49 protein-coding genes and 1 pseudogene (1 of these 50 running past the window's edge) are annotated in these 57,671 nt (G+C 42.5%); 48 read left to right on the plus strand and 2 right to left on the minus strand.

Annotated elements, in window-relative coordinates; translation table 11 throughout:
- From E4K67_RS25050 to E4K67_RS25140, 19 genes and pseudogenes are all read left to right on the plus strand, one after another.
- A pseudogene (locus E4K67_RS25050) lies at positions 1-233 on the plus strand (acetaldehyde dehydrogenase); the annotation flags it as partial.
- A gap of 358 nt (positions 234-591) precedes the next feature.
- Complete coding sequence (locus tag E4K67_RS25055) at positions 592-903, plus strand: BMC domain-containing protein (RefSeq protein ID WP_135551754.1); 312 nt, start codon at positions 592-594, stop codon at positions 901-903.
- A gap of 102 nt (positions 904-1,005) precedes the next feature.
- Positions 1,006-2,382: a phosphate propanoyltransferase gene (pduL, locus tag E4K67_RS25060; RefSeq protein ID WP_135551756.1), complete on the plus strand. Its 1,377-nt coding sequence runs from the start codon at positions 1,006-1,008 to the stop codon at positions 2,380-2,382.
- Positions 2,383-2,385: 3 nt separating this feature from the next.
- On the plus strand, positions 2,386-3,189 hold the full coding sequence (locus E4K67_RS25065) for a flavoprotein (RefSeq protein WP_135551758.1): 804 nt from the start codon (positions 2,386-2,388) through the stop codon (positions 3,187-3,189).
- Entirely contained in the window at positions 3,186-3,479 is a 294-nt protein-coding gene (locus E4K67_RS25070) for a EutN/CcmL family microcompartment protein (RefSeq protein WP_135551760.1), read from the plus strand. Before E4K67_RS25065 ends, E4K67_RS25070 begins: the two co-directional genes overlap by 4 nt.
- 17 nt (positions 3,480-3,496) lie before the next feature.
- On the plus strand, positions 3,497-4,870 hold the full coding sequence (locus tag E4K67_RS25075) for a 4Fe-4S dicluster domain-containing protein (protein WP_135551762.1): 1,374 nt from the start codon (positions 3,497-3,499) through the stop codon (positions 4,868-4,870).
- A complete protein-coding gene (locus E4K67_RS25080) occupies positions 4,867-5,415 on the plus strand; it encodes a BMC domain-containing protein (RefSeq protein ID WP_135551764.1) in 549 nt (182 codons plus the stop codon). Before E4K67_RS25075 ends, E4K67_RS25080 begins: the two co-directional genes overlap by 4 nt.
- Positions 5,416-5,661: 246 nt before the next feature.
- Complete coding sequence (locus tag E4K67_RS25085; RefSeq protein WP_135551766.1) at positions 5,662-6,324, plus strand: cupin domain-containing protein; 663 nt, start codon at positions 5,662-5,664, stop codon at positions 6,322-6,324.
- A gap of 31 nt (positions 6,325-6,355) precedes the next feature.
- Positions 6,356-7,720 carry an ethanolamine ammonia-lyase subunit EutB gene (locus tag E4K67_RS25090; protein ID WP_135551768.1) on the plus strand — a complete coding sequence of 455 codons (1,365 nt, stop codon included), beginning with the start codon at positions 6,356-6,358 and terminating at the stop codon, positions 7,718-7,720.
- A 15-nt stretch (positions 7,721-7,735) separates the two neighbouring features.
- Positions 7,736-8,644, plus strand: coding sequence for an ethanolamine ammonia-lyase subunit EutC (eutC, locus tag E4K67_RS25095; RefSeq protein WP_199242646.1), 909 nt, complete (start codon positions 7,736-7,738; stop codon positions 8,642-8,644).
- Positions 8,645-8,654: 10 nt separating this feature from the next.
- Positions 8,655-10,112 (plus strand): ethanolamine ammonia-lyase reactivating factor EutA, encoded by a 1,458-nt coding sequence (locus E4K67_RS25100; protein WP_135551770.1) that lies wholly within the window; start codon positions 8,655-8,657, stop codon positions 10,110-10,112.
- Between the two features lie 112 nt (positions 10,113-10,224).
- On the plus strand, positions 10,225-11,499 hold the full coding sequence (locus E4K67_RS25105; RefSeq protein ID WP_135551772.1) for a PocR ligand-binding domain-containing protein: 1,275 nt from the start codon (positions 10,225-10,227) through the stop codon (positions 11,497-11,499).
- 13 nt (positions 11,500-11,512) lie between these two features.
- Positions 11,513-12,166 (plus strand): corrinoid protein, encoded by a 654-nt coding sequence (locus E4K67_RS25110; RefSeq protein WP_135551774.1) that lies wholly within the window; start codon positions 11,513-11,515, stop codon positions 12,164-12,166.
- Between the two features lie 267 nt (positions 12,167-12,433).
- Positions 12,434-13,636, plus strand: a complete 1,203-nt coding sequence (locus tag E4K67_RS25115; protein ID WP_135551776.1) for a phosphotransferase — start codon at positions 12,434-12,436, stop codon at positions 13,634-13,636.
- Between the two features lie 93 nt (positions 13,637-13,729).
- Positions 13,730-15,172, plus strand: coding sequence for a trimethylamine methyltransferase family protein (locus E4K67_RS25120; RefSeq protein ID WP_135551778.1), 1,443 nt, complete (start codon positions 13,730-13,732; stop codon positions 15,170-15,172).
- Between the two features lie 54 nt (positions 15,173-15,226).
- The gene (locus E4K67_RS25125) at positions 15,227-15,853 is read left to right on the plus strand and encodes a corrinoid protein (RefSeq protein WP_135551780.1); all 627 of its coding nucleotides are present in this window, start codon (positions 15,227-15,229) and stop codon (positions 15,851-15,853) included.
- Between the two features lie 327 nt (positions 15,854-16,180).
- Positions 16,181-16,978, plus strand: a complete 798-nt coding sequence (locus tag E4K67_RS25130) for a methyltetrahydrofolate cobalamin methyltransferase (RefSeq protein ID WP_135551782.1) — start codon at positions 16,181-16,183, stop codon at positions 16,976-16,978.
- A gap of 92 nt (positions 16,979-17,070) precedes the next feature.
- The gene (locus E4K67_RS25135; RefSeq protein WP_135551784.1) at positions 17,071-17,691 is read left to right on the plus strand and encodes an HAD family hydrolase; all 621 of its coding nucleotides are present in this window, start codon (positions 17,071-17,073) and stop codon (positions 17,689-17,691) included.
- A 237-nt stretch (positions 17,692-17,928) separates the two neighbouring features.
- Positions 17,929-19,755 carry an ASKHA domain-containing protein gene (locus E4K67_RS25140; RefSeq protein ID WP_135551786.1) on the plus strand — a complete coding sequence of 609 codons (1,827 nt, stop codon included), beginning with the start codon at positions 17,929-17,931 and terminating at the stop codon, positions 19,753-19,755.
- A gap of 161 nt (positions 19,756-19,916) precedes the next feature.
- Here the strand turns inward: E4K67_RS25140 and E4K67_RS25145 are convergent, their stop codons facing one another.
- Positions 19,917-20,807 carry a CobW family GTP-binding protein gene (locus E4K67_RS25145; RefSeq protein WP_135551788.1) on the minus strand — a complete coding sequence of 297 codons (891 nt, stop codon included), beginning with the start codon at positions 20,805-20,807 and terminating at the stop codon, positions 19,917-19,919.
- A gap of 533 nt (positions 20,808-21,340) precedes the next feature.
- On the opposite strand from E4K67_RS25145, the gene E4K67_RS25150 reads away from it, so the two are divergent.
- From E4K67_RS25150 to E4K67_RS25190, 9 genes are all read left to right on the plus strand, one after another.
- Positions 21,341-21,973 (plus strand): cobalamin B12-binding domain-containing protein, encoded by a 633-nt coding sequence (locus E4K67_RS25150; protein ID WP_135551790.1) that lies wholly within the window; start codon positions 21,341-21,343, stop codon positions 21,971-21,973.
- Between the two features lie 26 nt (positions 21,974-21,999).
- Positions 22,000-23,373: a methyltransferase MtaB domain-containing protein gene (locus E4K67_RS25155; protein ID WP_476728673.1), complete on the plus strand. Its 1,374-nt coding sequence runs from the start codon at positions 22,000-22,002 to the stop codon at positions 23,371-23,373.
- 345 nt (positions 23,374-23,718) lie between these two features.
- Positions 23,719-25,035, plus strand: a complete 1,317-nt coding sequence (locus E4K67_RS25160; protein ID WP_135551791.1) for a PocR ligand-binding domain-containing protein — start codon at positions 23,719-23,721, stop codon at positions 25,033-25,035.
- A gap of 33 nt (positions 25,036-25,068) precedes the next feature.
- Positions 25,069-25,713 (plus strand): cobalamin B12-binding domain-containing protein, encoded by a 645-nt coding sequence (locus E4K67_RS25165; RefSeq protein WP_135551793.1) that lies wholly within the window; start codon positions 25,069-25,071, stop codon positions 25,711-25,713.
- 504 nt (positions 25,714-26,217) lie between these two features.
- On the plus strand, positions 26,218-27,015 hold the full coding sequence (locus E4K67_RS25170; protein WP_135551795.1) for a methyltetrahydrofolate cobalamin methyltransferase: 798 nt from the start codon (positions 26,218-26,220) through the stop codon (positions 27,013-27,015).
- 364 nt (positions 27,016-27,379) lie between these two features.
- Positions 27,380-27,976: a DUF1638 domain-containing protein gene (locus tag E4K67_RS25175; protein WP_338031917.1), complete on the plus strand. Its 597-nt coding sequence runs from the start codon at positions 27,380-27,382 to the stop codon at positions 27,974-27,976.
- Positions 27,973-29,805 carry an ASKHA domain-containing protein gene (locus E4K67_RS25180; protein ID WP_135551799.1) on the plus strand — a complete coding sequence of 611 codons (1,833 nt, stop codon included), beginning with the start codon at positions 27,973-27,975 and terminating at the stop codon, positions 29,803-29,805. Before E4K67_RS25175 ends, E4K67_RS25180 begins: the two co-directional genes overlap by 4 nt.
- A 122-nt stretch (positions 29,806-29,927) precedes the next feature.
- Positions 29,928-31,502, plus strand: coding sequence for a methylenetetrahydrofolate reductase C-terminal domain-containing protein (locus E4K67_RS25185; protein WP_135551801.1), 1,575 nt, complete (start codon positions 29,928-29,930; stop codon positions 31,500-31,502).
- 108 nt (positions 31,503-31,610) lie between these two features.
- Positions 31,611-31,961: a DUF6951 family protein gene (locus E4K67_RS25190; RefSeq protein WP_243454623.1), complete on the plus strand. Its 351-nt coding sequence runs from the start codon at positions 31,611-31,613 to the stop codon at positions 31,959-31,961.
- Between the two features lie 205 nt (positions 31,962-32,166).
- Here the strand turns inward: E4K67_RS25190 and E4K67_RS25195 are convergent, their stop codons facing one another.
- Entirely contained in the window at positions 32,167-34,260 is a 2,094-nt protein-coding gene (locus E4K67_RS25195; RefSeq protein WP_135551803.1) for a glutamine synthetase III family protein, read from the minus strand.
- Positions 34,261-34,612: 352 nt separating this feature from the next.
- Here E4K67_RS25195 and E4K67_RS25200 point away from each other — a divergent pair, with 352 nt between their 5' ends.
- The 20 genes from E4K67_RS25200 to E4K67_RS25295 form a co-directional block, all read left to right on the plus strand.
- The gene (locus E4K67_RS25200) at positions 34,613-35,308 is read left to right on the plus strand and encodes a response regulator (protein WP_135551805.1); all 696 of its coding nucleotides are present in this window, start codon (positions 34,613-34,615) and stop codon (positions 35,306-35,308) included.
- Positions 35,309-35,515: 207 nt separating this feature from the next.
- The gene (locus E4K67_RS25205) at positions 35,516-36,790 is read left to right on the plus strand and encodes an ArsB/NhaD family transporter (protein ID WP_135551807.1); all 1,275 of its coding nucleotides are present in this window, start codon (positions 35,516-35,518) and stop codon (positions 36,788-36,790) included.
- A 263-nt stretch (positions 36,791-37,053) separates the two neighbouring features.
- Positions 37,054-38,754, plus strand: coding sequence for a sigma-54 interaction domain-containing protein (locus E4K67_RS25210; RefSeq protein WP_135551809.1), 1,701 nt, complete (start codon positions 37,054-37,056; stop codon positions 38,752-38,754).
- A 337-nt stretch (positions 38,755-39,091) separates the two neighbouring features.
- On the plus strand, positions 39,092-39,700 hold the full coding sequence (locus E4K67_RS25215) for a succinate dehydrogenase cytochrome b558 subunit (RefSeq protein ID WP_135551810.1): 609 nt from the start codon (positions 39,092-39,094) through the stop codon (positions 39,698-39,700).
- Between the two features lie 119 nt (positions 39,701-39,819).
- Positions 39,820-41,544 carry a succinate dehydrogenase flavoprotein subunit gene (sdhA, locus tag E4K67_RS25220; RefSeq protein ID WP_135551812.1) on the plus strand — a complete coding sequence of 575 codons (1,725 nt, stop codon included), beginning with the start codon at positions 39,820-39,822 and terminating at the stop codon, positions 41,542-41,544.
- Between the two features lie 27 nt (positions 41,545-41,571).
- Complete coding sequence (gene sdhB / locus E4K67_RS25225) at positions 41,572-42,324, plus strand: succinate dehydrogenase iron-sulfur subunit (protein WP_135551814.1); 753 nt, start codon at positions 41,572-41,574, stop codon at positions 42,322-42,324.
- 139 nt (positions 42,325-42,463) lie between these two features.
- Positions 42,464-43,693 (plus strand): NADP-dependent malic enzyme, encoded by a 1,230-nt coding sequence (gene ystJ / locus E4K67_RS25230; RefSeq protein ID WP_135551816.1) that lies wholly within the window; start codon positions 42,464-42,466, stop codon positions 43,691-43,693.
- Between the two features lie 610 nt (positions 43,694-44,303).
- Positions 44,304-45,140, plus strand: a complete 837-nt coding sequence (locus E4K67_RS25235) for a CvfB family protein (protein WP_135551818.1) — start codon at positions 44,304-44,306, stop codon at positions 45,138-45,140.
- A gap of 2 nt (positions 45,141-45,142) precedes the next feature.
- Entirely contained in the window at positions 45,143-45,580 is a 438-nt protein-coding gene (locus E4K67_RS25240) for a YaiI/YqxD family protein (RefSeq protein WP_135551820.1), read from the plus strand.
- A 130-nt stretch (positions 45,581-45,710) separates the two neighbouring features.
- Positions 45,711-47,555 (plus strand): molecular chaperone HtpG, encoded by a 1,845-nt coding sequence (gene htpG, locus E4K67_RS25245; protein ID WP_135551822.1) that lies wholly within the window; start codon positions 45,711-45,713, stop codon positions 47,553-47,555.
- Between the two features lie 513 nt (positions 47,556-48,068).
- On the plus strand, positions 48,069-48,623 hold the full coding sequence (locus tag E4K67_RS25250; RefSeq protein WP_135551824.1) for an RsbRD N-terminal domain-containing protein: 555 nt from the start codon (positions 48,069-48,071) through the stop codon (positions 48,621-48,623).
- 17 nt (positions 48,624-48,640) lie between these two features.
- Complete coding sequence (gene dsrM / locus E4K67_RS25255; protein ID WP_135551826.1) at positions 48,641-49,642, plus strand: sulfate reduction electron transfer complex DsrMKJOP subunit DsrM; 1,002 nt, start codon at positions 48,641-48,643, stop codon at positions 49,640-49,642.
- Between the two features lie 6 nt (positions 49,643-49,648).
- The gene (dsrK, locus tag E4K67_RS25260) at positions 49,649-51,274 is read left to right on the plus strand and encodes a sulfate reduction electron transfer complex DsrMKJOP subunit DsrK (protein WP_135551828.1); all 1,626 of its coding nucleotides are present in this window, start codon (positions 49,649-49,651) and stop codon (positions 51,272-51,274) included.
- Positions 51,274-51,729 (plus strand): sulfate reduction electron transfer complex DsrMKJOP subunit DsrJ, encoded by a 456-nt coding sequence (gene dsrJ, locus E4K67_RS25265; RefSeq protein ID WP_135551830.1) that lies wholly within the window; start codon positions 51,274-51,276, stop codon positions 51,727-51,729. The genes dsrK and dsrJ overlap by 1 nt, the downstream gene beginning before the upstream one ends.
- On the plus strand, positions 51,726-52,529 hold the full coding sequence (gene dsrO / locus E4K67_RS25270) for a sulfate reduction electron transfer complex DsrMKJOP subunit DsrO (RefSeq protein WP_135551832.1): 804 nt from the start codon (positions 51,726-51,728) through the stop codon (positions 52,527-52,529). The genes dsrJ and dsrO overlap by 4 nt, the downstream gene beginning before the upstream one ends.
- Positions 52,522-53,682, plus strand: coding sequence for a sulfate reduction electron transfer complex DsrMKJOP subunit DsrP (dsrP, locus tag E4K67_RS25275; RefSeq protein WP_135551834.1), 1,161 nt, complete (start codon positions 52,522-52,524; stop codon positions 53,680-53,682). Before dsrO ends, dsrP begins: the two co-directional genes overlap by 8 nt.
- 94 nt (positions 53,683-53,776) lie before the next feature.
- A complete protein-coding gene (locus E4K67_RS25280) occupies positions 53,777-54,094 on the plus strand; it encodes a TusE/DsrC/DsvC family sulfur relay protein (RefSeq protein WP_135551835.1) in 318 nt (105 codons plus the stop codon).
- A gap of 186 nt (positions 54,095-54,280) precedes the next feature.
- A complete protein-coding gene (locus tag E4K67_RS25285; protein WP_135551837.1) occupies positions 54,281-54,943 on the plus strand; it encodes a class II aldolase/adducin family protein in 663 nt (220 codons plus the stop codon).
- A 59-nt stretch (positions 54,944-55,002) separates the two neighbouring features.
- Entirely contained in the window at positions 55,003-56,259 is a 1,257-nt protein-coding gene (locus tag E4K67_RS25290) for an adenosylhomocysteinase (RefSeq protein ID WP_135551839.1), read from the plus strand.
- A gap of 291 nt (positions 56,260-56,550) precedes the next feature.
- A protein-coding gene (locus E4K67_RS25295; RefSeq protein ID WP_135551841.1) for a methyl-accepting chemotaxis protein crosses the window boundary here: on the plus strand, positions 56,551-57,671 show its 5' portion. 598 nt of this gene lie beyond the right edge of the window; 1,121 of the gene's 1,719 nt are visible here — the first part of the coding sequence; the start codon lies at positions 56,551-56,553; the stop codon falls past the right edge of the window.

Below are 57,671 nucleotides of genomic sequence, written 5' to 3' on the forward strand. Positions count from 1 at the left end.
CCTTAGGGTGTGGAACCTGGGCAGGCTCGAGTGTCTCCGAAAACGTCACCCCCCTGCACTTGATCAACATCAAACGAGTGGCCTGGCATCTAGGAATCCCGGAGCGTAAACCCGTGGAACCGATGACTATGGGAACGGACGAAAGGGTTCAGAGCCAAAACCAACCAGTCGATACCCAGTTGGTCCAAGAGATCGTCAAGCAAGTCATGCAGCACCTCAACAAAATGAGTTAAATGAGTTAAATGAGTTAAATGAGTTAAATGAGTTAAATGAGTTAAATGAGTTAAAGGGACGGTCCTTTTACCACACCCTTCAAACCTTATAAGAAATGACTCAAAGCTAAGGGCGATTTGTTTGAATTCAAGGATCAAGTTCAAGCATAAAATACAAGCTTAAAATAGCAATCCACAATCCACGAACTACGAACTACGAACTACGAACTACGAACTACGAACTACGAACTACGAACTACGAACTACGAACTACGAACTACGAACTACGAACTACGAACTACGAACTACGAACTACGAACTACGAACTACGAACTACGAACTACGGACTACGGACAACGAAAAGAGGAGGGAACAAGTCATGGCACAAGATCGATCAGTAATAGCACTCGGAATGATAGAAACCAAAGGACTAATCCCGGCGATCGAAGCAGCGGATCAAATGTTAAAAGCGGCCAATGTAACGCTTTGCGGAAAAGAGCATGTCTCAGGAGGACTCGTCTCAGTGATGGTACGAGGGGATGTCGGGGCAGTGAAAGCCGCCGTAGACGCAGGAGCAGCAGCAGCCCAGCGAGTGGGCGAGTTACTCAGTGTACACGTAATACCACGCCCCCATCAGGACGTCGAGTATATTTTGCCAAGCGGCGATAATAAAAGCTACGGCGATAAATAAGCAAACTTAGATAGTCGATAGTTGATGTTCGGTGTCAGAAGACCCAAAGAAATCCTCTGACCGCTGGCATCTGATCTCCGACTTCTGTAATGGGGTGAAGACTTGATCGTCACAGAGTATGAATTGCGAGCCAATTGGCATAAAACGAAGGAAAAAGTGATCGTATTACCCCCGGGAAGTGTGATCACCCCTTCTGCTAGAGACTTTATACGGTCTAAGGGAATCGATGTACAAATTGAAGGAAACGGGATTTTAGACATTAATAAAACCACGTTTTCCAATGCCCAGCAAACGGTCACAAGGCACAAACCGTTCGAAGAAAAACTGAACCCCGCTCGAGGAAGTCAAACTCCTTCAGGGGTAAAACCCGAACACATGACCCATCTGCATCAAGGAGCCTTAGTCACTAAAACCCACCCCGTGATTGCTTACCGAGGCCAACTGGACCTGTTTCAGTGTGAACTGGTGGAGGCTCAAGTGTCCTTTGCGCAAGCCGGCGAAGAAGGCTTAATTCTAAACTTAGAAGAGATAGCAGCCTTCGCCAGAGCGCTGATGGTCAATGAAGTGAAAGAGACCCCCTTTCACTGGAAAACCCTGATAGGACTAAGCCCAGAGGAACTGAGGGAACGATCGCATCATCCCCAAAAATACTTTGGAGTAGACCATACGCCTTTGAGTTATACCCATGGCTTAGTGGTTGCCAAACTGCAACATCTGAGAGCAAAGTCCCGTGAAGTCGAACTCTATGCCAACCGAGCGTTCACCAACGAGTCGGGAGAATGCCTCCGGACGGACTTGATCCAGGCCTTAAACCGATTATCCAGCGCGTTCTATATCCTGGCCTGTGAAGTACGGGGTCGGAAGCTCGAGGAGAAGACAGAGAAGGCGGAAAAACACGAACAACCAGAGAAACGAATACCCATAGGGGTGTCGAACCGGCATATCCATCTCTCGAAAGACGACTTAGAGGCTTTGTTCGGGGAGAACTATGGGTTGAACCTGCAAAAGGAACTCTCCCAACCCGGACAGTTCGCAGCCAAAGAAACGGTGACCTTGGTAGGCCCGAAAGGAAGAATAGAAAAGGTACGGATCTTGGGTCCGGTGCGAAAAAATACCCAAGCGGAAATCAGCGCAACGGATTGTTACAAGCTGGGGATCAAACCTGTCATCCGGGATTCAGGACAACATGAGGGAACGCCCGGCCTACAACTAGTCGGCCCGCAGGGGCAGGTGGAGTTGGAATCCGGCGTGATGGTAGCCAGTCGGCATATCCACCTAAACCTCGAGCAAGCTGCGGAGTGGTCCTTGAACGATGGAGACCGAGTACGCGTCCAAATCCAAAGCAAACGCCCGATGATCTTTGAAGATGTGTTGATCCGAGTCAATGAAGATTACCAGAAGGAGATGCACCTGGATTTGGATGAAGCCAACGCGGCCCTCATCGACGGACAAACCCAAGGCGTGCTCATGGAGGTATGAAGCGTGAATGAAGAGCTGATCAACCAACTGGTGAAACGCATCCTCTCTGAGCCTGCGTTTCAAGCGCTTCTGCACGGAAGCCATGAAGGAAGCAGCGCAGGGTTCAAAGCGAAGCCAGACGGGATAGTCTTACTAAACTACGTTCCGGAGTTTGAACGAGTAATAACCGCTCTAAAGCATAGCTCTGGAGCAGAGTATAGGTTAAGCATCTTACCAAGCGACCAAGCGTTTGTGGCTAAACCGGAGTTACCAGAGGGTATGAGTTGGATAACGCCCCAAGAGGCGTTAGAAAAGACAACTTGGCAAAAAATTATCCTACCGGCCTGTTCCCTGAATACCCTAGCGAAAGCCGCCTTAGGGATACGAGATAATCCGATTAGTGAGCTGATTGGGCGAGGAATAACGCAAGGCATCCCTATCTGGTTAGGGACAGAGTATCTCGGATTGAACGCTCAAACTCCGAAAGCCTACCGTGCCCTCTATGAAGGGTATCTCCAAACGGTCCAAACCTATGGAGTCCAGGTGAGTGCTCGCCTAGGAGAAGAGTGTATATTAGTTACGAAAACGAGTCAATCGCCCCGAACTAGCCTTTATGAGCTGCAAGCTCCCTCCAATGAACAAACGGCCCCGATTCGAGAAGAGATCCGCTTCGCTAAGAAGTTCTTAGGGGACAAAGAAGTCTATGGGATTCCAGAAGGATCCCTTGTCCGATTGAAACAAGGGACGGTCATCTCCCCGCTAGCCCGAGACACCATGAAGAGTCGCCGAATCGAATTAAGGCAGGAGAAGGAGGAAGGAAGCGTATGATTTTAGCCCGCGTCATCGGCAATGTATGGTCGACACGAAAAGAAGAATCGCTACGTGGACTAAAGTTTTTAGTCGTCCAACCGGTCACCCTCTCCTATAGGGAAGATGGTTCAGCGAAGCTCACGGAATTTGGGAATTCACTGATTGCAGCGGATCAAATCGGAGCAGGAGAAGACGAAATCGTGATGATCGCCAGCGGATCGTCGGCCCGCCAAGGACTGGCCAACCATAACATCCCCATCGATGCCACCATTGTGGGCATCATCGATAAAGAAACCTTTGAAGCGTAAGCTAAAGTGGGTGAAAAATGAACGATCAACCAGTCAATACGAAGACGAAGACGAAGACCAATACGAATGCGAATATCAGTACTAAAGTGCGGGAAGCAGGCGTCGTCGGAGCAGGTGGCGCAGGATTTCCAACCCATGTCAAGCTGGCGGCGCAAGCCGAGATCGTGATCGTCAACGGAGCAGAATGCGAGCCGTTACTGAAAACGGACCAACAACTGGCGGCCCTCTATCCAGAACAACTGGTCAAAGGCTTAAGCCTGGCGATGGAAGCAACGGGTGCCCAACAAGGGATTATCGCCTTGAAGACCAAGTATAAAGAAGCCATCGCGGCCTTAGAACCCTACTTAAGCGAGCACCAGCAAATCTCGATTATGCCCGACATTTATCCGGCTGGAGACGAAGTCATCACCATCTGGTTAACGACGGGACGACGCGTACCACCCGGAGGAATCCCCCTCAATATCGGGGTGGTCGTCAATAACGTGCAAACCCTGATCAATGTAGCCAGAGCCGTTGACGGAGAACCGGTCACCACACGAACCCTGACGGTCACAGGGGCCGTTAAGAATCCCATCACAGTCACTGTGCCGATCGGAACTTCCCTGCGGGAAGTCCTAGACCTTGCTGGTGGAGGACGTTCAGAAAACCTAGTGTATATCAATGGAGGTCCGATGATGGGGAGCGTGATCACGGATCTAAGCGATCCCGTAACCAAAACCACAGGTGGGCTGATTGCCCTACCCAAGGAGCACCTGCTGATCGAGAGAAAAGGTAAAACCTTAGAAACTATTTTAAGGATCGCAAAAACCGTGTGTGAACAGTGTTGCTTCTGCACCGAACTCTGTCCCCGACACATGATCGGCCACGAATTATCCCCGCACCTCCTCATCCGGGCAGTGAACTATAAAAACCTGGGCAAACCCTCGATGCTGACCAGTGCCTTGACCTGTTCAGAGTGTGGCGTGTGTGAAGCCTATGCCTGTCCGGTGGGAATATCTCCGCTCCGGGTGAACCAAGCCTTAAAGGCAGAGCTGCGAGCCAAGGGACTAAAATACCAAGGAGACCTCGGTAACGTTGACCCGATGGCCAAACAGCGCTTAATCCCGACATCCCGCTTAATGGATCGTCTAAACATACGCTCGCTGTACAGCGAAGCCCCCTTATCCCTCGAGCGCTATGAGCCAGAGGAGGTCAACCTAAGGCTTCAACAGCATATTGGGGCACCCGCCATGACGATCGTCAAAGTGGGAGACGTCGTGAGTCTTGGCCAAGTCGTGGGAGAAATACCCGAGGGCTCCTTAGGCGCACGGGTCCATGCCAGTCTTTCGGGAATTGTGACCCAGGTCACCGCTCAAACGATAACGATACGGAAAGGGGGGGGTGCAACGTGATCCACGCAATAGGACTCGTCGAATTTACAAGCATAGCCCAAGGCATCGAATGCGCCGACATCATGGCTAAAGCAGCAGACGTGAACATCTTAGTGGCGAAAACCACGTGCCCTGGCAAATACATCGTTTTAGTGAGTGGAGAAGTGTCATCAATCCAGCAATCGGTGAGCGCGGGAATAGAACTAGGCGCTGAGACCGTCGTGGATTCGTTTGTCATCCCCAATGTGCACCCCTCCATCTTACCAGCCATCAGTGGCGTGAGTACGCTCAAGGAAATAAAAGCCCTAGGGATTATAGAGACGTACAGTGTTGCCTCCTTAATCGAGGCAGCAGATGCAGCCGTCAAAGCGGGCGACGTGGAACCGTTGCTCCTTCATCTTGCCTTTGGGATCGGTGGGAAAAGTTACACAATTCTCACAGGGGAAGTCGCTTCGGTGAAAGCAGCCGTCGAAGAAGGAAGTGCTTTGGCCAGCGAGAAGGGCTTACTGATTAAACAAGTCGTCATTCCACGTCCAGCGAAACAACTTATCGAGAGTTTGCTATAGCTAAGCACGAGGTCCGGTACATGATCCTCAAAGTAAGAAGTAAGAAGTAAGAAGTAAGAAGTAAGAAGTAAGAAGTAAGAAGTAAGAAGTAAGAAGTAAGAAGTAAGAAGTAAGAAGTAAGAAGTAAGAAGTAAGAAGTAAGAGGGCAGTGTTGAGCTTATGATCTCTGGGTACTGACTTCTGCCTACGAATATCGAGACAGATATCGAACCACGAATATCGAATAACGAATAAGGAGGTGTATCTATGGGACGTTTTATTTCAGCGGCTGTCTTGCGTGAAATGGCCAAACTGGATAAGGATATTGTTTTAGAAGAAGATAGTGTACTAACCCCCTCAGCCAAAGATTTAGCCAAAGAGTTAGGGATAACGATTACCAAAGGACGACAAGAAATCGTCGGACAGAGTGTTAGTGGTCAATTGGCAGGGCAACCAGTAAATCCTCAAAACGAACGACAAGTAACCTCAGGGGCGATAGGCGCAGACACCCAAAACGCAGACCTCAAAAAAAACGTGCAAAAGATTTTGAGTGAAGTCCTAAAACCGGCCTGTGAGAACCCCAAAGCGACGCATGTGGTGGGCAAAAATGTGGTGATCCAGCCCTTTGCAGAAGCTCCTCTAGGGCAAAAGGTTGGACTGGTCGATGTGATTGATGCACGAGTTGGAAACATGGCCTCGGGCTTTATGACGTTTGACCATTCCAGATTACCCTGGTTTCTAAACTATGATGAAGTGGATTACATCATAGAGGGCGATTTTGTTCTAGAAGTCGAGGATAAAGTGTTCCGAGCTGTAGCGGGAGATGTGGTCTATATCCCGAAGGGAAGCCAAGTAGTCTTTTCTTCTCCAACCTTTTGCAAGGTGTTTTATGCAACCTATCCTGCCAACTGGGCAGATTTTTGCGAATAAAAAACAATAAGTCGGATAGGGAGAATGTGCAATGATTTTAAAAGCGAAGGTCTATAGCAAAGTTTTTGCATTCAAAGACCTCAAAGAAGTAATGTCCAAGGCCAATGAAGAAAAATCTGGTGATGAATTGGTTGGAATAGCTGCGACATCTGCTTCTGAGCGAGTTGCAGCGAAGTTGGTCTTAAGTAATCTAACCCTTGAAGATATTTATAATAACCCAGTGATTCCTTATGAAGAGGACGAAGTCACACGGGCCATCTATGACGGTCTTAATTTAAGAATCTACCACGAGATCAAAAGCTGGACAGTCGGTTATCTACGCGAGTATATTTTGGAGCACAAGACGACAGGCGATGCCTTGGCCCATATCAGTCGAGGACTTACCAGCGAGATGATTGCAGCGGTAGCTAAGTTAATGTCTACCATGGATCTCGTTTATGGGTCCAAAAAAATGCGCATTCAATCGCACTGCAATACCACACTTGGAGTGCCTGGAACCTTGGCTTTTCGTTGCCAACCGAATCACCCTACAGACAGTGTGGAAGGGATGCTGGCTGCCCTTAAAGAGGGATTGTCTTATGGCTCTGGAGATGCCGTGATCGGGATTAATCCAGTGGAAGACAATGTGGAGACAGTCACCCGCCTCCTGGAAACCGTCAAAAATTTCATGATGAAATGGGAAATCCCAACCCAAAACTGTGTCTTGGCCCACGTGACCACCCAAATGAAAGCGATTGAAAAGGGTGCTCCAGTAGACCTGGTTTTTCAAAGTATTGCTGGAACACAAAAAGCCAACGATGCCTTTGGTGTCAATAAAGCTATTCTGGATGAAGCGTTTGCTTTGGTACAGCGAAAAGGAACGGCAACGGGACCCAATCTTATGTACTTTGAAACTGGCCAAGGGTCTGAAGTTTCTCTAGACGCCCACCTCGGGGTGGATATGATGACCTTAGAAGCGAGAACTTACGGGTATGCTCGCAATTATCGCCCCTTTATGACCAATAACGTCTCAGGGTTTATCGGACCGGAGACTATCTATTCTGGTCGAGAAGTACTCAGGGCAGACCTAGAAGATTTGTTCATGGGCAAGTTGCATGGACTGCCGATGGGAATTGCACCCTGCTATACGAACCATATGAAAGCAGACCAAAATGATCAAGAAATGGGAACCCTTCTTTGCGCAATGGCCGGATCGAACTTCTTTATGGGAGTAGCCGGAGGGGACGATGTTATGCTAAGCTATCAAGATACTAGTTTTCATGATGATGCCAGCACCCGGGAAATTTTAGGTCTTCGTCCACTTCCTGAGTTTGAGAAGTGGTTGGAGAAAATGGGTATTCTGGAAAATGGCTTGTTAACAGAGCGAGCTGGAGACCCATCCATTTTTGATAAATAAGGGAGGCGAATCAATGTGGCAGTTGCTAATAACGAATTAGAGAAAGTTATCATTCAAAGTGTCTTGGAGGAATTAGCCAAGAAGGGGATGCTTTCAGCTAAAGCCAAAGATCATGTGATGTCAGCAGCGATAATGGATAAGCCTTTGACTACCGATAATTCCTCGGAGGAGATGGTTACATTTCCCTCTCTCAATGAAATGCAGATTTCGAATCCATTCAACGCAGATGCAGTTAAGGCCATGAAAAAGTCAACTCCAGCTAGAATCGGGATTGGAAGAGCGGGAGCGCGCCCTAAAACGATGTCCTGGTTAAGGTTTTTGGCCGATCATGCGGTGGCTCAGGATGCAGTGTTTCTGGATGTCTCGGACGAATTCTTGAAACAAAATAATCTAATGTCCGTTCAAAGCGCAGTCGCTAATAAAGATGAGTTCCTTACTCGTCCAGATTTAGGACGCCGTTTATCAGTAGAAGCGGTTAAAACTGTCTCTGAAAAGTGTGAGAAAAATGTCCAAGTTCAGATCCTGATCGTCGATGGATTGAGTTCAAGTGCCATTGAGGCTAATATCCCAGACCTATTGCCCGCGCTGATGCAAGGTCTAAAATCATCAGGAATTAAAGTAGGTGCACCCTTTTTCGTGAAATACGGACGGGTATGGGTCCAGGATCACGTTGCGGCTTTGGTCAATTCTGATGTGATTGTTTCCCTGATTGGAGAGCGACCAGGCTTAGGGACAGCAGAAAGCCTTAGTGCCTATATAATCTATCGACCAGATGCGTCAACAGTGGAAGCGGACCGAACGGTTATCTCCAATATTCACAAAGGTGGAATTCCGCCCGTAGAGGCAGGGGCGCACCTCGCAGATGTTGTCAAACAGATCCTGGCTGCTAAGGCCAGTGGCGTTAAGTTTAACCAGCAAAAATAGGGGTGATAAAATGCCCGAAGTGAATACTCAATCAATCACGAGTGTGGGCATAGATATTGGAACCACAACCACCCAACTAGTGATTAGCCGCCTGACTATTGAAAACACAGCTTCAGGGACGTTTGTTCCCCGTGTGGAAATCACTGATAAAGAAGTGATTCATCGCAGTAAGATATATTTCACTCCACTTTTGGACCGCGATCTGATTAATGCAGTCGCGGTCTCCAAGATCGTAGAAACAGAATATTTGGCTGCAGGATTGACACCTGAAAAGATTGACACAGGAGCAGTCATAATCACTGGGGAAACTGCCAAGAAAGAGAATGCCAAAGCGATTATCGATGCTTTGGCCGGATACGCCGGGGATTTCGTGGTTGCCACTGCTGGCGCCAATTTAGAGGGGATTTATGCCGGCAAAGGCTCAGGGGCAGCGGTGTTCTCTGCCCAGAGACATCAAGTAGTTGTCAATATCGACGTAGGTGGCGGAACGTCTAACTATGCCATGTTTCATGAGGGAAAAGCAGTTGAGACAACGTGTCTGAATGTCGGAGGACACCTTATAGAGTTTGAACCGCAGGGAGACAGAATTACATATATCTCAGAACCCGCTAAAATTGCGCTTCTTTCTTCTGGGCAAAGGCTTCAGGTTGGAGAAAGGGTCACTCTTCCCCAACTGCGTCCAGTCGTTAAGGTGATGGCAGCGTGTATCGTGGAGGTCCTTAAAACGACCATGCTTTCAGATTTAACCAGAGAACTTCTTATGACGCCCTCCTTGCGCTTAGAACATTCAATTCGAAAGGTTATGATTTCTGGTGGGGTGGCAGACTATGTATATGCTCAAGTGGGACCCGTCACGATGTCTGAAGTGACTGCTTTTGGGGATTTTGGACCTTTGCTGGGGTGGGAACTCAAAGTTTGCCTAGAAAACGGTGGGTTTGTTCTGGAAAAACCACAAGAAACAGTTCGGGCAACTGTCATTGGGACTGGGACTCAGTCGGTGAATTTAAGTGGAAGCACCATTCATCTGCAAGAAAAGACATTGCCCTTGCGTAATGTGATGGTCATCTCTCCATTCTTGTCGACAATTCCAGATTCGGCGCAAGGAATTGCTGAGGAAATAAAGCAAGAAATGCTGCGACTTCAAGTCAAGCAATCTGAGGGATCTGTGGCATTGGCTATAAAAGGACCTCGAACGATGTCCTTTGCTAACATCAATAGATTAGCTCAAGGGGTACTGCTGGGAATGCAAGAGTACCTTGCCCAAAAAAATCCACTTATTATCGTTATAGAAGCAGACTGTGGAAAAGTTTTGGGACAATGTATCAACGCTAATGCCAATCGACCTCTCGAGATGGTATGTATTGACCAACTTGAGGTGGAGGATTGTGACTATATTGATATTGGCAAGCCTCTCATGGCTGGAAGGGTTGTACCTGTAGTTTTGAAGACTTTGGTATTTAATCGCTGATCGAAGGGTGAGTTATTGAATCAAGAGGATATTCCCCTCTCATGCCGAATATTAAGATAATGATTGATTTTGTCGTCATTAGGCTAGGATAGCGTACGGAAGGGTGAGTTCGATGCGCAAAACATTAGATTCGAACCTTCTAGATCCCAAGTACCTTGAAGAAAGCTTGGGTAGTTTTCACAATGCCACGGGGTTGCACATCGAAGCCATTAACAAGGACGGGGTTACCTTTTCAGTTCCAGGGAATTTCGAACGCAGCGAATTTTGCCGCTATATTCGCTGTCAATCTGAAGGAGAAAAGAAATGTCAGGATTCCTATAAACGCGCAAGTTTTGAGGCTGCCAAATGGGAGGAGCCTTACTTCTTTCGCTGTCATGCCGGCTTGGTTATCTGGGCTGTCCCAATCATGATACAAGGTATTTCTTTGGGAAGTATTATCTGTGGCCAAGTTTTAATGTGGGAACCAGACCATTTCTTCTTTCAGGAACTAGAGAAGCTCAACGTTGGAGTTGATGACATCGAAAAATTAAAGCTCAAAGCACGCATGCTGGAGGTCATTTCTCCCGCGCGGTCTCAAGCAGCAGCCGATATGCTCTTCGTCGTTGTGAACCATATTATAAAACGGAATATTAATAGCTTAGATGAAATTGATGCAACGAGGGTACAGCAACAGGCGATCCGACAGGAAATTGAGGAAAGAAAGCGGAATCATTTACCCGATCTCAGTGATTATGATACTTATCTGAAGAAAGAACGCAAATTCTTGCGCTATATTCGATTAGGGGACAGAACCAGGGCTAACCAAACTCTACAGAGTTTATTAACGGATCTCTATACTAAAACCGTGGGAGACTTAGAGACTGTAAAAGTCCGCATTCTGGAGTTGGCTACCTTAACTTCGAGGGCGGCCGTAGAAGGCGGTGCCAATGCGGAGCGAATTATGATGTTACTGAAGGAATTTAACAAGGAAATTGAAGGCATAGAGCGCGTCGAAAAGTTTTTTTATCAGATACAACGTATTGTGGAAACCTTCTTGGAAGGAATCTTTACTTTAGCAAATAAAAAACACCTTGCAATTGTTAAACAGGCTCGTGATTTTATAATGGAGAATTATGCAAAGCCACTGAGCGTTACGAACGTAGCGCAACATCTATTTATCAGTCCTTCACACCTCTCGCGGCTGTTCCGAGAAGAGCTGGACTGCACAATTAATGATTATTTAACGAGGGTAAGGGTGGAGCAAGCGGTAGAAATCATGAAGAAGCCTGAATTTAGTGTGGCCCAAGTGTCTAAAGCTGTGGGCTTTCAAAATCAAAGTTACTTTGCAAAGGTGTTTCGTAAATATATCGGAGTTACACCCCTTATCTATAAAAATAGCTTGTATTAGAGGGTGATTGTGAATGGTTTTTCAAGACATTATAAAATCGATTGCCGCAGGGGACGCAGAACAAAGCTTGGCCTTAACCAAACGGGCTTTAGCACAAGGATTCTCAGCAGAGTCTGTTCTGGAAAAAGGATTAATTGCCGGAATGGATCGAGTGGCTGAGAAATTTCGGAATCAAAGGGTGATGGTTCCAGAGGTGCTTATGGCATCTCGGGCCATGCATGCGGGCTTAAGCCTTGTGGAGCCATGTTTGAAGGGTGCAGAGAGGAAGACCGCAGGTAAAATTGTTATGGGAACGGTAGCTGGGGATCTCCATGATATCGGATTATGCCTGGTGAAGATGATGGTCATGACCGCTGGGGCACAAATTATTAATTTAGGAGTGGACGTAACTCCCAAAAAGTTCGCCAGTGTAGTGCGTAAAGAAAAGCCGCATATTCTCATGATGTCCGCCTTGCTCACAACAACCATGACAGTTATGAAAGAAGTCATTGATGAATTAGAGTTTTTGGAGATTCGCAAAAACCTGATAGTGATCGTGGGTGGAGCACCAGTAGACTCTGGTTTTGCCAAGAAAATTGGAGCGGATTATTATTTCGAAGATGCCTTTGAAGTGCGCACCTTTATCGAAGAAAATTTATCCAAGATGGTCACCAAAAAAAGTCGGTAAAACCGACTTTTTTTTGCATTATAACTTTATATAACTTCTAGTGGGTGCAATTTGTGTCAATAAATCGGAATATTCATTTGATTGTAATGCGTCAAAACGAGCAGGATTGTGCTAACCTGAAGAGCTCTCGCAAATGTTATGATGGTCTTGTGCTAAATAATCCCTTCATTTGGAAGTATGACATGAAGCGTGGTTGGGATTGAGCTAGTGGTAATGGTAGACCTTAGGTAGAACAGGTTCCAATAAGTGGAAACGAGGAGGATAACTATGAACACCAGTAAAATGAGGCACCTCGAAGAACAAAATGTCAATCATACGTTCGATTTGTTTGCCCATAGCATAGAGCTTAAAAAAATTGCTGCAAATATCTTTGAATCAATGGAAACAGCCTTGATTCGGAATCAAGTAGTTGATGCGCTACGGAGTTATGATCTTGGAGCAGTTACCGAAGTTTACGAAATTTTTGGTGGCTATGTCAATCGAAGTTTCGGGATAATTACGGAAAAAGATGGAGCGCATCATGAGTATTTTGTTCGTAAGTACAAATATGGAATAGCAGAGACTGAAATCTTGTTAGAGCACACCATGATTGATTACTCAATTGCCCATGGCCTAGATATTGCCGCAGGACTGATTCGTACTACAGATGGAAACACCTTTGTCAAAAAGATTGAAGGGGGTGATAGCAAACCTACGGATATTTATTTTGCTGTTTATCAATTTTTACAAGGAGAAGATTTATACACTTGGGACACCCCAAATTTAAACGATGCAGAATATGCAAGCGCAGCAGAAGTTATGGCCACGTTTCATAATGCAGCGAAAGATTTCGATCCACAAGGTCTAGAACGGGTAGAACCCAAGATGATGGAATTGCTCCCAACTCTGCCAGAGAAATACAAGGCTTTAGCCAAAACGGATGTCGATACGAGGTTTCATAAATATTTTAGAAGTAAGCTTGATTCAATCTTAGAGGTGATTGAGTGTACTCTAATTCCTGACGAAATACTGGAAAAGATGCCGTATACACCCTGTCACAATGACTTTCATGCGGGCAACTTGAAATATGTGAATAACAAGATTGTTGGAATTTTCGATTTTGACTGGTCCAAGATTGATCATCGACTTGTCGACGTTTCATTGGCTCTGGCCTACTTATGTTGCTCGTGGCAAGATGAATTGGATGGAGTGTTACTTCTCGATAAATGTGCCATCTTTCTTAAATCATACCAGCGTAAATTAGTAGAACTGGGAGGTCTCGAGCCTCTCAACGCAGTGGAACTTGAGTATTTACCGATGATGATTGCTGCAGCCAATATCTATTTGATCAACTGGGATGTTATAGCCTATTATGATGGGAAAAATTTGAACGAGTATGAGTACATTGCGTATTTACAGCATAATGTTCGTTTGATGAATTGGATTGAAAACCATAAGGCAGAGATTGCAGACTTAGCGAAGTCTTTGTAATGGTTAGTGACTCAGGGGTACCACTCCCAATTCTAGAAGTGGGAGTCTCACGATAGATCAGAAATAGTCAGCTAATGGAGAGGGGATTGTATAGTGGAATTCACCAAATTATTTAGTCAGTCCGAAGTAGAGCGCGTTCACGAAGCATCACTGGAAATTCTCGAAAATGTAGGTATGCTAGTTCGTAATGAAAAAGCACTGGCGATTTTTGCGAAAAATGGTTGCCAAGTCGACATGGAGACAATGATGGTTAAGTTTCCTAGAGAAGTTGTTGAGAAGGCTAGAGAAAGCTTTGTTCCAACCTATACTTTTACTGCCCAAGATCCAAAATTCGATGTAACGATGCCTGGAGACCGTCCGATTGTCGTAACAGGAAGTTCCGCACCCAATATTATCGATCCCAAAACAGGCGAGGAACGCCGGGCAACCTCCAGTGACATTGCCAATATCGCCTATTTGATTAATGAATTACCAGGCTTTGATGTATTTTCAATTTCTACGTTGGCGGATGATGCTCCAGAAGGTCAATTCAGCATGTCTCGTTTTTACCCTGCTCTGAAAAACTGCAAAAAACCTGTTCGTAGTAACACCCCGAATATGGACGACCTTAAAACGGTCTTGGAGTTAGGTGCCTTAATCGCTGGAAGTGAAGAAGCCTACCGCAAACGTCCATTTATCAATCACCATTATTGTCCAGTAGTTTCCCCTCTGACCTTTGATGTGGAGTCAACTGAGGCGGTGATCTATCTCACTGAGCAAGGCTTGCCGGTTTATGGAACTATTGTTCCGAACGCTGGTATGACCTCACCGCTCACCTTGATGGGGACATTGACGCTGGGTAATGCAGAATTCTTGGGGCTGTCGACGTTAATTCAAATGATTCGTCCGGGTGCTCCGATGATCTATGCAGTATTATCCACCGTCGCTGATATGAGGACTGGAGCATATGCCCCAGGCGCTATAGAAACGGGGATGATGCAAATGGCTCATACCGAGATGGCAAGATTCTACAATGTACCTTCTGGCGGGTATATTGGCTTAACCAATGCCCATTCAAACGATGCTCAATCGGGCTATGAGACCGGAATGAACACGACGGGCGCCTTGCTTGCTGGGGCAGATCTGTTTAACATGGGTGGGCTTTTAGGTAGTCTAATGGCTTTTGACTTTGGTAAAGCCGTTATCGATAACGAAATCGCTTTAATGCTCAAACGGATGAAAAAAGGGTATGATTACAGCGAAGAAAACCTGTGCTTAGATCTGATTGCCAAGATCGGACCTGGAGGTAGTTACATGGACACAGACCTGACGATGAAAAATATGCGCTCCATTGCTGTACTCCCGAAAATTGCCACAAGGGAAATGCGTCGACGTTGGGAAGATCAAGGAAGACCTGATGCTCATACTCGCGCTATGAATGAAGCTAACAGAATACTGAGTAAGCCAAACAAGTCACGCTTCACGGAAGAGTTAGATACCAAAGTGCGTGGACATTTCCCCGGGCTGGTTGCTGGGGATGTGACTTGGGGTCTATAAACCTAGCATCTTAAGGGTTTGAATATTTACATGGATTTGAGAGGATGAGGAATAATGAGCGTACAAGATATATATGATGCAGTGGTAGAATTTGATATTGATAAAGTTGTTGCTCTTGTCAAAGAAGAGGTTGAGAGTGGAACGAATGTATCCGTTATATTATCAGACGGTTTAATTGGTGCTATGGATGAGGTCGGCCAACGATATACCGAAGGAGAATTTTTTGTTCCAGAAATGCTTATGGCTGCAAAAGCGATGAAAGCCGGACTTGAAGTCTTAAAGCCTTTATTATCCCAAGGAGAAAACGAGAAAAAAGGTACGATCATTATTGGAACCGTTAAAGGCGACTTGCACGACATTGGTAAGAACTTGGTCTCCATGATGATGGAAGGGGCTGGGTTTGAGGTTATTGACCTCGGAGTGGACGTGGACACTGAAAAGTTCTTGGCTACTGCCAAAGAAAAAAATGCTGACATCATTTGCATGTCCGCTCTGCTAACTACAACAATGCCTTTTATGGAAGTCACTGTCAAAGCTATACGTGAACAAGGGTTAAGCTTAAAGACTATGGTTGGAGGGGCTCCTGTTTCAGAGGACTTTGCAACTAAAATTGGGGCAGACGGATGGAGTCCAGATGCTCCAGGCGCAGTAGAGACCGCTCGTCGGCTTACAGCGAAATAATAGTATACAGAGAGATGCCAACTTATGTGATTTGACTTAAGTCAACCAAGACTTATTGAATCACAGTTTTGTCCAATACTAACATTTGGAAGCGTTCGTGTGTCTAAGGCTATAAAGGTACAGACTTGCTGAAATGCAAGAAAAGGAATATAAATGAGGAAATTTCCCTTGGTCGAGGGATCTCATGTAATTTCTTAATTGAATCTTTTATGGTTGCAAGATATTCATCATTAGGCATGGATCTTGCATAAGTGATTACTTGAACTAGTTTAAGCAATATGCGTGGGGGCTAGAAAAATCTGTATCTGAAAAATTGGAGGAATATTTATGATTATTGTAGGAGAATTAATTAACGCAAGCCGTAAGGCCATTGGAGAAGCGATCAAAGCTCAAGACACCGATTATATTCAAAAGGTGGCCAAGGATGAATTCGAGGCTGGGGCAAATTATATTGATGTCAACGCAGGTATCTTCGTCGGTAAGGAACCAGAATACCTGAGATGGCTGGTCAAAACTGTTCAAGAGGTAGTAGATTGCCCTTGCTGTATTGATAGCCCCGACCCAAAAGCAATTGAAGAAGCCTTGTCAGTGCACAAAGGTGTTGCGATGATAAACTCCATCTCCTTGGAAAAAGCACGCTATGATGCGTTGATTCCTGTGATTGCAGGCACGGATTTAAAAGTTGTGGCACTTTGCATGAGTGATGAAGGAATGCCTGAAACAATGGATGATCGGTTAAGAATAGCTGACAAACTCATTAATGGGCTCGTCCAAAACAATGTGCCCCTAGATCATATTTATGTAGATCCGCTGGTACAACCAATTTCAACGAATAGCACGTTTGCAGTAGAATTCATTAACTCAGTTGAAGCCATTATGACTCGCTTTAAAGGAGTCCATACGATGTGCGGGCTGTCAAATATTTCTTATGGCCTACCGGAGAGAAAATTCATGAACCATGCCTTTGCCATTATGGCCATTGGCAAAGGATTAGATGGTTTGATTATCAACCCCTTGGATAAGATGATGATGGCAAGTTTGATTACGGCTGAGACTCTGGCTGGTCGAGATGACTATTGTGTCAAATATCTTAAGGCTTATCGCAACAAACAATTCGAGATCTAAAAACTTCATATAAAGAGCATCCCCTTCTCTAATTGGAGAGGGGGATGCTCTTTATAAGATTGAAATCGAGAACAAATTTGGAGGGTAAAAGTGTGGCACTCGTAATGTTTGACTATGATGGCGTTATTGTTGATTCTCTCGACGTTTTTACGTCACGATTCACCCAAGCTTGCCGAGAGAATGGTTTCAAAGAGGTCAACGTAGCGAAAGATGTTCTTAGCCTTTTTGATGGTAATGTTTACGAATCCATGATGAGACGTGGCCTTGCTGAAACAACGATAGACAATATCTTGGAGAGGTATGAAGTTTTACAGGGCGAACAATTGGCAGAGCTCCAACTTTTTAACGGTATCAGGGAAGCCTTGATACGAATTTCGGTAAAACATCAGGTTTATGTTATTACTTCGAATTTATCTAGTGCCACGATTCGGATTTTAAATCAAAACGGAATCGATTGTTTTAAAGATGTCATAGGAGCTGAGAAGGAAAAGAGTAAGATCAAAAAGATTCATAACACTATGGCTATACATCCTGGGATCCCTGCCTACTACGTAGGGGATACAAAAGGAGATATGATTGAGGGTAAAAAGGCGGGAACGCAAACGATTGGAGTCACTTGGGGATGGCATTCCCCTCAAAAGATTAAAGAGGGCTCCCCAGATTATCTTGTCAATACTCCAGAAGAACTTGCTGATTACTTGGTTAAAGTATAATGGTAAGGACAGGTCCCTCTCGTCCGCACAAGCCTCAAGGAAGATCGTGTAAGTGAGATTTCATCCCTAAGAAACTAATTGGATTAAGCCATAGAATGGACAAATTCGGATGCAAGAACCTAAAAAAGTATGGCTAATGAGTTAAGGTGAACCCGTCAGGGAAAGCGCTGTTCAGACACAGCATATGTCTAATCAGCGCAGACAGATATATTTAGTCTGTTGGCAGGAGGTAAAATTATGCAAATTAAAATACATCCAAATACCATAATAATTCCGGAAGATCAGGAAACTTTAATGGAAGCGCTGATACGACATCGTCTCCCCGTACAGAATATCTGTAACGGAAAAGGAACGTGTGGTAAATGTAAAGTGCGGATGATAGGATACGTCTCACCGCCAAGTGAGAGTGATATAAAGCATCTCAATAAAATCGAGTTGCAGGCCGGATTTCGATTGGCTTGCACTGTGCAGCCGGAAGACGGAATGGTCATTGAACTAAGTTTTGTAGAGAGCCAAGATCGTAAAGTGAGCGCTCTCTTAGGAATGAAAACGTGTAATTTAGACCCAGGGATTGAAAAGGTGTATATTCAGACCAGTAAACCAACCCTAGCGGATGAGAGGGGAGATTGGGATCGTGTCGTAGACGATCTTAGGGCTGCTACGGGTAGGAGCTTTGAGAAGGCAAATCTATATATCTTGCGTAAGGTCCCGGACGTAATGAGAGCAGCTCAATTCGCCCTAACTGTTACAGTTGCTGACGATAAGATTCTAGAAATTGAGTCTGGTGATACAACAAAAAGGCTGTACGGTGTTGCAGTCGATATTGGAACTACCAGTGTTGCAGTAGCCTTAATCGATTTGAATCAGGGGGATATTCTGAAAGTATTGTCTACAGAAAATGAACAGACTGCGTATGGGGCTGATGTCATTTCGCGAATATCGTTTGCCATGGAAAATCAAGAGAGCGCTATGGTCTTACGCGTAGCTATCAGGCGGACAATTAATCATTTGCTCGAAGAACTTGCTGTGCAAACGGGTATACAACTGAAAGAAATCTTTAAAATGACAGTTGTTGGAAATACGACAATGCATCACCTTTTTCTGGGTTTGGATGTATCCCATCTTGCGGTTTCTCCATTTGTCTCAGCATGCAACAGGCCGCTTGAATTCTCAGCGCTCGAATTGGGTTTGGAAATCAATTCGCAAGCACGAATACAACTGTTACCAAATATAGCTAGTTTTGTTGGGGGAGACACGATGGGAGCGATTGTCGGAGCTCCAGAGGTTTTAGCTCAGGGTAATCATTTACTGATTGACTTAGGTACGAACTGTGAATTATTCTTAAAGACTGATCATACAATGATGGCTTGTTCTACAGCAGCCGGTCCAGCCTTTGAGGGTGCAGGTCTTGCTCATGGAATGAGGGCCAAACAAGGAGCTATTGAAGGGGTCACGATTACGGATGAAGGAGTAGTCTGTGAGGTAATCGGCGGGAAGGAAGCTATAGGAATCTGTGGTTCAGGTTTGATTGAGGCGATCGACGAGATGAGAAAAGCAGGAGTTATTAACAAACAAGGTACAATTGCCGACCCTAAGAAGCAACCAACGATTGCCCCCGAGCTCTTGAAGCGCATTCGTGTGGGCATTAAAGCTCGTGAATTTGTTTTAGCTTATGGAACTAGCGATGGTTATGATGTGACCTTAAGTCAAAAGGATATCGGGGAAATGCAGTTAGCCAAAGGAGCTGTCTGCGCTGGAATTAAAACCTTGGTTGACATGGCAGGGATAACGGTTCTCGATCTCGATTCAGTGACATTATCCGGTACATTTGCCACCTATCTTAAGGCGCAAAACATTCTGAGCATTGGTCTTGTTCCCAATATCGCTCCTGAAAAAATAAAAACGGTAGGTAATGCCGCCCATGTGGGTGCAATTCGAGTTCTAATGGATCGACGAGAGCTGGCTATGTCACGAGATTTGTACAGTAAGATTAGACATGTCGAACTCGGGGGGAGTGCTAAATTTTCTAAATATTTTATGAGTAGCATGTATATCGAACAGTAAATTGCATAGATGACGCTCATCGTTACCAATAAAACGATGGATTTTTTAGGGATACAATAGATTGTGTGCTAAGGGTAGAACATCTAAAAAGATACACTCATCACAGGGACGAAAATATGCTCGTGTGATGGGTGTATCTTTTTATGTATCTTGAAGTTAACTTATTGGAAGGATGCAGTCAGTAGCTTCTTCTGCAAATCTCTACCTATAAAGCTAACGATCCCTGTCGAAAGACCTGATGATTCTAAGATAGAATAATATCCATCAATATAATGGAATTCCAGAAAGCAATTGTTCGATTCAATAAATCCTTTGCCTCTTATTATCTTGCCGTATCCTCCATGTTTGCACTTTTTTAGGATGCTCTCCAATTGCTCTGATTCGAAAATTCTGGAGGTCCGTAGTCCTATAGACTCAAAGTCATGACTCCGCGAGTGTATACTGTCCTTGGCTATTAATACCGTTTTTTTGTCTACAAGGCCCAGGACCTCTTCATTAGATAGATCGATCCAATCCTTTGCGAGTATTGTGGCCGTTTCATTTAATATGCACAATTCTAATTCAATCTGGGAAACTTCTTCAACCAACATATGCTGCGTTTTACTTACAACTAAGGATGATGCACTACAGATTTGACTTTTATAGAAGCCTGAGTAACTTTGTATATGGTTTGAAAAATTCTGGGCATCAACAACTGTTGTCACGGAGTTAATAAAACACTCAGAGGAAATCTGAGGATCCTTAAATAGGTCGTAGATCTCTCCTATCATAAAAATGCCAGACGGCTCAAAGATTATTCTTTCGACCTTTTGAGTCAAGATTTGTTTTAAGGTGAAAATAAAATCTCCTTTAAGTTTACAACATACACAGCCGTTAGAAATTTCATAAATCTCAAAACCCTCAATTTGCAAGACTTCACTATCTACACTGACATCCCCAAATTCGTTTTCTATTATCACTACTTTTTCACCGTCGAGAGAATTAAGGATTTTCTTAATTAATGTTGTTTTACCTGACCCTAAAAATCCAGAAATTATATCAAATTTTACCATAGAGATCTATCCTCCAATGATTAATGGGGAACTTTTGCCCATTTTAAATAAGCTTAATAATAATAGATCAGATTGACCATGGATTATTTTGTATTAACTTGGATTTTTCGAAACGTTCTCTACTAAGAAGTTCTTATAATAAAGTGAAGCGATATTTAAGTTTAGACTTTGTCTGTCTGCAACTCGGAGTTTTGAGTTTGATTTATACGCAGTTGATTACCGTTTACTGAACAACAAGCTAAGATTTATCAATATAAAACAAGATAGTCCATAGCGAAGAAAGGCTCTAAGGAATTAAAATAAGGTCAATACAGAAACAAACTATTTTGAAAATTCAATAAAAATAAGGCTGTGACAGTCAAAGAAAGGACGTGAACCATGTAATGCGTATATAATGCGTTGTTAACCCAAGTCTTATGTTTTTGGCAAACAGACAAAGAGGTTTACGGATGATGTTATGGATTAGCTGAAGCAGAACATGGTTGCTGATTTAATCAGTGTCAAATTAATATGAATTATTAGGAGGGTACAAGATGTTTGATTTTTCAGGATTAAGTGATGCCGTTATCGCCGGAGATGAGGATGGAGTGCTTGATTTAGCCCAAAAAGCAATTAGTGCAAAGGTTGATCCACTATCCATTATCAATGATGGACTCATTGCAGGGATGAATGTCGTTGGTGCACGCTTTAAAGTTAACGATATGTACGTTCCAGAAGTATTGATGTCAGCGGCAGCTATGAAAGCTGGTGTGGCTCTTGTAAAACCATTGTTAAAAAGCGGTGAAACGACAACTAAGGGAACGGTTATCATTGGAACAGTTACAGGCGATTTACATGATATAGGAAAAAGCTTAGTTGGTATGATGCTGGAATGCTCTGGCTATGCTGTAGTCGATTTGGGCGTAGATGTTTCGGGGGATGATTTCGTTGCTGCGGTTAAGGCAAATGATGCTAGAATAGTAGCTCTTTCATGTATGCTGACCACAACTATGTTGCAAATGAAAACAACTATCGAAGTATTAGCTACTCAGGGTATACGTAAGAATGTAAAAGTCATTATTGGTGGCGCTCCAATTACCCAAGAATTTGCGGATAATATTGGTTCTGATGGTTATGCGACAGATGCTGCAGGAGCGGTTGATCTAGTTACTAAGTTATTAAACTAAATGCATAAAAAATGGGAGGGAATATTGTGGCTGTAAAGTTTACGGAATTAGCTTATACAAATGTGGATGAATTCGTTTACGGGAGTGCCAAGTACCCCGTAAAATGTGCAAATGGGATGGTTATTGGCGGAGGAACACTTTATCCAGAACTGAATTGTACGCTTCCTATGATGTTAATTACTGAAGAAACGATGCCGAAGGTATTGGCACAGTACGAAGAAATGATTCACGGTGTTTGCTCTATGGGCGTTGAATTAAAAGTTCCTGGGATGTTAGTTGAAATTGAACTGCTTCCTCCGTGTACCTTTAATCCTCAATGGGGAATTGATGTTACCAAAGTGGTCAAAGGTGTAATGAAGGAATATGAAACTAAGTTTGACCTCAAGAGTATGTTAAGAATGACCCCTGTTGATGTTCGCGAAGGTAAGACTCTTAAACATATGTACAAAGGCGTAGAATGGGACCAAGTAATGGATACTATGAAGGGTTGCGCAGCAAACGGAGCAGATTTTTTATCAATCGAATCCATTGGTGGAAAACACCTACATGATGAGTCAGTCATGAATATTGATCTACCTAAAGCTGTATTTTCTTTAGGAATTGTCGGTTGTCGCGATATGAAAATTCTGTGGGATGAAATTGTAAAAATTGCTGCCGCCAACAATATTCTACCTGCAGGAGATACTGCTTGCGGTTTTGCCAATACATCGATGGTAATGGGCCACAAAAATTTTATTCCTAAAGTTTTTGCCGCTATTGACAGGGTTATGTGTGCAGTCAGAACTTTGGTCGCCGTTGAATCTGGTGCAGTTGGTCCGGATAAGGATTGCGGGTATGAAGGGGTTTATCTTAAAGCTATTTCAGGAACACCTATTTCCATGGAAGGAAGGGTAGCTGCTTGTGCTCATTCCAGTGCAGTTGGTAACGTCTCTTTAGCCTTAGCAGATTGTTGGAGCAATGAATCCGTAGAAAATGTAAGATTATTAGGTAATATGGCCCCTACAGTATCTATGGAGCAACTTGCTTATGATTGCCGCCAAATGAATGTTGCAAAAGATAAAGGCTTTGCTCTGCAAATGAGAGATATCCTTGTGGAATCGGATAATAAGTATGACCCCACTGCTTATATTATGACCCCCAGCGTTGTCTTAAGAATCGCAGGTGAGATTATTAAAGGGAAAACTCACTTTGAAAGGACTAAAATTGCCGCTGGCGCTACAATTACGGAATTGCGTGCGGCAGCTAAAGCCGGTAGCTTAGAGCTCGGTCCTAAAGAAATGAAGTATCTAGATATTTTTGAAAAACAACTCAACAGTATACCGAATGACGAAGCTGAGTTTACTGCAAATATGATTAAAGCTAACCCTAAACACGACCTTGGAATGTACAATATCTCTTAGTTTTTACGAGGATATTAATGCATAAATTCTTATCGCGCTCAGATCTTTCTTGGGTATATACTTTTGGTACCTAGCAGGATTTGAGTGCTTTTAAATCATATAAAATATCAAAATATTCTAACTATTCAGCTTAATAGGTCAAATAACTGCTCATCTATGTTATAATTTATGTGACTGCATAGGAAAACTAATTGCATCATAAAATATTAATTTTATCCGATTAGAATCACGAGAATATTAGTAGGAATAATATTTTTTAGTTTTCCTAATAATCTATATAAAAAGGCAGATAGTCTACAGGGGTTACTGGTACTAGTTAGTGTGAAGCTCTTCGGAGGTGGGAATGTGAATCAAGCAAACATGACTCCAGAAAAGGAATTACGATGCCTAGAGAAACTAGTGGGGCTTAATATGCTGGAAAAAATGTTATGCTCTTTTTCAAAATCTACTGGATTAAAAGCGATCCTTGTGGACACGCGAGGAAATACGCTTGTTTCTACTGATCATGAGATTAAGGACTGTAGTTTTTGTAGGAAAATCAGGTCTGATAGTTCTGGGATGCGTAAATGTCAGCGATCATATGCACAAGCGTGTACTGAAGCCGCTAAATATGGCGAGCCATATATTTTTAGATGTCATGCAGGTTTGATAATGTGGTCAGCGCCGATCGTATTAAATGAATATGTCTTCTCCATCATCTGTGGACAAGTTCTTATGTGGGAACCAGAAGATTATTTTTTGGAAGAAATTGAGGAAATGGTAAAGGGACTTAATGTAGACGTTTCTGCGGTAAAGTGGGCTGCTGCCCAATTAGAGGTAATGTCTAGTGATAAAGTACAGGCGGCGTCAGATCTTTTGTTTATTGTAGCTAATCAGATCATGAAGAGCGGCATGATAGTCTTGGAGCAAAGAAGGAACATCACCGCCCAACAGGCGAGGCTGGCAGAAGAAATACAGGCTCGTAAACGTTCTGAAATTGCCATGCGTACGATTGAGTCGAGAGCGTTTAGTATTAATTCTTTGGACAAGGAGCATGAGCTCAAGTCGCTAGTGCGTAATGGTAAAAAACGAGCAGCCCACCAAGTACTTGAAAATTTATTAGTGGATATTATCGAAATTAATTCTGAACAGATTGATACGGTTAAAACAAGGGTAGTTGAATTAGTGGTAATTATCTCTAGGGCAGCTGTGGATGGAGGTGCTGACTTAAGTGTTATCCTACAACAAAACTCGTTATTTTATCTGGAGTTGCTTAAAATATCGAAGACTGAAGAAATCTGCTTATGGGCCAGAGGGATGCTAGAAACATTTATGAACCAAGATATTAACAAAAATCAAAAAAATATTATAGCTATCCAGAAGGCGGCTGAATATATCCAAAGGAATTTTCGTAATAAATTAACTATAGAGGATATCTCACAAGTAGTTTATCTCAGCCCCTGTTATGTCAGCAGAATCTTTAAACAGAGTCTTGGCTGTACTTTGATGGAATACCTGACTCATGTAAGAATTGAAGAAGCTAAAACAATGTTAAAGGACCCTAAATACAATGTTATGCAAGTCGCAGAAGAGAGTGGTTTTGAAGATCCTGCCTACTTCACTAGGGTTTTTAAGAAGAGTGAGGGAATTACACCAAGTAGATTTAAGCAATATGCTCTATAAGCTAGCTATGCGCTACCGGGGGAGTGAACTCTATTGATAACTTCAGAATTTGAATTAGAATTAATAACTAAAGCTTTAATTAGAGGGCAGGCTAATCGGGTAAAGACACTCACCATACTTGCTATTGAGAACGGGATAGATCCAAGAACAGTCATTGACAAAGCATTAATGCCGGGCATGCATGAAATAGGTGAACAATTTAGAGATAAAGCTATTTATATATCGGATGTATTGATCTCCTCAAGGGCAATGCATGCGGGGTTGCATGTATTGAAGCCGTTATTAATGAATCCACAGCAATCTTCTGTTGGTAAAGTAGTTATTGGTACTGTGGCTGGAGATTTACATGATATCGGGAAAAATCTAATTGTCATGATGTTTTGTGCTTCAGGATTAGAAGTCATCGATCTTGGAATTGATGTGCAACCTGAGGACTTTGCACAAGCAATTATAGACCACCAGCCTGACATTCTAGCGATGTCTGCTATGCTTACTACTACTTTAGGTATGATGTCTGAGACAATAAGGGAACTCAATCGTCTAGATCTACGTAATAAAGTTAAGATAATTATTGGTGGAAGTCCAACAACTCAAGAATTTGCACGGGCAATCAATGCAGATGGTTTTGCAGCAGATGTAGTGAAAGCTGTTGATTTGGCTATAAAACTTGTAAAGTAAAGTGTGAGTACACACACTGAACTACGCAATCAAATATTCATTGTGAACATAGTAAATGAAATAATATATGCACGCGTGAAGAAAAGTGGGGCAAAAAATTTATTGTGCACTACTTTTATTTGTTTTGATCTTAATTAGAAAATCAAGCCATTTTTGACCAATGACTACTCAGTTTTCCTGTGCGCTGGTCATAGATTTCCATTCTCCAAGTTTCCTAGAAGTTGGATGGGACCACTTAAAATAGGCGCTTTTATCCAGACAGTAAAATAGCAAGAATCTCAGTTAGATTAATCAAGATAAGACAAGAATATCCATGTAATAATCTAAGAATTATGGCTAAAATTATAGTATAAATATTCAGATTATTAAAAGTCTGCAACACAATGCTTAAGTATTAATACTCGGTGACTTGAAATTAGCACAATACATTGAGGTGAAAGAGGGGTAGTTTGCTAGCCATAGGGGCGAGCGGAGTAGTTTAAAAAAACTGGAGGAGGAAGAGAAATGTTAGTTGTTGGAGAACTTATTAACGCAAGCCGTAAAGCCATTGGTGCGGCTATCAAAGAACAAAATGTTGAAGTAGTCCAAAAAGTAGCAAAGGATCAATTCGACGCTGGAGCACATTATATTGATGTTAACGCGGGTATCTTTCTTGATAAAGAGCCAGAATACCTTGCATGGCTTGTGAAAACTGTTCAGGAAATTGTTGATTGTCCTTGCTGCATAGACAGTCCTGATCCAAAAGCGATCGCTGCGGCCTTTGCTGTGCACAAAGGGGTACCAATGATTAACTCCATTTCTCTGGAAAAAGATCGCTATGGGGCTTTGCTTCCTATACTTTCAGGAACGGACCTAAAAGTTGTGGCTCTTTGTATGAGTGATGATGGGATGCCAGAAACAATGGTAGATCGGTTGAAAATTGCCGATAAGCTCATTAATGGGCTCGTTCAAGCTAACGTACCGATCGGTAATATTTATGTAGATCCGTTGGTACAACCAATCTCCGTAAACAACACGTTTGCCATGGAATTCATTAATTCTGTTGAAGCTATTATGTCTGAGTTTAAAGGGGTTCATACGATGTGTGGGCTGTCTAACATATCCTATGGCTTGCCAGAACGGAAATTTATGAATCGTGGCTTTGCAGTTATGGCTATTGCTAAAGGATTAGATGGCATGATCGTTGACCCGTTGGACAAAATGATGATGGCCAGTATAGTAACGGCGGAAGCACTGGCAGGACGAGATGCATACTGTGCCATGTATCTCAAGGCTTTCCGAAATAAGAAATTCGAATTTTAATAAAGTTGTTGCATCCCCGTCTCCACTTATAAAAGGGGATAATCGTTTAATGTATAGGAAATAGGTCAATGCACCGAAAGATGGCATTGGCCTATTTGAGATAATAGTGACGAAATTTGATGCAAAACTATCTCTAGGTTTTTTAGAGTTTTTAGGCTGTTACTGGGAAAATAGAAGGAAATTCGAGGAATGTAGCGAATATATTAGGTAATTAATGAATTCTCAAAAAAGGACTATGTGGGTTTGGAAAATAGAGAAAATTTTGACTTAAAACAGTTAGAGTGAGGAGATCGCCATAAAAATTAAACTCATCGGTTGTGATTCCACCAAGAACGAAGTTCGTTCGCTGGGGATTCCAGAAACTATGGATAATGAGTTCCTTGATTTTAATTACCACGGCAAACCAGATCTACTACACGTACGACTTCAGGAACTTATTGACCAAAGCCAGGATTACGAACTGATAATTACGACCTATAGTCGATGTTCAAACGTTGTCGTCGGTTTACTTTCCAAACGTGTACCGTTGCTTTTGCCAAAAACTCATGATTGTATTTCTCTTCTGCTTGGTTCAAACGAAAGGCAACTCAGTTTACTCAAGGAAAATCCGGGAACCTACTATTTCAGCCGAGGGTGGCTGGACTACGGTCGGACTCCCTATGCTGAGTACCTAGAATACGTCGATCGCTATGGGCAGAAGAAAGCCACTGATCTTATTAAAATGTTGTATGGTAATTATAATAAAGCGGTTTTGATCGTTACACTGGGAACGAAAGACATTGATAAATACCGAGAAAAGGTTTGCCAGATTGCTGACTTTTTTGGGTGGGACGTGGGCGAAGAAGAAGGGGATCTTCGTCTTTTAGCTATCCTATTAAATGGAAAAACTGGGCAAGACACAGTGCATGTCGAACCGGGACGGGCAGTTACAGCAGATATGTTGTTAGGAGGTAAATTATGAAAATAACAATACTCCCAAATCATGTGATAATTCCAGAAGATCGGGAAACTTTAATGGAAGCGCTGATTCGACATCATCTTCCTGTACAGAATATCTGTAATGGCAAAGGTACGTGTGGTAAATGCAAAGTGCGGATGCTCGGATATGTCTCTCCGCCTACCGATAGCGATAAAAAGCATCTCAATAAAATCGAATTACAGGCGGGACTTCGACTTGCTTGTACTGTGAAGCCCGAAGAAGGGATGGTCATTGAACTAAATTTTGTGGAGAGTCAAGATCGTAAAGTAAGTGCTCTCTTGGAAATGAAAACGACAACCTTAAATCCAGGAATTGAAAAAGTGTTTATCCAATCTAGCAAACCTACACTAGAGGATGAGCGCGGAGACTGGGATCGCGTAGTGGATGTGCTGAGCACTGTCACAGGTAGGAGTTACGACAAGACAGGTCTATATATTTTAGGTAAGATCCCAGACATTTTACGAGCCGATAATTTCAGCCTAACTGCTACAGTTACTGAAGACAAAATTTTGGAAATTGAGTCTGGTAATACCACAAATAGGCTTTACGGTGTTGCAGTCGATGTTGGAACAACTAGTGTTGCGGTGGCCTTGATCGATTTAAATCAGGGAAATATACTAAAGGTTGTTTCTACTGAAAATGAACAGACAGCCTATGGTGCAGATGTAATTTCTCGTATCTCGTTTGCTATGGAAAGCCAAGAGAGCGCCATGGCATTACGTGTAGCAATCAGGAGGACAATTAACCACTTGCTCGAAGAACTTTCAGTTCAAACAAATGTAGGTAAAGACGAGATTTTAAAAATGACAATTGTTGGAAACACTACAATGCATCATCTCTTACTTGGTTTGGATGCATCCCATTTGGCAGTTTCACCGTTCGTCGCTGTGTGCAACAAACCGTTGGAATTCTCGGCGATGGAATTGGGTCTGGAACTAAATGCCCAAGCTAGAATCTTGTTACTACCGAATATAGGCAGTTTTGTAGGGGGGGACACGATAGGGGCCATTGTGGGGGCACCAGCAGTTCTGGAACCAGGTAACCATTTGCTCATTGACTTAGGGACCAACTGTGAACTCTTCTTAAAGACAGGTCACTCAATGCTAGCATGTTCTACCGCAGCTGGCCCTGCCTTTGAGGGTGCAGGCATCGCCCATGGAATGAGAGCAAAGCAGGGTGCCATTGAAAGTGTAACTATCTCGGAAGAGGGAGTATCCTATCAAGTGATTGGTGAGCAGGAACCTATTGGGATTTGTGGATCTGGCCTTATCGAAGCGATCGATGAGATGCGGCAGTCGGGAGTCATTAACAAACAAGGAAAAATTGTCGATCCAGAAAAGGCGGAAACGCTTGCGATTGGACTTAAAGAACGGATTCGACCCGCTGAGAAGGGCCGCGAATTTGTCTTGGCTTATGGATCTGATCAAGGCCAGGATATAACCCTAAGTCAAAAAGATATTGGGGAACTGCAATTGGCCAAAGGGGCCGTCTGTGCAGGAATTAAAACTCTCGTAGAAATGGCTGGAATAACCGTATCAGAGCTCGATTCGGTGACTTTATCGGGAACCTTTGCCACCTATCTCAAGGCCATTAACATTTTAAATATTGGACTTGTTCCAGATATCGCTGAATACAAAATAAAGACAGTGGGAAATGCCGCACACGTAGGGGCAATACTAGCATTGTTAGACCACAAAGAAATGGCGATGGCTACGGAACTATATAAAAAGATTAGTCATGTTGAACTCGGCGGTAGTTCCACATTCTCCAACTATTTCATGGATAGTATGTATCTTGAACGATTAAATTAGCCACATGTGAAAATATTCTTTAAGTTTTTAGACCATTTTAACCAGTATTAGGTTATAATGGCTATAGTATAAATAAAAGATATACTTGGGATTAATAGGTGAAAAGGGAGAGGAACTAGGAAATGGAAAATAAGTTCAAAGAGTCATTACTCGACAAGAACACTCTATCCGTGACGTGGGAGCTCGTACCGGGCAGAGGCGCAAACGAAAAGGCCCAGGAAACTGCAATCGCCTCTGCTGAGCAAGCAGCTAAGGGTGGCAGGGTCCATGCGCTTACCATCACTGATAACCCTGGAGGTAATCCTGCAATCCTTGCTGATTATTTGGGAATGGAAATTATAAAAATGGGTATTGAACCCTTGGTCCATTTTACATGTAAAGATAAGAACCGCAATCAAATGGAAAGTCAATTACATGCCTTAGACCGGGCAAAAGTTCGCAACCTCTTAGTTATGACAGGAGATTACACAGTTTCTGGATTTAAAGGACGTCCTAAGCCGGTTTTTGATCTTGATCCCTCTAATACACTGCAACTCATCTCAGAAATGAATAAGGGCTTAGAAATCCCTGGCTTCAAGGGTTCAACCCATAACCAACCTTGTGATTTTTTTGCAGGAGCGGCTGTATCCCCCTTCAAGTCCACTGAGGCTGAACTGATGATTCAGTACTATAAGCTGAAGAAGAAAATTGAAGGCGGCGCTCAATTTGTGGTAACACAACTTGGGTATGATGCTCGGAAATGCCACGAAGTTATCCAGTTCTTGAAGATCAATAAGCTTGATATACCGGTCGTGGGAAATATTTATGTTCTCCCTTATGGAGCGGCAAATGTCATGAATCAAAATAAATTACCTGGTTGTGTAGTCACAGACAAGCTTTTGGCAGAGCTAAATGATGAAAAAAGCGCTCCAGATAAAGGGGTAGGCCAACGGATGCTGAGAGCGGCCAAATTGTACGCGATCTTGAAAGGCATAGGTGTTGCCGGAGTTCATATTGGTGGGCATAACCTAAAATACGAACAATTAGAATACATCCTTGACAAGGGGGAGGAACTATTCCCTAAATGGAAAGATTTTGTTAAGGAATTTGATTATCCTCAAACGAATGGATTCTACTACTTTGAAAAAGACGAGAAAACTGGCTTGAATACAGATCGACCTGCAAATCGTGCCAATCGCCCCTTAGATGCCCCAGCAGGTGCAATGTATACAATGATGCGAGGTATGCATGGTCTCTTGTTCACACCGAACAAAAAGTTGTTTCCTATGATGCGCGGTATGTATCGTGCGGCAGAGGGAAAGAAAAAAACCGAAAAGGGTCTGCACGCTGTTGAACATCTTGCCAAGGTTGTAATGCTTGATTGCAAGGACTGTGGTGACTGTGCCATGTTGGATTTGGCTTATCTCTGCCCAATGTCCCAATGTCCAAAAAATCAACGCAATGGGGCGTGTGGTGGGAGCTTAGATGGTTGGTGTGAAGTTTATCCTAAAGAAAAGAAATGCGTCTGGGTTAGAGCTTATGCAAGACTCAAGAAATATGGTGAAGAAGCTTCGTTAGATGTTCCCCCAGTGCCACCCGCTAACTGGGATTTTTACCAGACTTCTTCTTGGTCGAATTTCTTCTTAGGAAAAGACCATTCGGCTCCCATATTAGGAATTAAGCGTCCCGAGAGCAAGCTTCCCGAAGTTAAGAAATAAGTCAACGCCCGTCTACACTAAAAATAAAGACCGAGACTTCAGATTGGGATTCCACTACCTTGAAGTTTATCAAGACCCCCACTTTTAGAAATGGGGGTCTTGCGAATAATGTTAAAAAGTAGTACTGGAGGGAGAATTATCATGGCAACAGGGGTAATACACGCCGGGGTATGTGGTTTTACAATTAATGTTAAAGCAGTGAGCGATGAGGATAATAAAGTACAGTTAGAAATAACAAGTGATTGTCCTAATTACCAAAAAATTGCCAAGGAGTTAACAGAAGTTGAGGCATATAAAGAGATTTTCAATAAAATGCATGTTGGGAGAGTCTATGAAGTGTTTGCCAAATATAGCCCACATCCCAGTTGCCCTGGAGTTTCAGGGATTCTGAAAACGATGGAAGTGGCCGCAGGTTTAGCATTGCCGCAAACCGCTTCTATTAGCATAACGAAGGAATAACGGAGAAAGAGACCTATTAATGATTTATAAATTACTATAACTAAAGACAAATCCCGGTTGCTTGCAACCGGGATTTGTCTTTAGTTAAGGAGAGTTTTGAACATTCGTCCAATAGGTGAGACACCGATTTCTACAAGCGGGTGTCTCACTATCTTACTGTAAGGTTTCGAAGTCTCTACGTTCAAACTTAGTTGAACGAGTTTTACTAAAGCATAAATAACATTTGTGCATAGGTGGGAAGTGGCCAAATGTCAGCGTCAATAATTGTTTCCAGCTTATCGCCATCATGCCGAAGGGCTTCCATAGCTTTGAAAACGACATCTCGATAATAAACACCGTGTTCATAGGCATCATTTGTCATAGCATTAGCTACTTGAACGTCTTCTTCTAGAGTGGTTAAGTTTGCTTTCAAGGAAACAAGGGTCGAGCAGAGAGCGTTCAGAAGCTCTTCTTGAACCGATACATCTGCAGCGCTGGACGCAGATTTAATGGCAATGATGGAATTCGCTAGTTGAGTAGAGTACTTTATAGCCGCTGGAATAATTTGATGTTGGGCCATGTCGATCATGGTTAGGGCCTCAATGTTAATCTGTTTGGAATATTGTTCTAAATTTATTTCATAACGAGATTCTAGTTCTGTTCGGTTCAATACTTTGTGTTTTTCATACAAGTCGATCGTAGACTGGCGCATAAGAACAAGCGCAGCATCAACGGTGGAGGAGATATTAGGGAGTCCACGTTTAGCGGCTTCTTCAACCCACTCTTCAGAATATCCGTTGCCATCAAAGAGGATTCGCTTGTGATTCTTAGCGGTTTCTTTAAGGATTTCTTGAAGGGTTTGATCGAAGTCGGTTGCTTGTTCTAGACGATCAGCAAATTGAGAGAGGACCTCAGCGATAATTAAATTAAGAACAACGTTAGGGCCAGAGATTGACTGAGAGGAAGCAACCATTCTAAATTCGAATTTATTTCCGGTAAAAGCGAAGGGCGAGGTGCGGTTGCGATCCGTTGAATCTTTACGGAATGCGGGCAGTGTTTTAACTCCGCTGGCAGATTTTTCTCCTTGAAGGGAGCGGCTGAGTCCTCCATTTTGAAGTTGGGAAAAAATATCAGTGAGTTGATCACCCAGGAAAATGGAGATAATGGCAGGCGGTGCTTCATTGGCACCTAGACGGTGGTCGTTACCAGGGTTAGCAGCAGAAACTCGAAGTAACTCAGCATAATCATCAACAGCTTTAACAACTGCACATATTATCGTCAGGAATTGGAAATTTTCATGAGGGGTAGGGCCGGGGTCGAGGAGGTTATGCCCATCGTCTGTCGACATAGACCAGTTATTATGTTTACCTGAACCGTTAACTCCAGCAAAGGGTTTTTCATGAAGCAAGCAAACCATATCATGTCGGAGGGCCACTTTTTTCATGCTGTCCATGACAAGTTGGTTATGGTCGGTGGCAATATTTGTTGTTCCAAATATGGGTGCTAGTTCAAACTGTCCAGGAGCCACTTCGTTATGCTGAGTTTTGGCAAGAACTCCGAGCTTCCACAATTCCATATTTAATTCATGCATAAAGGCGGCTACACGAGTTTTAAGGCTTCCAAAGTAATGATCCTCTAGTTCTTGGCCTTTAGGAGGCATAGCTCCAAATAGTGTTCGACCAGTGAGCATAAGGTCCATTCGTTTATCAAATAATTTTTTGTCTACAAGAAAATACTCTTGCTCTGCTCCAACCGTACTAGTGACACGAGTAGTTGATGTATTGCCGAACAGACGTAAGAGACGTAAGGCTTGTTTGGAGAGCGTCTGCATAGAGCGAAGAAGAGGAGTTTTTTTGTCGAGCGCTTCTCCAGTATAAGAGTAGAAAGCTGTGGGGATACATAAAGTTAAGGTGCCAGCATCTTCTTTTAGAAAAGCAGGAGAGGTGCAGTCCCAAGCGGTATAGCCTCTTGCTTCAAATGTAGCGCGAAGTCCTCCACTAGGGAAGGAGGAAGCATCAGGCTCACCCTGAATCAATTCCTTACCGGAAAATTCCATAGCTACTAGGCCGTGTTTCGTAGGGGAGATAAAGGAATCGTGCTTCTCAGCAGTGATTCCAGTCAGTGGTTGGAACCAGTGGGTAAAATGCGTCGCTCCCTTTTCAATCGCCCAATCTTTCATAGCGTTGGCTACTATTTCAGCGACACCAGGATCAAGTGGGAGTCCCTCTTCGATCGTCTTAGTCAAGGATTTGTAAGTTGTTTTCGGTAAACGTTCTCTCATTACAGCTTCATTAAAAACGTTTTCTCCAAAGATTTTCATTATTTTATTACCCCTTTCATGATTTCAAAATCAATTACACTCAATTTACCCCAAAAGAAACAAAAAGACCCCCCTTAAAGATTATTTCCAAATCTTTAAGAAGCGCCATTGCTTCATTTCAATATAGTCAAGATTATCACTTTATAAGCCTACTGACAAGAAAAATATTTCAAGTATACAATATTTTAGACATAGATAACCTAAATATTTATAAGAATTTAAATATTTAATTGTTTATCATTTTATATAGAAGGAATTGTAAATAAATTGACGAATTATTATGTGAATGATATGACGTTAATAGGAGGTATTATAGCGTATGCAATATGGTTCATCAGGGGAGGATGACATTATGAATCATATTGACATGGTGCTAGTTGAAGATGATCCGATGGTCATGGCTGTGAACGAAGGATTTATCAAACGTATCGAAGGATTTAGTATTATAAGCACAGCCAGAACTGGTCAAGAAGCTATAACAATAATTCAGTCTTTAAGACCGCAATTAGTCATCCTAGATATTTATCTTCCCGATCTAGACGGGATTCAGGTTCTAAAGGAGATTCGGCGCCAAGGCATACCATCAGATGTAATTATGATTACAGCAGCTCAAGATGTTTCGACAGTGCAAGATGTCTTACGTTTCGGGGTTATTGATTATATCATTAAACCTTTTAAATTTGAGCGGATTCAAGCAGCGCTGAATAATTACCAGTCTTACTATGAACAATTGCGAGATCGAGGAGAGATGAATCAGGAGGATTTAGACCGACTGATTAAGATTTCGACTGTTGGCGAAGTCGAATTTAATCTTAACAGAGAAGGATTGCCTAAGGGGTTACGTGAGATTACGTTACATAAAGTTTTCAATTATCTTAATGAGAAGCAGTTATGTCTTTCAGCAGAGGAGGTGGCCGAAGGACTAGGGCTAGCTAGGGTAACCGCTCGTCGTTACCTTGAATATCTAGAGAAAAGTGGAAAGATATTCCTAGAAACCCGGTATGGTTTTGTAGGCAGACCAATTAACAAATACAAGGTTAAACTATAGGATACTTTCAATTCCCTCCATAATCACAAAAACAACTGTACAAAAAAAATGTAATCAAATAAATGTATTGCAAATCAATACCACCGGTATTAAAATAAAAACATTCGGGTAGGGGTTGGACTACGTTGAATTCTTCCGTAGGAAGGGAGATATTGAACGGTAATTAATTATTCGAATATAAAAATGTAACAAAGGAGAAATGAAAAAATGCAGGCGTATATTGCAATTGTTGTATTCCTTATTGTTTATGCCTTAATACTCTCTGAAAAGATTCATCGTGCCATAGCTGCCTTACTCGGTGGAATGCTGCTCATTCTTTTGGGGGTAGTATCACAAGAAACGGCGATTCATCATATTGATTGGAATACGTTAGGACTTCTAGTCGGTATGATGATTGTGGTCGGTATTACGCGTCGAACAGGAGTCTTTGAGTATCTAGGATTAAAAGCTGTCCGAGTGGCCAAGGGAGAACCAATTATGATCCTGATTGCCTTGGCAACGGTTACTGCAATGCTATCTGCATTACTAGATAATGTCACTACAGTTTTACTGATTGTGCCGATCGTTTTTAGTGTTACGGATAAACTCAATTTGAACCCCATGCCCTTCTTGTTAAGCACAATATTCTCCAGTAATGTGGGTGGAACGGCTACTTTAATCGGAGATCCCCCCAATATTATGATCGGAAGTCAAACTCATTTGGGATTTATGGACTTTGCCATGAACTTAGCACCCGTAGTATTGATCATCCATATCGCAATAATGGCCATTCTTTATTTCTTATATCGTCGTCAACTCCAAGTCACAGATGATCTTAAAGCGGAGATCATGAAAATTGACCCTATTCTGGCCATTAAAGATTATGTTCTTTTAAAAAAGAGTTTGTTCGTGCTTGGGCTTGTTTTACTGGGCTTCTTCACGCATCAGACCTTCCATTTAGAGTCAGCGACGATTGCTTTATCAGGTGGAGTCCTCTTGATGTTAATAACTAGAGAAGATCCAGAAGAAGTGCTATTAACGGTGGAATGGCCGACGATCTTCTTTTTCATTGGACTTTTCATTGTAGTCGGTGGTTTGATTGAGACGGGCTTAATAAAGGCGATGGCAGTCTGGGCAATTGATGCGACAGCTGGTAATTTTACAATGGCAGGAATGTTGATCTTATGGTTTTCCGCTATTGCTTCAGCATTTGTGGATAACATCCCCTTTGTGGCCACTATGATCCCGTTGATCCATGAAATGGGTACTTTAGGAGGGATTTCTCCAACTGGATTAGAACCTCTTTGGTGGTCCCTAGCTTTGGGAGCGTGTTTAGGAGGGAATGGAACGATCATTGGCGCTTCAGCAAATGTAATTGTTGCGGGCATGGCTGAGAAAAATGGAGTCCATATTGGCTTTATAGCCTTTATGAAAACAGCGTTTCCGTTGATGTTAGTTTCTGTTTTTATCTCCATGCTTTATCTTTTGGCGTTTTATTTTTAAGAAAGCTTTGGTGAGTATTCCCCCAAACATACATGAAAACTTATCTCAAGTTTAAGTGAAAGTTGTCTATTAAACCCCGAACTTCGAATTCTTGGTGGTTAATCTTTTAACCCCGATTCGATAGGCGGGGTTTATTTATTGTGTCTATGTAATTAAATATATTTCTAAAAATTATAATATATTTAAAGGAGATCGGCTAATCAATAAAGAATATTCTAATAATTGCAATAATAACCCAAGAAGCATGAGAAGGGGGTTAAATAGTGGATCGGAAGGTACGAGTGGGTATAGTGGGCATGGGACGAGGGGGTTCGACAGTCTATAAAACCCTGCGTAGTATTGACCATATTGATATCAGTGTGGTCTGTGATCTTTTAGAACAGAATCCAGGGATGGAGATGGCAAGGGTAGACGGTGTAGCGACCTGTATGACTTTGAATGCCTTTTTAAACGTCCCCAATCTCGATGTTATTATAGAAGCGACAGGTGACCCCATCGTACAAGAACAATTAGAACGAAATAAAGCAAAGACCAGTGCAATGGTGGAGGCCCAAGGGGCCAATCTTATGATGTACATTATAGAAGAAAAAGAAAAGCTGGCGGATATAAAACGTCTAAAAGGTGAACTGGATACTGTTTTGAACTCTGTTCAAGAAGCCATTGAAGTCGCAGGCATTGATGGAGAGATTAAATATGTCAATCCGTCATTTAGTCGGGTTACTTCAATTCCAGCGAGTCAGCGGATTGGACACAATATTTTTGATGTTTCTCCCAATGGTGCGCTAGCGAGGTCTCTTAGGACACATGAACCGGTGTTCGCTCACAGGGCTCAAGTTGGTGGCTCGAATGTGGATGTAATTTCAAATGCATCCCCAATTGTCGTTGACGGGAAAATGGAAGGTGCAGTCGTGGTATTTCAGCCACTAACGGACATCTATAAATTGATGGAACAGTTGAAAGCGTCTAATCAAGTGATTGATGATTTGCAAAGCCGTATCAATCAAATCTCTACGAGTTCCTATACATTTGATGACCTGATTGGAAGCCATCCTGAATTTGAAAGTGCTTTGGATTTGGCTCGTAAAGCGGCGAAGAGTAACTCGACCATTCTCATTACAGGAGAATCAGGGACCGGAAAGGAATTATTTGCTCACGCCATCCATGGTACCAGTTTGCGCTTAGACAAGCCTTTTATCAAGGTAAACTGTGCAGCAATTCCAGAGACGTTACTAGAAAGTGAATTCTTTGGACATGAAAAGGGAGCTTTCACAGGAGCAGTGAAAACAAAGCTTGGAAAAATGGAGTTGGCAAATGGAGGGACGATTTTCTTAGATGAGATCGGAGATATGAACCCCTATTTACAGGCCAAACTGCTTAGAGTATTACAAGAAATGGAATTCGAGCGAGTTGGAGGTACCCAGACTATCAAGGTAGATGTCCGCGTAATTGCAGCTACCAACCGTAATTTACTTGAGTTGGCCAAAAGAGGAGATTTTCGCGAAGATCTCTATTATCGACTCAATGTTCTTGAATTGCGCTTACCACCCTTGCGCAAACATAAAGAGGATATTCCAGCGTATGTCCATTCCCTAATTGCAAAATTTAACCGCAAATTTGGTAAACACGTGATGGGTTTAACAAGCCAAGCAGAAGAACTGTTGATGCATTATGACTGGCCAGGAAACATAAGGGAACTACAGAATGTCTTGGAACGAGCCATAGTTACTGTCGAAGGGGAAATCGTTACCCATAAATCTATGCTCAATCTCGTAGATTCACAGACACCTTTGCTACAAGATCAGGTGGTAAGTGGAGAGATTATGCCTATCGAACAAATGGAAAAGCAGATGATCCGCCTGGCCATGAAGCGTTACGGCGACTCAGTCGAAGGAAAGAAGCAAGCCGCAAAAGCACTGAAAATATCCTTGGCCACACTTTATAACAAACTCAGAACAATGTCATAGCGGGGATGAATTTTAACAAGAATCTAATAATTAGAAGTTTTGACTACTAAATTCTATAAATTAGAAATTAGAGTGTGTCTTTTTGGGTTGAATTAAAAGTAGGGACTATTAATATAGTAATTTTCAGATGCTTTTTGCTAAAGATTAATTACCTGAAAGCCACTAATTACAGTGTATTTTCAGTATTTTTAATAATTAACAGAATATATAGTTAATTTTAAACTATATGGCATAGAGCTTGCATATTCTATATTTTGAAAGCCGACTAGGAAAACGAATGGATCATTCCAATTCTATGTTTGCCAAAAAGATGTTGAGAGGAGAGGACCAGAGATTTATGAGTACGACACAAAAACCTTATCATTTTTTGATTCGTAGAGTCCATTCGTTATTAGGACTCGTGCCCATCGGCCTTTTTTTGATGTTTCACATGTTTCTTAATTTAACCGCCCTTGGGGGGGGAGAACTGTATGACAAAGTAATTAGTACCATGCAAGATTTCCCAGCAATTTTTATCATTGAACTTGTCGTCATATTTATTCCGATTGCCATTCATGCCATCTATGGAACCTGGGTGGTCTATACCGGGCAAAGTAATGTTTTGAGGTACAAGTACGCCCGGAATTGGTTTTATATTATCCAACGAATATCGGGTCTGTATACAGTATTCTTTATAGTTATTCACGTTTACCTTATGCGTATTGGCGGAGAAGCAAATTTTGCAAGACTTTCAGAATTCCTCAACCAGCCTTTGGGATTGGTATTCTATACTTTTGGTGTATTGTTTGCAATTTTCCATTTTGTCAACGGCTTATGGGCTTTTGCGATCACGTGGGGTATCACAGTTGGGCCTCACTCCCAAAAAATATTGATGTATGCCTTAACCGCTGTGTTCATACTTATATCGGCAATTGGTTTAGCAGATATTTCAGCCTTCTTAAAGTAGAAGGAGAATTTGAGGTCTCACTTGCATTTTCAGGAACGAGAAGTAGGACCTTAACGGATAAATAACTTTAAGCGATATTCAATAAAACTAAGAACAAAGAGTTTAGGAGGGTCAAGGGGATGAGTAAAGTCATCGTAGTAGGAGGCGGACTTGCAGGGCTGATGGCAACGATCAAGATGGCCGAAGCCGGTACGCACGTCGACTTATTTTCTTTAGTACCAGTAAAACGGTCACACTCGGTCTGCGCCCAGGGTGGCATTAACGGAGCAGTTAATACCAAAGGAGAAGGGGACTCTCCGTGGCTTCACTTTGATGATACAGTGTACGGTGGCGATTTTCTAGCCAATCAACCACCTGTAAAAGCAATGTGTGATGAAGCTCCAGGGATCATTCACTTGATGGATCGAATGGGCGTCATGTTTAGCCGAACGCCGGAAGGGTTACTCGATTTTCGTCGATTTGGTGGAACTAAATTTTGCAGAACTGCCTTTGCAGGGGCTACAACTGGTCAGCAACTTCTCTATGCACTCGACGAACAAGTTAGGCGATATGAAGTAGAAGGCCTAGTCCAAAAATACGAGCAGTGGGAATTGCTCTCGACCGTCCTTGATGAAGGAATGTGTAAAGGGATTGTCGCACAAGACCTCCGGGACATGAGCATTAAGTCGTTTGCAGCGGACGCCGTGATTATTGCAACGGGTGGACCGGGCGCGGTCTTTGGCAAAAGCACCAACTCGACGATTTGTACAGGGAGCGCTGTATCAGCGTTATATCAACAAGGGGTTAAATATGCTAACGGGGAGTTTATCCAGATCCACCCCACAGCCATACCGGGCGATGACAAGCTCAGACTAATGTCTGAATCAGCCCGTGGAGAAGGCGGACGTATTTGGACCTATAAGGATGGCAAGCCATGGTATTTCTTGGAAGAAATGTTTCCGGACTATGGAAATCTAGTTCCTCGCGACATAGCGACTCGTGCTATTTATGAAGTTGTCTTTGACCAAGGTCTAGGTCTTAATGGTGAAAACATGGTATACCTTGATCTGTCGCATATCGATCCCGAGGTCTTACAACGTAAACTGGGGGGAATCATAGAAATCTATGAGAAGTTCGTCGGTGATGATCCGAAGAAGGTCCCCATGCGGATTTTCCCATCGGTTCACTATTCCATGGGTGGACTGTGGGTAGATTATGACCAGATGACGAATATACCAGGACTTTTCGCTGCTGGGGAATGTGAATACCAATACCATGGAGCAAACCGTCTGGGAGCGAACTCGTTGCTTTCGGCAATCTATGGGGGAATGGTCGCTGGACCTAAAGTGATGGAGTACATTAAGAAAAACAAACTTCAAACCCCAAGCGGCACTGAGCCTGTCTTTATGGAAGAGAAGAGACTTCAAGACGAGCAGTGGAAGAAGATCCTGGCTATGAAAGGCAAAGAAAATGTCTACCATATCCACAAAGAACTCGGAGATATTATGACTTTGAATGTGACCGTCATACGCTATAACGATAAATTAGCTGAAACCGACGTGGTCCTTCAGGAGTTGATGAAACGCTGGCAGAATATTGGCAGAAGCGATAACTTAGAATGGGGTACTCAGGAAGGCACATTCATCCGTCAGCTCTGGAACATGTTAGAACTGGCAAGAGTCATTACCTTAGGGGCCTTGCGCCGCAACGAGAGCCGGGGGGGACATTATAAACCGGAATATCCTGAGCGTGATGATGAAAATTTCCTAAAAACAACGATAGCCGATTGGACCCCTAGTGGTCCAAAACTTAGTTATGAAGAGGTTGACGTATCCTTGATTCCGCCGCGTCCGCGCCATTATTAATTAGAGAATTAGGAGGTGAAGAAAAGAATGGCTGAACAAAAAACAATCCACTTTAAAATTCGTCGTCAAGATGGTCCAGATAAGCCAATTCGTTGGGAAGAATTTGATATTCCTTATCGAGAAAAATTAAACGTTATTTCTTGTTTAATGGAAATTCAAAAAAACCCAGTAACCGCCTCAGGGCGAAAGACCACCCCCGTTGTGTGGGAATGTAATTGTCTTGAGGAAGTTTGCGGAGCTTGTACTATGAATATTAATGGACAAGGGAAACAAGCGTGCTCAGCTCTGATTGACAAACTAACTCAACCTATCGTCCTCGAACCATTGACAAAATTCCCGTTGGTAAGAGATCTCATGGTTGACCGGCAAATCATGTTCGATCACCTGAAAACAGTCCATGCTTGGATTCCGATTGATGGGACTTATAATTTGGGATCCGGGCCACGTATGCCAGAAGTAACGCGCCAGTGGGCTTACGAATTATCGAAGTGTATGACCTGCGGATGCTGTATGGAAGCTTGCCCTCAAGTGAATGCACGCTCGAAATTTATTGGACCGTCCGCCATAAATCAAGTTCGTCTCTTTAATGCTCATCCGACAGGGGAAATGAACAAGCACGAACGGTTGGCACCGTTACTCGATGAAGGTGGGATTTCAGATTGTGGTAATTCCCAAAACTGTGTTCGTGCATGTCCTAAGGACATACCGTTGACAACAAGCCTAGCCGACCTAAACCGTGAAACCAACAAATTCGCTCTGGATCGTTGGCTCAGAAGATAGCACATAGTATACTGTCCAAGGGCTTAACCAGTAAGGGGAATTCATGAATTGCCCCTACAACTAAGTCCTTGACAATAAACTTGAAATACTGATGAAAAATAACTGAAAATTGAATAAATATAAAAGGGGATTTGATTATATGGGAACACTACGAGAAGATGCTTTAGCTCTTCACCGTGACAATGTCGGAAAACTGGAAGTTCTCAGCAAAGTGCCAGTTCGTAACAGCCGAGATTTATCCTTGGCTTACTCTCCCGGAGTGGCTGAACCATGTCTGGATATCGAGAAAGATAAGGACTTAGCCTATGTTTATACTAACAAAGGCAATTTTGTGGCCATAGTCTCGAATGGGACGGCGGTTCTTGGCCTAGGTAACATCGGAGCACTTGCCTCCTTGCCAGTCATGGAAGGTAAATCAATCCTTTTCAAGACCTTTGCCGGAGTCGATGCCTTCCCCATTTGCTTAGACACGGAGAATATTGAAAAAGTAATTGAGACGGTCAAACTAATGGAGCCAACCTTCGGTGGAATCAACTTGGAGGACATCAGTGCGCCGGCTTGCTTCGAGATCGAAGAGCGGCTTAAGAAGGAAATGAATATTCCTGTATTCCATGATGATCAACATGGCACAGCCATCGTCGTCATGGCTGGAATGATTAATGCCCTCAAAGTGGTGGGGAAATCCTTAACTAGTATTCGTGTTGTCACGAACGGCGCGGGTGCTGCTGGTGTGGCGATTATTAAATTACTCATGAGTATGGGCGTTAAAGATGTGATTATGTGTGATACCAAGGGAACCATCTATACGGGACGTCCTGCGGGGATGAACAAATCAAAAGATGCCATTGCGGAAGTCACCAATTCTCAAAAGCTAGTTGGTTCACTGGCAGACGCCTTAGTGGGGGCAGATGTCTTCATTGGGGTATCAGCAGCCAACATGGTAACTCCTGAGATGGTTAAAGCTATGGCTAAGGATCCGATTATCTTTGCGATGGCAAACCCTGTACCAGAAATTATGCCTGTACTTGCTAAAGAAGCAGGAGCAAAAGTAGTCGGAACTGGACGTTCAGATTTCCCAAACCAAGTCAACAACGTATCGGCATTCCCTGGTATTTTCCGAGGTGCTTTGGACGTTCGGGCCTCTCAGATTAATGAAGAAATGAAAATCGCAGCCGCTTATGCGATTGCGGGCTTGGTAAGTGATGTAGAGCTAAATGCCGACTATGTAATTCCGAAAGCTTTCGATCCTCGTGTTGCACCTGCCGTTGCAGCGGCTGTTGCCCAAGCTGCGATGGACAGTGGTGTAGCTCGAATCACAGTAGACCCTGAAGCGATCTCCAAAAAAGTATGGGCAATTCGTCCAGAATAGTGTTATAATAATAACTAAATAGGAATATTAGGGATTAGCTTGCTAATCCCTTCTTGCTGTATTTTATATTTTATATAAAATATGTAAGTAAGGGGTAATATATATGAGGAGAAGATCTAATATCAGCGCAGGTATTGGTATTGGTAATATTATTGCGGTAGTTAATCATGGTATGTTAATCACGACATACTATGGGCTCTAATGCACGGGGTATTAAGTTGAAATATTATCGTATACTATGTTGTATTAGTCAGATAGGGCTAGATGGGTTACAACTAAAGGGACAAGCAGACCGCCATGCAAAAGGCGGTCTTGTTTCGTACTAGTCAGAAAGTATAACTTTCGGTTACATACTTTCTGGAAGGTCCCTTCTCGCCGTCCTCGGCAACTGGGACACTCGGCCTCTATGGCCAGCGCATAAGTGCAACTAAGGCGGTCGCCGGCGTCTGAAGGCTGGGCGCCAGCAAGTTCTCTTTATCTACATATTCGACCCAATAGTTTGCCATAGGCGCACTCATGTATATAATAGTATAACAATAGTACCAGCATGGATTTGCTACCCAAGGGTAAACCTACATCTAGTGACAATTGAGAAAGGGGATTTTTATAGATGATTGAGATCGGTAAATTACAAAATCTTAAAATTGCAAATTATACATCCTTTGGCGCTTACTTAGATGCAGGCACAGGTGTTCGGCATGATAATATCCTTCTGCCTATAAAACAATTACCAGAGGATTCTAAAGAGGGCGACGAATTAGAGGTTTTTATTTATCGGGATTCCGAAGAACGGCTAATTGCCACCCGCAAAAAACCGTTGGCTCAATTAGGAGAATTAGCTTATCTAAAAGTCTCGGCTAAGACAACGATTGGGGCCTTTTTGGATATCGGCTTGGAAAGAGGGTTATTTCTACCATTTCATGAGCAGAAATATCCGATTCAAGTGGGTAAAGGATATCTAGTAAAAGTTTATTTAGACAAGAGTCAAAGGTTGAGCGCCACGACAGAAATTTATGAGTATCTATCGGCCGAATCTCCTTATCAGAAAAACGATAAAATAGTAGGAACAGTTTATTCGGTGAATCCTGATATGGGTGCCTTTGTAGCCGTAGATAATAAGTATATGGGACTCATTCCTGTCAATGAGTATTTTAATGAATTGCAAGAGGGCGATCAAGTGGAGGCACGTGTTATCAGAGTTAGAGAGGATGGCAAGCTTGATTTATCACCAAGGGATCTTTCCTATATTCAAATGGATAACGATACATTGAAAATTCTCCAAGGGATAAAGAATCACGAAGGATTTTTGGCGCTCAGTGATAAAAGCAGCCCCCTTGAAATCCAAAGTCGCTTACAAATGAGTAAAGCCGCCTTTAAAAGAGCAGTTGGAAAACTGCTTAAAGAGAAAAAAGTGATTCAAGCGGATGGCGGGTTACGGGAGGCATAAGTTTGAAAATTATTGTGGATGCAGACGCTTGTCCGAAGACTGTTTTGCAGATTTGCATTAAGGTGGCCCTCGAGTATGCTATTCCGGTATGGACTGTAGCTAGCTTTAACCACAATATTGTTTCCGACCATCACGTGGTGGTCGGAAATGCTTCGCAAGAGGCTGATATTCGGGTTATGAATCTGGCTTTGGCGGGAGATGTAGCAGTGACTCAGGATTGGGGCCTGGCGGCTATGTTATTGGGAAAAGGAGTTAGGTGTTTAAATCCTGACGGACGAGAGTTTAACACAACTAACATTGAATTTTTACTGGAGGAGCGGGAGGCAAAAGCGAAGTTCCGACGGGGTGGCGGCAGAACTAAAGGACCAAAAAAGAGAGTACAGGAAGATGATCGAAAGTTTGAAGTCTGTCTTCAGGATATCCTCAATAGGACTAATTAATTAGGGCACTTATGGTATCGTACCCCTTTCAGCTTGGTTGCACTTTTGACAATATTTTATTAAACTAAGGATTAAGGTTGACTAGCTGGTGCCAAATAATTATATTAAGACAAAACGATGGAGGTTAATAATGAGTACAGGAGTAGAAACTAAGGAATTCCAAACAGAAATCAGGCAATTACTGGATATTGTCATCCATTCACTCTACACTGAACGCGAGATCTTTTTGAGAGAACTCATTTCCAATGCGGCGGATGCTATGGAGAAACTACGTTACACACAACTTACAGGGCCTGAGGTTAAAGACAAGGATTTAACATTAGAAATCCATATCGATACGGATGATACCACCCATACCCTGACTATCACGGATACTGGTATAGGGATGACGAAAGAAGAACTGGTTGAGAATATAGGGACCATTGCTCATTCAGGCTCAAAAGAATTTATCAAACACTTGAGTGCCAAAGGGGATCAAAAGGATCTTAACCTAATCGGGCAATTTGGGGTTGGTTTTTACTCTGCCTTTATGGTAGCAGATAAAGTGACTTTATATACCCGTTCCTATCAAATGGAGAGCCAAAGCTTCGTTTGGGAATCAGACGGCGTAGGGAGTTATACGATTACTGAAGGAGAAGATCTAAGTAGGGGTACGAAGATGGTTCTTCATTTAAAAGAGGATGCGTATGATTTTGCCAAGGAAGAAACCGTTCAACGAGTCATTAAACAATATTCTAGCTTTGTACCCTACCCTATTATCGTCAATGGACAGAAAGTAAATACAGTTGATGCCCTATGGATTAAAAACAAAAATGAGATTACAGATGAGGAGTACAACGAATTCTATAAGTTCATCGCGAATGCACATGATGAACCGCTTTTTCGTCTGCATTTTTCATCAGATGCCCCGATAAATATTAACACCTTATTATTTGTTCCCAAGGAGAACCTCGAGCAGTTTGGTTTTGGACGAACAGAACCAGGGGTTAACCTATATTGTAAAAAAGTATTGATTCAAGAAAAATCCCCAATTGTATTGCCTGAGTGGTTGCGCTTTTTAAGAGGAGTTATGGACAGTGAGGAACTTCCACTTAATATTTCTAGAGAGACCATGCAGGACAGTGCTCTAATAACCAAGCTTAACAAAGTAGTTACAAGCCGTTTTCTTAAATTCCTCGATGGTCAAGCGACCTCCGAACCAGAGAAGTATAAAGAGTTCTGGGAAAAGTTTAATTTCTTTATTAAAGAAGGGGCAGCAAATGACTTCACACATCGTAAAGAACTCGTCAAGCTTTTGCAGTTCGAATCGTCTAATACCTTGCCAGGTGAATCGGTTTCTTTGGCAAATTACATAGGTCGTATGAAAGAAGACCAAACGGCAATCTATTATGTCAACGGTCCAACGCGAGAAGGAATAGAGTCCGGTCCGTATCTGGAAGTATTCCGGGACAAAGGCTATGAAGTGATCTATACCTATGCAGCAATCGACGATTACATCTTTGGTGCTATTGGGGAATATGAAGGCAAGAAACTCATTTCAGCCGATCAGTCTGATTTGGATTTAGGGAATGAACAGAAAGATAGAAGTGAACTTGCCTTGCCCGAAGAAGAAATTAAAGATTTGACGGAATGGATCAAAGAAGTCTTAGGCAGTAAAGTGACCGAGGTGCGGGAATCTAAGCGGTTGGTAGACAGTCCTGCAGTTGTGCTTAGTCCATATGGAACAAATAGTATGCAGCGGATGATGCAACTCATGAATAAAGATTCAAATGATGTAGGACCCAGTGTCTTGGAAATTAACGCCTCACATCAAATGATTAAACGGTTGGACAAAGCGCGGAAAAATGAGGACACCTTTGCGAAGATTGCAGCAGAGCAAATTTTTGAAAACGCGCAAATCGCTGCAGGACTTATTATTGATCCACGGGGAATGGTAAAACGACTTAATGAAATTTTGGAGCGTGCACTGGGGTAAGCATGAAAAAATAATCTTTAAAGCAAGAGGGTGGAAGGACCATCCTCTTGCTTTTTGTCGGGTGATTTCCGAAGTTAGCCTTGACTAATTCTCCACAGATGTGATATTTTAGAGCAGAAGAAACTTAGTTCGAATTTGCACAAATTGCAAAAAATTCGGAGAGTAAATGGGATTTCTTATGATCTTTAACACTAAAGTTAATGTTACTATGTGATTAACTAATTGTCACTATAGAGAATATGAATTTTACAAGCAAGTCGAAATTCCTTAAACTGATAGTGATAATAAGAACAAACAATATTCTGTTACTTGCGCAAAAATTGAACGCTACTAATTCGAAAAGGAAACTAGTGGATGATTTCACTTTGTCGCGTAGCCTAACGCACTAAATACTCAAACTGGATTGCACAGGAATTAGAGAGAGTTTTATTTAAAAGAAAGGTCGGTGTTGGATGCATTCAACATCGACTGAATTTGCTTACAAGAAGAATTTTGAGATAAGGAGTGGTCTAAATGGACATGAAGCTGAAGAGTCTCCTGGAAGAAAGGAAAGCCGCGATTACGACAAGGTGGTTCGATGCGATCATGGAGACGTATCCCACGGATAACACAGGCTTTTTTAAGAAGAAAGAAGATAGATTTGCCAATCCTGTAGGACATGCGTTCACTCAGGGTATAGATAGTCTTTGGGAAGCACTTATTGAAGAGAAAGAACTTGCTGAGGGATTACCGTTTCTTGATGATATGATTAAAGTGCAGGCCGTGCAAGATTTCCCCCCTGCTAAAGCTGTGAAATTTATCTTTAGCCTTAAAAAGGTAGTTAGAGAAGAATTGAAGAAGGAAATCAGGCATGGTCAGATTAATGAAGAGCTGCTAAGTTTCGAATCCAAAATAGATGATCTGGCTCTATTTGCCTTTGATATATATGCGAAATGTCGAGAACAACTTAATCAACTGAAGGTCGATGAACTGAAAAGGATGACTTTTACACTTCTGAAAAAGGCCAATCTGGTGCATGAAATCCCAATGGAAGAATTTGAAAACAAAAATCAAGAAACCAGTATTTAAAGGAAGGAGGTCGTAGAGTGAAAGTCTTGTTTTCTCTCCTCGCAGTAAGTGTACTCATTCTAGTCGCCACAATAGGAGCGCATATTACAAGTATGCATTACATTCTTGGCATCATCATACCTTATCTAGCCTTTACTATGTTTGTGGGTGGATTTATTTACCGCATTGTTAAATGGGGGCGGTCACCTGTGCCGTTCCGAATTCCAACAACCATTGGGCAGCAAAAATCACTGCCGTGGATCAAACAAAATAAGATCGAAAACCCGACAAGTGCTTTCGGTGTTATTATCAGGATGGCTTTAGAAGTATTGTTCTTTCGCTCGTTGTTTCGAAACACTAAAACAGAATTATCCCAGGGGCCAAAGGGTCCAATACTAGCCTACGGCTCAGCTAAGTGGCTTTGGTTAGGGAGTTTGGTCTTTCACTGGTCGTTCCTCATAATTCTGATTAGACATCTTAGATTTTTCTTGGAACCTATACCGTACTCGGTTCAAATACTTGAAAGCATTGATGGCATTTTACAGATTGGGTTACCTGCGATTTACTTGACGGATGCATTCTTTTTAATAGCAGTGACCTACCTGTTCCTCAGAAGAATTTTTATTCCGCAGGTAAGGTATATATCTCATGCTGCTGATTATTTTCCGCTCTTTATGATTTTGAGCATTGGGTGTACAGGGGTACTAATGCGGTATTTCTTTAAAGTTGATCTTGTAGCTGTCAAGAAATTGGCAATTGGGTTAGCTACTTTTCAGCCTGTTCTTCCTGAAGGAATTGGCGTAATGTTTTTTATCCACATCTTTCTAGTTAGTGTTCTTTTCGCATATTTCCCCTTGAGTAAATTAATGCATGCGGGCGGCATTTTCCTCAGCCCAACCCGAAACATGATTAGTAACAATCGTATGGTTAGGCATATCAACCCATGGGATCACGAAGTTGAGGTTCATACCTACGCTCAGTATGAAGATGAATTTAGAGAAAAAATGAAAAAAGCTGGTATTCCGGTAGAAAAGGAGTGATCGTGGATGGCGAAAGTAGAGAAGGTTAAAACTCCAAAGCCACAAGAACTATCTCAGATAGATTTCAAACCACCCGCAACGGACTGGATGGATACTCCGACAGTGATTAAACCAGGTAACTTTTGCTGGGGAGGAAAGGAAAAAGACCTTCTAACGTTGGGTTTACCTAACCCAAGACAGTGGTCGCCAGCCGACGAAGATTGGAAGTTGCCAGAGGGCTGGGAAACAACGATCTTAGAAGGAATGGCAGAAAGGCTTGCTAAGTATCGCTCTTTTAAAATATTTATGGATATTTGCGTTAGATGCGGTGCCTGTGCCGATAAATGCCACTTTTATATTGCCACTGGTGATCCTAAAAATATGCCCGTCCTGAGAGCGGAATTGATAAGATCAGTCTACAAAAAGTATTTCACAACGTCTGGTAAATTTCTAGGACGTTTGGCCGGGGCGAGAGAACTTGATGAAGATGTGCTTAAGGAATGGTGGTCTTACTTTTTTCAGTGTACTGAGTGCCGTCGCTGTTCTGTTTTCTGTCCATATGGTATCGATCAAGCAGAAGTAACGATCATTGGCAGGGAACTTCTTAACTTAGTGGGCTTAAACATCGATTGGATTTCCGGACCTGCTGCAAATTGTTACATGAAGGGAAATCACCTTGGCTTAGAGCCTCATGCAATTGTAGGTAACATCGAAACCATGTGTGATGATATAGAGGAAATAACAGGTATTAGGGTGAACCCAACCTTCAACAGAAAAGGTGCCGAAATAATGTTTGTCACTCCGTCCGGAGATTTCATGGGTGAACCAGGGATTTATACTTGCATGGGTTATCTCATGCTTTTCCATGAACTCGGTCTTGACTACACATGGAGCACATATGCTTCTGAAGGTGGGAACTTCGGATTTTTCACCTCAAATGACATGGCCAAGAGGCTTAACTACAAGATCTATGCTGAAGCAAAACGATTAGGTGTTAAATGGATCATTGGTGGAGAATGTGGTCATATGTGGAGAGTTCTGAATCAGTATATGGATACATGGAACGGCCCCGCAGACTTCTTAGAAGTACCAAGATCGCCGATCACCGGAACAGTCTTTGAAAATGCCAAATCCACTAAAATGATCCATATCTCAGAATTTACAGCTGATTTGATCAAACACAATAAACTGACATTAGATCCCAGTCGTAACGACCACTTAAAGGTTACGTATCATGATTCATGTAACCCTTCTAGAGGAATGGGGCTTCTCGAAGAGCCAAGAGAAATCATTAAGGCTATTTGTAATAATTTCTATGAGATGCCTGAAAATACGATCAGAGAGAAGACATTCTGCTGCGGAAGTGGATCTGGACTCAACGCCTCGGAAAATATGGAACAACGGATGAGAGGCGGATTCCCGAGAGCAAATGCTGTTAAGTATGTTAAAGACAAACATGGAGTTAACATGTTGGCAAATATTTGCGCAGTTGACCGGGCCGCTTTACCAGCTCTAATGGACTACTGGAATCCTGGGGTAGGCGTTGCAGGTGTGACTGAGTTACTCGCTAATGCATTAGTAATGAGAGGCGAGAAAGAGAGAACACTCGATATAAGACTTGAGGATCTACCTGGAAAGGAGGGTGATGAGTAATGTATAAAGGCGGAAAAATAATTGCATCACTCATTATCTTTGTTGGACTTTTCACGATCCCCTTCTTCTATAATATGGGGAAAGTTAATGCAGGACCGGATATAGATTTAAATACTCCTGCCATTCAGGCGCTTGCGCCTGCTGACCAGCAGTGTGTTGAGTCTCCAGAGTTTATGAGGGCTAATCACATGCAACTGCTCAATCAATGGCGACAAGCTTCTGTGCGTGATGGACAGACCGTGTATACAAATAGCAATGGGAAAGAATTTGAAATTAGTCTTCAAGACACGTGCTTGAAATGTCATTATACCGAGGCTGAAAAAGTGGCAAATGCTGAAGGAACGAGTAACCCGGCGTTTGCTTCACCTCAGTTCTGTTCTTCTTGTCATGATTATAACGCAGTCAAGCCATTATGTTATTCTTGCCATTTTGAGCCAAAGGAGGCTGTAAAATGAGCATCAATCGACGACAATTTCTAAGAAGAGCTGGTATGCTCACTGCATTAGGACTTGGGGGCACGTTTGCTTTTACTGGGTTCAGAAAGAAAGAAGTTGCTGTAGCTGCGGAATATGGCATCGAAAAGAAAGCTGATTTAGCAAGTCGGTGGGCTATGGTCGTAGATATGAGTAAATTTAAATCAGAAGATGACTATAAGCGGGTCCAAGAAGCTTGCCATACTCTTCATAATGTTCCAGAAGAAATCGGCAATACTAAGGAAGAGATTAAATGGATCTGGAAAGATGATTATCATCATACCTTTGGTGCTGGGCAAAATAAATATTTGGATGAACACGTGATAGAGGCACCTTTTATGGTTCTGTGTAATCACTGTGAAAATCCTCCTTGTGTCAAGGCTTGCCCCACTCAGGCCACGTTTAAGCGCAGAGACGGGATTGTAGCGATGGACTTTCACCGCTGTATTGGATGTAGATTTTGCATGGCGGCTTGTCCCTTTGGTGCTAGAAGCTTTAATTTTAGAGATCCAAGACCTTTTATTAAAGAGGTATCTACAGAATATCCAACTAGGACTGCTGGAGTCGTGGAAAAATGTAATTTCTGCTATGAACGCTTGGCAAAAGGTCAAAAGCCAGCATGTGTGGAGACGTCCAAGGGCGGCTTGATTTTCGGAGATTTAGATGACCCCAACTCAGAGGTTAGAAAAATTATCAGTACCAAATTCACTATTCGGCGTAAACCTGAGCTGGGAACCCAGCCGAGCGTTTACTACCTAGTAGGGGGTGACGATAATGCTTGAGAAAGCGTTAACTGGTAGCAAAAAGTATTGGGCATGGATCTTTGTATTACTGGCTGTTATTGCTGTAGGCTTCTATGCTTATCTAAATCAGTTTAATAATGGTCTCGGAGTTACAGGCATGAGTCGTGATGTTTCCTGGGGCTTGTACATCGCCCAGTTTACCTTTCTTGTTGGTGTTGCTGCTTCGGCCGTTATGCTTGTCTTACCTTATTATCTGCATGATTTTAAGAAGTTTGGTAAAATGGTCATTCTCGGTGAGTTTTTAGCGATACCAGCTGTGATCATGTGTATGTTATTTATTGTCGTAGATTTAGGACAACCAATGCGGATCATGAATGTAATTCTGTATCCGAGCCCACGTTCGGTCATGTTTTATGATATGTGCGTACTGATTGGATATCTCTGCATTAACTTAGTCGTTGGTTGGACGACGCTTGGCGCTGAGCGCAAAGGAACTCCACCGCCAGCTTGGGTTAAACCAATAATATATCTATCGATTCCTTGGGCAGTTAGTATTCACACAGTTACAGCCTTCTTATATGCTGGTCTTCCCGGTCGGCACCTATGGTTATCGGCTATTATGGCTGCGCGCTTCCTAGCATCCGCCTTTGCGGCTGGTCCAGCTATTCTGATACTATTGTGTTTGATAGTAAGAAAGGTCAGTAAATTCGACCCAGATCCAGGCCTAGGAGCTATTCAATCGCTTGTTAAGATCGTCAGATATGCCATGATTGCTAATGTATTCTTCTATATTTTAGAGCTTTTCACAGCCTTCTATAGTAATGTACCTGAATACAGTGCTCCTCTTAGGTATATTTTTGTTGGCATGGATGGACATACAAACCTTGTTCCCTTTATGTGGACAGCCGTTTTTCTTGCTTTTGCAGGGATTTTGTTACTGGTTTTCCCACAAACACGCAAGAATGGAAAGATCTTGCCCTTTGCTCTTCTAGCTATTATAATAGCTAATTGGATTGACAAAGGAATGATCCTAATTGTTGCAGGATTTGTTCCCAATTCTTTCGAGAGGGTAATAGAATATACACCATCATTGAATGAAATTTTAGTGACTCTGGGTGTATACTCTATTGGGATGCTGCTAATTACTGTTCTTTATAAAGTGGCTATCTCGGTTAGGGAAGAGAAAGCTTAATAGGCAAGATGCATTTTTGATACTTGTTTGGGGAGAAGAGAATTAACTCAAACAATATCAATTTTAATAAACTCACTATAAGGAGGAAAATAAAATGGCTCAACTTAAAGTCGGAGATTTAATGGTAGAATTGGATGAAGATGGTTTTCTCGAGGATCATTTAGTTTGGAATGAAGATGTTGCCAAAGCACTCGCTACCACTGAGGAAGTAGAAGAGTTGACTGAAGAACACTGGAAGATGATCAACTACCTCAGAGACTATTATGAGCAGTTCGGAGTTGCCCCAATGGTCCGTAAAATGTGTAAAGACACTGGTTTTGACCAAAAGAAAATTTATGTACTATTTCCTGCAGGCCCAGGGAAGGGCGCTTGTAAGATTGCTGGTCTTCCTAAACCGACTGGTTGCGTCTAATATTCAAGGGGGGTTAGCCCCCCTTTTTTAGACTCAAAGAATTGACGACCCCTTATTAAACCTAGGCCGAATTTAGCCTAGGTTTTCCTTTTTATAACAAACGTTTCATATACAAGTCTGTTTGCATATTCTACGAAATATGACTATGATAGTATTTGGAGTTAAAGATAAGTGGGTGTTAATATAATGGATCAATTACTGGTTACTCGTAAAGCAATTGTCGAGAAGGGAATGGAAATGCTAGCGACAAACCTCACGGTAGGTACTTGGGGGAATATCAGCTGTCGCATCCCTGGCGAAAACTATATTGCCATCACTCCAACTGGAATGAGCTACGATAAATTAGTGCCTGAGGATATTGTTATTTTGGATACAAAGGGGAAAACTGTAAAAGGTTCTCGTAAACCTTCTATTGAAGTGCCTCTGCATTTGGCAATTTATAATGCCCGCGAGGATATCCAGGCAATTGTGCATACTCATAGTGCCTATGCGACTGCAATGGCTGCGGCACGGAGAGAGATACCTGGAGCTGTCGAGGATTTAGTGCAGATTGTGGGCGGAAATGTGCGCGTTAATGAATACGCCCTGCCTGGAACAGCTCAGCTTGGTATCAACACGGTCAAGGCTATGGCGGGGAGAAATGCAGTTTTACTCGCCAATCACGGTATGTTAGGTGCTGGGCGAAGCTTAGAAGAGGCTTTTAGAGTTTGCCAAGTCGTTGAAAAATCAGCTCAAGTTACAATTATAGCACAACTAATGGGTGGGGTTATCGAATTATCTCAAGACGATATTGACGGAATGCGAAATTCGTATCTGCAGGGATATGGTCAAGAGAAAGAGACATTCTGAATAAATAGTTTAAGCCACTATTTAAGATATAAAATATTTTATGAAAGTAGGGTATAACCATGAAATCAACAATAAGAGACATAGCCTTAGCACCCCTTGGACAGCGCAAAATCGATTGGGTGGTTCCACGAATGCAAGTTCTAAATATGGTGCGCAAAGAATTTGAGGAACAACTGCCCTTTGCAGGTAAGAAAGTCGTTATTTGTTTGCATTTAGAAGCTAAAACGGCTTATCTGGCGCATGTAATTAGAGCCGGGGGAGCAGAGGTGACAGTCGTTGCTAGTAATCCCCTTTCTACCCAAGATGATGTCGTAGCGGCTCTAGTCCAACAAGGAATCGGTGCACATGCCTGGTATAACGCGACGGAAGAAGAATTTAATCAACATCTACAATTAGCCTTAGACACAGAACCTGATTTTATCATTGATGACGGAGGAGATCTCGTTTCTACAATACACACAACTCGCCCGGAGCTTCTTCAGAGGATTAAGGGTGGTGCAGAAGAGACGACGACTGGTGTTTTGCGATTACATTCTATGGTGCGAGATGGAGTTCTAAAGTTTCCAATGATCGCTGTCAATGATGCTCAATGCAAGTACTTGTTTGATAACAGATACGGCACAGGACAATCTGTTTGGGACGGAATCATGCGGACGACGAATTTAGTTGTAGCGGGTAAAACGTCCGTTATAGCTGGGTATGGCTGGTGTGGTAAAGGAGTTGCACTACGAGCTAAGGGATTAGGAGCACGTGTGATCATTTGTGAAATTAACCCCATCAAAGCAAATGAGGCTTTGATGGATGGCTTTGAAGTTATGCCAATGGCTGAAGCGGCTAAGTTTGGCGACTTCTTCATAACAGTAACTGGTAACACAGATATAATAAATAAGGAACACTTTGTCTTAATGAAATCAGGTGCTATTATGTGTAATGCTGGACACTTCGATGTGGAAGTCAACGTAGCACAGCTTAAGGAGATTGCTGTCTCGGAGAGAATTGCTCGAAATAACATTACAGAATACACTCTTGCCGGAGGGCAAATGCTGTACCTGTTGGCCGAAGGTAGGTTGGTTAACCTTGCAGCTGGTGATGGTCATCCTGCAGAAGTAATGGACATGACGTTTGCCTTACAGGCACTCTCTCTTCAATACGTTGCCTTAAACTATGACAAACTGTCAGCTAAAGTTTATCAAGTTAATACTGAGATTGATGAGAAGGTTGCGATGCTAAAGCTTCAGTCGCTTGGTTTATCGATTGATAAATTAACCGAGACCCAAATAGGGTATCTAGCATCTTGGAGTTCTGAAGAAGGCTGATTGGTATTCTGGAATGACGAGTTATAAAGGGTAATTATCGAATAGGAATTTGATAATTACCCTTTTTTCTTATATGAAAATACTATTATCAATAAATTGTCATAAAGAGGATTTAACAACTTATCCAAGAACTAATAACATGAGTCCTACTAGATTGTGTTTTGATCTGACATATTTAGAGGAGATAATAAATAATTTTTACTATTGTCGGTTAATTCGATATCATTTTATTTTGCTATAACTCCCACATAAACCTATGTAGGAGTGGAGTAATGAAAGGGGCAGTTATTTTTGAATTGGTTACGTAATCGGAAAACGGCTTTTAAAATTGGTCTTTTAATTAGTATTATGTCAATATCACTTGGGATAGTTGGTTTTGTAGGTTTTTACTATTTTCATCAAGTCGGTATCTCCCTCGATAAGCTCTATTCAGATGATTTGATAACAGTCCGGGATATTAATCAAGCACGCTCCGATAGTAATGCTCTAAAATCCAATGTATTAGCAATTACCTCTTATACACTTGACGCTGAGACCAAAAAGCAACTGCTAGATCAAGTAACGACACGCGAGAAATCCATAGATAAATTTATTACAGGGTACCAACCTTTAGCCATCACAAATTATGAAAAGGAAAGGATAACTAAAGCAAAAGATCAGTTTATTATTATTAAGGATGTCATTCAAAGAACTTTGGACTATGAGTTGGCTGGTAATAAAACTGAAGCGATGGAATATTACCTTAAAAACGGTTTCTCTAAACAAGAAGAATTTCAAGTATTCTTACGTGAACTTGGTGTTTTCAACATTGATGAAGCAAAAATCCATGTAACAAACGACAATAGCATGATTGCTAGAGTTCAAACCGTTCTTATAATATTACCGATTATTGCAATAATAATTGCTATTCTGACCGGGTTCATGATCACTAGAATGATTATTAGTCCGTTGAAAATGATCTTAAAAAAGGTAGAATTAGTGGCTGGTGGAGACCTGAATGTTGAGGACTCTTCTGTACATACTAAAGATGAAGTTGGTATGCTCGCTACATCGTTTAATAAAATGATATTAAATCTTCGCACTCTGGTAATTCAAATAAGAAATTCTGCTGAGCAACTTGCGGCATCTTCGGAAGAAATTGTAGCAACAATGGATCAAAATGCTCAAGTTTCGAATCAGGTCAGTATGGCTATCGGTGAGGTAGCGAATGGATCGGAACAACAGCTCAAAGCCCTAACAGATGCATCCGGTACGATTGAAGAATTATCCGCAAGTATAGAAGAAGTGGCGGCTAGTAGTAGTACTGTCGCAAATTCAGCGAGTACAACTGCCCAGATTGCACGTGAGGGCGACCAAACGATTACCAAAGCAGTGGAACAGATGAGCAGCGTAGGCACCTCAACAGAGCTTGT

It is taken from the genome of Desulfosporosinus fructosivorans (assembly GCF_004766045.1).
GTDB classification, from domain to species: domain Bacteria; phylum Bacillota; class Desulfitobacteriia; order Desulfitobacteriales; family Desulfitobacteriaceae; genus Desulfosporosinus; species Desulfosporosinus fructosivorans.

What these genes read in the sequence shown, in the direction of transcription:
- E4K67_RS25055 (WP_135551754.1), top strand. Translation starts at nt 592, where the DNA reads ATGGCACAAGATCGATCAGTAATAGCACTCGGAATGATAGAAACCAAA.
- E4K67_RS25070 (WP_135551760.1), top strand. Translation starts at nt 3,186, where the DNA reads ATGATTTTAGCCCGCGTCATCGGCAATGTATGGTCGACACGAAAAGAA.
- E4K67_RS25075 (WP_135551762.1), top strand. Translation starts at nt 3,497, where the DNA reads ATGAACGATCAACCAGTCAATACGAAGACGAAGACGAAGACCAATACG.
- E4K67_RS25085 (WP_135551766.1), top strand. Translation starts at nt 5,662, where the DNA reads ATGGGACGTTTTATTTCAGCGGCTGTCTTGCGTGAAATGGCCAAACTG.
- E4K67_RS25090 (WP_135551768.1), top strand. Translation starts at nt 6,356, where the DNA reads ATGATTTTAAAAGCGAAGGTCTATAGCAAAGTTTTTGCATTCAAAGAC.
- E4K67_RS25100 (WP_135551770.1), top strand. Translation starts at nt 8,655, where the DNA reads ATGCCCGAAGTGAATACTCAATCAATCACGAGTGTGGGCATAGATATT.
- E4K67_RS25105 (WP_135551772.1), top strand. Translation starts at nt 10,225, where the DNA reads ATGCGCAAAACATTAGATTCGAACCTTCTAGATCCCAAGTACCTTGAA.
- E4K67_RS25110 (WP_135551774.1), top strand. Translation starts at nt 11,513, where the DNA reads ATGGTTTTTCAAGACATTATAAAATCGATTGCCGCAGGGGACGCAGAA.
- E4K67_RS25115 (WP_135551776.1), top strand. Translation starts at nt 12,434, where the DNA reads ATGAACACCAGTAAAATGAGGCACCTCGAAGAACAAAATGTCAATCAT.
- E4K67_RS25125 (WP_135551780.1), top strand. Translation starts at nt 15,227, where the DNA reads ATGAGCGTACAAGATATATATGATGCAGTGGTAGAATTTGATATTGAT.
- E4K67_RS25130 (WP_135551782.1), top strand. Translation starts at nt 16,181, where the DNA reads ATGATTATTGTAGGAGAATTAATTAACGCAAGCCGTAAGGCCATTGGA.
- E4K67_RS25140 (WP_135551786.1), top strand. Translation starts at nt 17,929, where the DNA reads ATGCAAATTAAAATACATCCAAATACCATAATAATTCCGGAAGATCAG.
- E4K67_RS25145 (WP_135551788.1), bottom strand. Translation starts at nt 20,807, where the DNA reads ATGGTAAAATTTGATATAATTTCTGGATTTTTAGGGTCAGGTAAAACA.
- E4K67_RS25150 (WP_135551790.1), top strand. Translation starts at nt 21,341, where the DNA reads ATGTTTGATTTTTCAGGATTAAGTGATGCCGTTATCGCCGGAGATGAG.
- E4K67_RS25170 (WP_135551795.1), top strand. Translation starts at nt 26,218, where the DNA reads ATGTTAGTTGTTGGAGAACTTATTAACGCAAGCCGTAAAGCCATTGGT.
- E4K67_RS25175 (WP_338031917.1), top strand. Translation starts at nt 27,380, where the DNA reads ATGGATAATGAGTTCCTTGATTTTAATTACCACGGCAAACCAGATCTA.
- E4K67_RS25180 (WP_135551799.1), top strand. Translation starts at nt 27,973, where the DNA reads ATGAAAATAACAATACTCCCAAATCATGTGATAATTCCAGAAGATCGG.
- E4K67_RS25185 (WP_135551801.1), top strand. Translation starts at nt 29,928, where the DNA reads ATGGAAAATAAGTTCAAAGAGTCATTACTCGACAAGAACACTCTATCC.
- E4K67_RS25190 (WP_243454623.1), top strand. Translation starts at nt 31,611, where the DNA reads ATGTTAAAAAGTAGTACTGGAGGGAGAATTATCATGGCAACAGGGGTA.
- E4K67_RS25195 (WP_135551803.1), bottom strand. Translation starts at nt 34,260, where the DNA reads ATGAAAATCTTTGGAGAAAACGTTTTTAATGAAGCTGTAATGAGAGAA.
- E4K67_RS25200 (WP_135551805.1), top strand. Translation starts at nt 34,613, where the DNA reads ATGAATCATATTGACATGGTGCTAGTTGAAGATGATCCGATGGTCATG.
- E4K67_RS25205 (WP_135551807.1), top strand. Translation starts at nt 35,516, where the DNA reads ATGCAGGCGTATATTGCAATTGTTGTATTCCTTATTGTTTATGCCTTA.
- E4K67_RS25215 (WP_135551810.1), top strand. Translation starts at nt 39,092, where the DNA reads ATGAGTACGACACAAAAACCTTATCATTTTTTGATTCGTAGAGTCCAT.
- sdhA (WP_135551812.1), top strand. Translation starts at nt 39,820, where the DNA reads ATGAGTAAAGTCATCGTAGTAGGAGGCGGACTTGCAGGGCTGATGGCA.
- sdhB (WP_135551814.1), top strand. Translation starts at nt 41,572, where the DNA reads ATGGCTGAACAAAAAACAATCCACTTTAAAATTCGTCGTCAAGATGGT.
- ystJ (WP_135551816.1), top strand. Translation starts at nt 42,464, where the DNA reads ATGGGAACACTACGAGAAGATGCTTTAGCTCTTCACCGTGACAATGTC.
- E4K67_RS25235 (WP_135551818.1), top strand. Translation starts at nt 44,304, where the DNA reads ATGATTGAGATCGGTAAATTACAAAATCTTAAAATTGCAAATTATACA.
- htpG (WP_135551822.1), top strand. Translation starts at nt 45,711, where the DNA reads ATGAGTACAGGAGTAGAAACTAAGGAATTCCAAACAGAAATCAGGCAA.
- E4K67_RS25250 (WP_135551824.1), top strand. Translation starts at nt 48,069, where the DNA reads ATGGACATGAAGCTGAAGAGTCTCCTGGAAGAAAGGAAAGCCGCGATT.
- dsrK (WP_135551828.1), top strand. Translation starts at nt 49,649, where the DNA reads ATGGCGAAAGTAGAGAAGGTTAAAACTCCAAAGCCACAAGAACTATCT.
- dsrJ (WP_135551830.1), top strand. Translation starts at nt 51,274, where the DNA reads ATGTATAAAGGCGGAAAAATAATTGCATCACTCATTATCTTTGTTGGA.
- dsrO (WP_135551832.1), top strand. Translation starts at nt 51,726, where the DNA reads ATGAGCATCAATCGACGACAATTTCTAAGAAGAGCTGGTATGCTCACT.
- dsrP (WP_135551834.1), top strand. Translation starts at nt 52,522, where the DNA reads ATGCTTGAGAAAGCGTTAACTGGTAGCAAAAAGTATTGGGCATGGATC.
- E4K67_RS25280 (WP_135551835.1), top strand. Translation starts at nt 53,777, where the DNA reads ATGGCTCAACTTAAAGTCGGAGATTTAATGGTAGAATTGGATGAAGAT.
- E4K67_RS25285 (WP_135551837.1), top strand. Translation starts at nt 54,281, where the DNA reads ATGGATCAATTACTGGTTACTCGTAAAGCAATTGTCGAGAAGGGAATG.
- E4K67_RS25290 (WP_135551839.1), top strand. Translation starts at nt 55,003, where the DNA reads ATGAAATCAACAATAAGAGACATAGCCTTAGCACCCCTTGGACAGCGC.